This is a genomic window from Streptomyces sp. NPDC002773 (genome assembly GCF_040295605.1).
Lineage (GTDB): Bacteria > Actinomycetota > Actinomycetes > Streptomycetales > Streptomycetaceae > Streptomyces.
Map to the genome: position 1 here is coordinate 115344 of NZ_JBEOVO010000010.1, position 56176 is coordinate 171519.

The 56176-nt window shown below is 71.3% G+C and carries 54 protein-coding genes and 1 pseudogene (1 of these 55 running past the window's edge); 24 read left to right on the forward strand and 31 right to left on the reverse strand.

The window, feature by feature from the left end; all coding sequences use genetic code 11:
• Window positions 1-26: 26 nt before the first annotated feature.
• A complete protein-coding gene (locus ABT034_RS15415; RefSeq protein WP_351215227.1) occupies window positions 27-536 on the reverse strand; it encodes a MarR family winged helix-turn-helix transcriptional regulator in 510 nt (169 codons plus the stop codon).
• 9 nt (window positions 537-545) lie between these two features.
• Window positions 546-1832 carry an MFS transporter gene (locus tag ABT034_RS15420; protein WP_351215229.1) on the reverse strand — a complete coding sequence of 429 codons (1287 nt, stop codon included), beginning with the start codon at window positions 1830-1832 and terminating at the stop codon, window positions 546-548.
• Between the two features lie 71 nt (window positions 1833-1903).
• On the opposite strand from ABT034_RS15420, the gene ABT034_RS15425 reads away from it, so the two are divergent.
• Both ABT034_RS15425 and ABT034_RS15430 read left to right on the forward strand, forming a co-directional pair.
• Window positions 1904-2896 carry an ArsR/SmtB family transcription factor gene (locus ABT034_RS15425; protein WP_351215231.1) on the forward strand — a complete coding sequence of 331 codons (993 nt, stop codon included), beginning with the start codon at window positions 1904-1906 and terminating at the stop codon, window positions 2894-2896.
• Window positions 2897-2973: 77 nt separating this feature from the next.
• Window positions 2974-3993 carry a glycoside hydrolase family 6 protein gene (locus tag ABT034_RS15430; RefSeq protein WP_351215233.1) on the forward strand — a complete coding sequence of 340 codons (1020 nt, stop codon included), beginning with the start codon at window positions 2974-2976 and terminating at the stop codon, window positions 3991-3993.
• A 10-nt stretch (window positions 3994-4003) separates the two neighbouring features.
• On the opposite strand, the gene glxA is transcribed toward ABT034_RS15430, so the two are convergent.
• From glxA to ABT034_RS15450, 4 genes are all read right to left on the reverse strand, one after another.
• Entirely contained in the window at window positions 4004-5965 is a 1962-nt protein-coding gene (gene glxA, locus ABT034_RS15435; RefSeq protein WP_351215235.1) for a radical copper oxidase GlxA, read from the reverse strand.
• A 3-nt stretch (window positions 5966-5968) separates the two neighbouring features.
• On the reverse strand, window positions 5969-7786 hold the full coding sequence (locus tag ABT034_RS15440) for a glycosyltransferase family 2 protein (RefSeq protein WP_351215237.1): 1818 nt from the start codon (window positions 7784-7786) through the stop codon (window positions 5969-5971).
• Window positions 7787-7960: 174 nt separating this feature from the next.
• Window positions 7961-8254: an MTH1187 family thiamine-binding protein gene (locus tag ABT034_RS15445; protein WP_351215239.1), complete on the reverse strand. Its 294-nt coding sequence runs from the start codon at window positions 8252-8254 to the stop codon at window positions 7961-7963.
• Entirely contained in the window at window positions 8251-8595 is a 345-nt protein-coding gene (locus ABT034_RS15450; protein WP_351215241.1) for a DUF3817 domain-containing protein, read from the reverse strand. The genes ABT034_RS15445 and ABT034_RS15450 overlap by 4 nt, the downstream gene beginning before the upstream one ends.
• Window positions 8596-8714: 119 nt before the next feature.
• Here ABT034_RS15450 and ABT034_RS15455 point away from each other — a divergent pair, with 119 nt between their 5' ends.
• The 4 genes from ABT034_RS15455 (at window position 8715) to ABT034_RS15470 (ending at window position 11345) form a co-directional block, all read left to right on the forward strand.
• A complete protein-coding gene (locus ABT034_RS15455; RefSeq protein ID WP_351215243.1) occupies window positions 8715-9353 on the forward strand; it encodes an AIM24 family protein in 639 nt (212 codons plus the stop codon).
• The gene (locus ABT034_RS15460; RefSeq protein ID WP_351215245.1) at window positions 9353-10003 is read left to right on the forward strand and encodes an AIM24 family protein; all 651 of its coding nucleotides are present in this window, start codon (window positions 9353-9355) and stop codon (window positions 10001-10003) included. Before ABT034_RS15455 ends, ABT034_RS15460 begins: the two co-directional genes overlap by 1 nt.
• Window positions 10000-10785, forward strand: coding sequence for an AIM24 family protein (locus ABT034_RS15465; RefSeq protein WP_351215247.1), 786 nt, complete (start codon window positions 10000-10002; stop codon window positions 10783-10785). The genes ABT034_RS15460 and ABT034_RS15465 overlap by 4 nt, the downstream gene beginning before the upstream one ends.
• A gap of 83 nt (window positions 10786-10868) precedes the next feature.
• A complete protein-coding gene (locus ABT034_RS15470) occupies window positions 10869-11345 on the forward strand; it encodes a MarR family winged helix-turn-helix transcriptional regulator (protein ID WP_351215249.1) in 477 nt (158 codons plus the stop codon).
• 85 nt (window positions 11346-11430) lie between these two features.
• On the opposite strand, the gene meaB is transcribed toward ABT034_RS15470, so the two are convergent.
• Together meaB and ABT034_RS15480 are read right to left on the reverse strand one after the other, a co-directional pair.
• A complete protein-coding gene (gene meaB, locus ABT034_RS15475; RefSeq protein ID WP_351215251.1) occupies window positions 11431-12387 on the reverse strand; it encodes a methylmalonyl Co-A mutase-associated GTPase MeaB in 957 nt (318 codons plus the stop codon).
• 30 nt (window positions 12388-12417) lie between these two features.
• On the reverse strand, window positions 12418-13626 hold the full coding sequence (locus ABT034_RS15480) for an acetyl-CoA C-acetyltransferase (protein WP_351215253.1): 1209 nt from the start codon (window positions 13624-13626) through the stop codon (window positions 12418-12420).
• A 137-nt stretch (window positions 13627-13763) separates the two neighbouring features.
• Here ABT034_RS15480 and mce point away from each other — a divergent pair, with 137 nt between their 5' ends.
• From mce to ABT034_RS15515, 7 genes are all read left to right on the forward strand, one after another.
• Window positions 13764-14216: a methylmalonyl-CoA epimerase gene (mce, locus tag ABT034_RS15485; protein ID WP_351215255.1), complete on the forward strand. Its 453-nt coding sequence runs from the start codon at window positions 13764-13766 to the stop codon at window positions 14214-14216.
• A gap of 172 nt (window positions 14217-14388) precedes the next feature.
• Window positions 14389-18573 (forward strand): polarized growth protein Scy, encoded by a 4185-nt coding sequence (gene scy / locus ABT034_RS15490; RefSeq protein ID WP_351215257.1) that lies wholly within the window; start codon window positions 14389-14391, stop codon window positions 18571-18573.
• 114 nt (window positions 18574-18687) lie between these two features.
• Window positions 18688-19623, forward strand: coding sequence for a coiled-coil domain-containing protein (locus ABT034_RS15495; RefSeq protein ID WP_351215259.1), 936 nt, complete (start codon window positions 18688-18690; stop codon window positions 19621-19623).
• 123 nt (window positions 19624-19746) lie between these two features.
• Window positions 19747-20718, forward strand: coding sequence for an ABC transporter ATP-binding protein (locus ABT034_RS15500; protein WP_351215261.1), 972 nt, complete (start codon window positions 19747-19749; stop codon window positions 20716-20718).
• 3 nt (window positions 20719-20721) lie between these two features.
• Window positions 20722-21501 carry an ABC transporter permease gene (locus ABT034_RS15505; protein ID WP_351215263.1) on the forward strand — a complete coding sequence of 260 codons (780 nt, stop codon included), beginning with the start codon at window positions 20722-20724 and terminating at the stop codon, window positions 21499-21501.
• A 155-nt stretch (window positions 21502-21656) separates the two neighbouring features.
• On the forward strand, window positions 21657-22847 hold the full coding sequence (locus ABT034_RS15510; protein ID WP_351215265.1) for an ABC transporter ATP-binding protein: 1191 nt from the start codon (window positions 21657-21659) through the stop codon (window positions 22845-22847).
• The gene (locus ABT034_RS15515; RefSeq protein ID WP_351215267.1) at window positions 22844-23677 is read left to right on the forward strand and encodes an ABC transporter permease; all 834 of its coding nucleotides are present in this window, start codon (window positions 22844-22846) and stop codon (window positions 23675-23677) included. The genes ABT034_RS15510 and ABT034_RS15515 overlap by 4 nt, the downstream gene beginning before the upstream one ends.
• A 14-nt stretch (window positions 23678-23691) precedes the next feature.
• Here the strand turns inward: ABT034_RS15515 and ABT034_RS15520 are convergent, their stop codons facing one another.
• Window positions 23692-24018: an Rv1322 family protein gene (locus ABT034_RS15520; protein WP_351215269.1), complete on the reverse strand. Its 327-nt coding sequence runs from the start codon at window positions 24016-24018 to the stop codon at window positions 23692-23694.
• Window positions 24019-24216: 198 nt separating this feature from the next.
• Here ABT034_RS15520 and ABT034_RS15525 point away from each other — a divergent pair, with 198 nt between their 5' ends.
• On the forward strand, window positions 24217-25251 hold the full coding sequence (locus tag ABT034_RS15525; protein ID WP_351215271.1) for an LLM class flavin-dependent oxidoreductase: 1035 nt from the start codon (window positions 24217-24219) through the stop codon (window positions 25249-25251).
• A 158-nt stretch (window positions 25252-25409) separates the two neighbouring features.
• Here ABT034_RS15525 and ABT034_RS15530 read toward each other — a convergent pair whose 3' ends face one another.
• Window positions 25410-25802 carry an SCO5389 family protein gene (locus ABT034_RS15530; protein ID WP_351215273.1) on the reverse strand — a complete coding sequence of 131 codons (393 nt, stop codon included), beginning with the start codon at window positions 25800-25802 and terminating at the stop codon, window positions 25410-25412.
• Between the two features lie 248 nt (window positions 25803-26050).
• On the opposite strand from ABT034_RS15530, the gene nucS reads away from it, so the two are divergent.
• Complete coding sequence (nucS, locus tag ABT034_RS15535) at window positions 26051-26722, forward strand: endonuclease NucS (protein ID WP_351215276.1); 672 nt, start codon at window positions 26051-26053, stop codon at window positions 26720-26722.
• 97 nt (window positions 26723-26819) lie between these two features.
• Here nucS and ABT034_RS15540 read toward each other — a convergent pair whose 3' ends face one another.
• The 3 genes from ABT034_RS15540 to ABT034_RS15550 all read right to left on the reverse strand — a co-directional run bounded on the left by ABT034_RS15540 (window position 26820) and on the right by ABT034_RS15550 (window position 31132).
• Window positions 26820-29609 carry an ATP-binding protein gene (locus ABT034_RS15540; protein WP_351215278.1) on the reverse strand — a complete coding sequence of 930 codons (2790 nt, stop codon included), beginning with the start codon at window positions 29607-29609 and terminating at the stop codon, window positions 26820-26822.
• A gap of 223 nt (window positions 29610-29832) precedes the next feature.
• Window positions 29833-30156 (reverse strand): STAS domain-containing protein, encoded by a 324-nt coding sequence (locus ABT034_RS15545; protein ID WP_015036221.1) that lies wholly within the window; start codon window positions 30154-30156, stop codon window positions 29833-29835.
• A gap of 127 nt (window positions 30157-30283) precedes the next feature.
• Entirely contained in the window at window positions 30284-31132 is an 849-nt protein-coding gene (locus tag ABT034_RS15550) for a 3-hydroxyacyl-CoA dehydrogenase family protein (protein ID WP_351215280.1), read from the reverse strand.
• Window positions 31133-31354: 222 nt separating this feature from the next.
• On the opposite strand from ABT034_RS15550, the gene ABT034_RS15555 reads away from it, so the two are divergent.
• The 3 genes from ABT034_RS15555 to ABT034_RS15565 all read left to right on the forward strand — a co-directional run bounded on the left by ABT034_RS15555 (window position 31355) and on the right by ABT034_RS15565 (window position 34324).
• Entirely contained in the window at window positions 31355-32269 is a 915-nt protein-coding gene (locus ABT034_RS15555) for an EamA family transporter (protein ID WP_351215282.1), read from the forward strand.
• Window positions 32266-33111: a hypothetical protein gene (locus ABT034_RS15560; RefSeq protein ID WP_351215284.1), complete on the forward strand. Its 846-nt coding sequence runs from the start codon at window positions 32266-32268 to the stop codon at window positions 33109-33111. Before ABT034_RS15555 ends, ABT034_RS15560 begins: the two co-directional genes overlap by 4 nt.
• A gap of 64 nt (window positions 33112-33175) precedes the next feature.
• Complete coding sequence (locus ABT034_RS15565) at window positions 33176-34324, forward strand: cysteine desulfurase family protein (protein WP_351215286.1); 1149 nt, start codon at window positions 33176-33178, stop codon at window positions 34322-34324.
• Here the strand turns inward: ABT034_RS15565 and ABT034_RS15570 are convergent.
• Complete coding sequence (locus ABT034_RS15570; RefSeq protein ID WP_351215288.1) at window positions 34303-34941, reverse strand: TetR/AcrR family transcriptional regulator; 639 nt, start codon at window positions 34939-34941, stop codon at window positions 34303-34305. The two genes, ABT034_RS15565 and ABT034_RS15570, sit on opposite strands and share 22 nt — an antisense overlap.
• 105 nt (window positions 34942-35046) lie before the next feature.
• Here ABT034_RS15570 and ABT034_RS15575 point away from each other — a divergent pair, with 105 nt between their 5' ends.
• Genes ABT034_RS15575 through ABT034_RS15585 form a run of 3 tightly spaced genes read left to right on the forward strand, consistent with a single transcriptional unit; the run spans window position 35047 to window position 37186 of the window.
• Window positions 35047-35820: an ABC transporter ATP-binding protein gene (locus tag ABT034_RS15575; protein ID WP_351215290.1), complete on the forward strand. Its 774-nt coding sequence runs from the start codon at window positions 35047-35049 to the stop codon at window positions 35818-35820.
• A 30-nt stretch (window positions 35821-35850) separates the two neighbouring features.
• A complete protein-coding gene (locus ABT034_RS15580; RefSeq protein WP_351215292.1) occupies window positions 35851-36600 on the forward strand; it encodes an ABC transporter permease in 750 nt (249 codons plus the stop codon).
• A 13-nt stretch (window positions 36601-36613) separates the two neighbouring features.
• Window positions 36614-37186 carry a cob(I)yrinic acid a,c-diamide adenosyltransferase gene (locus ABT034_RS15585; protein ID WP_351215294.1) on the forward strand — a complete coding sequence of 191 codons (573 nt, stop codon included), beginning with the start codon at window positions 36614-36616 and terminating at the stop codon, window positions 37184-37186.
• Here the strand turns inward: ABT034_RS15585 and ABT034_RS15590 are convergent.
• A complete protein-coding gene (locus tag ABT034_RS15590; protein WP_351215296.1) occupies window positions 37106-37774 on the reverse strand; it encodes a hypothetical protein in 669 nt (222 codons plus the stop codon). The genes ABT034_RS15585 and ABT034_RS15590 overlap by 81 nt on opposite strands.
• A gap of 152 nt (window positions 37775-37926) precedes the next feature.
• Between ABT034_RS15590 and ABT034_RS15595 the strand changes: the two genes are divergently transcribed.
• From ABT034_RS15595 to ABT034_RS15605, 3 genes are all read left to right on the forward strand, one after another.
• Complete coding sequence (locus tag ABT034_RS15595) at window positions 37927-39147, forward strand: sensor histidine kinase (protein ID WP_351215298.1); 1221 nt, start codon at window positions 37927-37929, stop codon at window positions 39145-39147.
• Window positions 39144-39785, forward strand: coding sequence for a response regulator (locus ABT034_RS15600; RefSeq protein WP_351215300.1), 642 nt, complete (start codon window positions 39144-39146; stop codon window positions 39783-39785). Before ABT034_RS15595 ends, ABT034_RS15600 begins: the two co-directional genes overlap by 4 nt.
• 125 nt (window positions 39786-39910) lie before the next feature.
• Window positions 39911-41758, forward strand: a complete 1848-nt coding sequence (locus tag ABT034_RS15605) for a glycosyl hydrolase family 18 protein (protein WP_502972930.1) — start codon at window positions 39911-39913, stop codon at window positions 41756-41758.
• A gap of 88 nt (window positions 41759-41846) precedes the next feature.
• On the opposite strand, the gene ABT034_RS15610 is transcribed toward ABT034_RS15605, so the two are convergent.
• The 16 genes and pseudogenes from ABT034_RS15610 to prmC form a co-directional block, all read right to left on the reverse strand.
• Window positions 41847-42293 (reverse strand): DUF2550 domain-containing protein, encoded by a 447-nt coding sequence (locus tag ABT034_RS15610; protein WP_351215302.1) that lies wholly within the window; start codon window positions 42291-42293, stop codon window positions 41847-41849.
• Between the two features lie 144 nt (window positions 42294-42437).
• On the reverse strand, window positions 42438-42812 hold the full coding sequence (locus ABT034_RS15615) for a F0F1 ATP synthase subunit epsilon (RefSeq protein WP_024761909.1): 375 nt from the start codon (window positions 42810-42812) through the stop codon (window positions 42438-42440).
• 111 nt (window positions 42813-42923) lie between these two features.
• Window positions 42924-44375, reverse strand: coding sequence for a F0F1 ATP synthase subunit beta (atpD, locus tag ABT034_RS15620; RefSeq protein ID WP_351215305.1), 1452 nt, complete (start codon window positions 44373-44375; stop codon window positions 42924-42926).
• Entirely contained in the window at window positions 44376-45293 is a 918-nt protein-coding gene (locus tag ABT034_RS15625; RefSeq protein WP_351215306.1) for a F0F1 ATP synthase subunit gamma, read from the reverse strand. It abuts the gene before it with no gap.
• A gap of 20 nt (window positions 45294-45313) precedes the next feature.
• Window positions 45314-46912, reverse strand: a complete 1599-nt coding sequence (gene atpA / locus ABT034_RS15630) for a F0F1 ATP synthase subunit alpha (RefSeq protein ID WP_351215308.1) — start codon at window positions 46910-46912, stop codon at window positions 45314-45316.
• 162 nt (window positions 46913-47074) lie between these two features.
• Window positions 47075-47890, reverse strand: coding sequence for a F0F1 ATP synthase subunit delta (locus ABT034_RS15635; RefSeq protein WP_351215310.1), 816 nt, complete (start codon window positions 47888-47890; stop codon window positions 47075-47077).
• On the reverse strand, window positions 47887-48432 hold the full coding sequence (locus ABT034_RS15640; RefSeq protein ID WP_351215312.1) for a F0F1 ATP synthase subunit B: 546 nt from the start codon (window positions 48430-48432) through the stop codon (window positions 47887-47889). The genes ABT034_RS15635 and ABT034_RS15640 overlap by 4 nt, the downstream gene beginning before the upstream one ends.
• A gap of 41 nt (window positions 48433-48473) precedes the next feature.
• A complete protein-coding gene (gene atpE, locus ABT034_RS15645) occupies window positions 48474-48740 on the reverse strand; it encodes an ATP synthase F0 subunit C (RefSeq protein WP_351215314.1) in 267 nt (88 codons plus the stop codon).
• Between the two features lie 94 nt (window positions 48741-48834).
• A complete protein-coding gene (gene atpB, locus ABT034_RS15650; RefSeq protein WP_351215316.1) occupies window positions 48835-49644 on the reverse strand; it encodes a F0F1 ATP synthase subunit A in 810 nt (269 codons plus the stop codon).
• Window positions 49645-49866: 222 nt separating this feature from the next.
• Window positions 49867-50280 (reverse strand): Cg1360 family ATP-synthase-associated protein, encoded by a 414-nt coding sequence (locus ABT034_RS15655; protein ID WP_351215318.1) that lies wholly within the window; start codon window positions 50278-50280, stop codon window positions 49867-49869.
• Between the two features lie 261 nt (window positions 50281-50541).
• Complete coding sequence (locus ABT034_RS15660) at window positions 50542-51855, reverse strand: MraY family glycosyltransferase (RefSeq protein WP_351215320.1); 1314 nt, start codon at window positions 51853-51855, stop codon at window positions 50542-50544.
• Between the two features lie 118 nt (window positions 51856-51973).
• The gene (gene glyA, locus ABT034_RS15665) at window positions 51974-53221 is read right to left on the reverse strand and encodes a serine hydroxymethyltransferase (RefSeq protein ID WP_351215322.1); all 1248 of its coding nucleotides are present in this window, start codon (window positions 53219-53221) and stop codon (window positions 51974-51976) included.
• 414 nt (window positions 53222-53635) lie between these two features.
• Window positions 53636-53740: pseudogene (locus ABT034_RS15670) on the reverse strand (protein-tyrosine-phosphatase); the annotation flags it as partial.
• 270 nt (window positions 53741-54010) lie between these two features.
• Complete coding sequence (locus ABT034_RS15675; RefSeq protein ID WP_351215324.1) at window positions 54011-54658, reverse strand: arsenate reductase/protein-tyrosine-phosphatase family protein; 648 nt, start codon at window positions 54656-54658, stop codon at window positions 54011-54013.
• Complete coding sequence (locus tag ABT034_RS15680) at window positions 54655-55302, reverse strand: L-threonylcarbamoyladenylate synthase (RefSeq protein ID WP_351215326.1); 648 nt, start codon at window positions 55300-55302, stop codon at window positions 54655-54657. Before ABT034_RS15680 ends, ABT034_RS15675 begins: the two co-directional genes overlap by 4 nt.
• Window positions 55303-55351: 49 nt before the next feature.
• Window positions 55352-56176: the 3' portion of a peptide chain release factor N(5)-glutamine methyltransferase gene (gene prmC, locus ABT034_RS15685; RefSeq protein WP_211270406.1), read on the reverse strand. 57 nt of this gene lie beyond the right edge of the window; only the last 825 of its 882 coding nucleotides appear in the window; its start codon lies beyond the right edge, outside the window — the gene reads right to left on this strand; its stop codon occupies window positions 55352-55354.

Here is a 56176-nt window from a genome sequence, read left to right on the forward strand (position 1 = left end):
CGGGTCGGCTCTCGCGGCGCGAGGGCCTAGTTCTCCTCGAAGTCGGCCGCCGCGACCCGGAGCGGGCGCAGCATCGCGAAGATCTCGCCGCACTCCTCCGCGTCGTACGCGCCGAGGCCGAAGTCCATCTCCATCAGGTCGCGGGTCGCGGCCTCGACGACCTCGCGGCCCTTGTCCGTGATGGTCGCGAGGGTGCCGCGGCCGTCGTTCGGGTTGGGGCGCTTGGCGACGAGACCGGACTTCACCAGGCGGTCCACCGTGTTCGTCACCGAGGTGGGGTGGACCATCAGCCGCTCGCCGATCTTCGACATCGGCAGCTCGCCCGCCTTCGAGAAGGTGAGCAGCACCAGGGCCTCGTACCGCGCGAAGGTCAGCCCGTACGGCTTGACGACGGCGTCGACCTCGGCGAGGAGGATCTGATGGGCGCGCATGATCGAGGTGATCGCGGCCATCGAGGGGACCGGGCCCCAGCGCTTCTGCCAGAGCTCGTCGGCTCGGGCGATGGGGTCGAAGGGGAGACTGAGCGGCTTCGGCACGCGTCGACCTTACCGACTGGTCATATGGCGGTCAGCCCCGTCTCGCCTTTCGGTCGCCCGCACCTCGCCGGCGGCGGCGAGGAGGCAGAGCGTGCCGATGACGCCGGTGGCCGCGACGACCGTGTGGACGGACGCGAACTCGGCCGCGAGTCCGGCACCGGCCATTCCGACGCCCTGGACGGTCATCATGCCCGCCGTCATCAGGGTCATGGCTCTCCCCCGCTGCTCCTCGGGGACGGCGGCGACGAAGCGGGCGTCGAGCCCGAGGGTGTACGCGCCGGTGGCGCCGGCCAGGAAGAGGGCGAGGGTCGCGAGGGCCACGCCGGGCCGCGGGGCGTACAGCAGGTAGGGCAGGACGCCGGTCACCGCGAGCGGCAGCACGATCCGGGAGCGGGTCGCCGCGCTGAGGAAGGCACCCGCGCACAGCTCGCCGGCGATGGTGCCGACGGGCAACGCGCACATGAGCAGACCGAGGGCGGCGGTGGAGACGCCGATCTCGTCGGCGTACGGCGCGGCGAGCGCCTCCGGTACGACGGCGAAGAGCGGCGGCACCCAGAACATCAGCATCAGGGCGCGCACGCGCCGGTCGCGCAGGACCGCCCAGGTGCCGCCGAGCCCGCTCGCGGTGGCGGCGCGGGCGGGGCGGCGGGCGGTGCCGAGGCGGAGCAGCAGCGCGGAGACGAGGAAGGTGGCGGCGGTGACGCCGAGGGCACCGCGCGGCGGGACGACGGTGAGGAGGACGCCGGCCACGGCGAAACCGGCGAGGAGGGCGCTCTGGGACACGATCCGCAGGAGGGAACGGCCGAGGACGAAGAGGTCGCCCTCACCGAGGATGTCGGCGAGTGTCGCCATGCGGGTGCCGTTGAAGACGGGCGAGACGACGGCGATGGCGCAGCGCAGCGCGAGCAGGACGGCGACGGGGGTGGCGGGGACGACCATCAGGGCGACGCAGCCGGCGCACACGAGGTCGCAGACGACGAGGATCCGGCGGGGCGGCAGCCGGTCGGTGAGACCGGCGAGAAGGGTGCCGCCGATCAGGTACGGGAGGAAGCCGAGGGCGAAGGTGAGGGAGGAGAGCAGCGGGGAGCGGGTGAGGTCGTAGACGAGCACGGTGAGCGCGAGCTCGCTGACGACGACCCCGAGGAGGGAGAACAGATGCGCCACGAACACGACCCGGAACTCGCGTACGCGGAAGACGGCGCGGTACCCGGGACGGGCGGGGGCGGGGGTGGGGGCGGGGGCGTCGACGGGGGTGGGAACCGGCGGGGCCAGGGGCTCGGAGTCGTGCGGCGGCATGGTGCGCAGACTGCCGCCGTCGGCCGGCGGGTCCTAGACTTTCGGGTCCAGGCGAATCTTCCGGGGGGTCCGTGCCGTACCACCTGCACTTCGGTGAGGGCGATCCCCTGCGGATCCGGTTCGCGGTCTCGCCGCTCTGGGAGACCCATTCCGCCGTACGGGTCCTCGCGCGGCCCCGGCAGCAGGGGTACCACCTGCCGTGGCTGCGGCGGATCGCGGGCGCCGCGCGCGGGCTCGATCTCGGGCCGCTGCACCTGCTGATGCCCCTGCATGGACACAGTCCGGACTTCCTCTACCCGCCGCCGCTCGGACCCGCCGCCACCTTCGCGTGCGAGATCGCCGCCGTACGGGAGACCGATCCCGCCCTCGCCCTGGGCGATTTCGAGCGGGCGCTCGCCGATACGCCGGGCGCGGCCGCCACACCCGAGGGGCGGCGGATGCTCGCCGATCCGGCCGGCGCGGTGGGGCGGCTCGCGGATCTGCTCCAGGCCGCGTGGGACGCGCTGGTCGCGCCCGAGTGGCCCCGGCTCCGGGCGCTCCTGGAGGCGGACGTGGCGTACCACTCGCGGCGGCTCGCGGAGGGCGGCCTCGAACGGCTGCTCACCGAGCTGCACCCGGCCTTCGACTGGGCGGCGGAGACCGCGACGCTCCGGGTGGACTACCACGGGGAGCACGTACGCCCGCTGGACGGCCAGGGGCTCGTCCTCATGCCGTCGGTGTTCACCTGGCCCGACGTGGTGAGCGGTTTCGATCCGCCGTGGCAGCCGACGGTGGCGTATCCGGCGCGGGGCATCGGCGGGCTGTGGGCGGAGCCCGGGGACCGGACGCCGGAGGTCCTCGGGCGGCTTCTGGGCCCGGTGCGCGCGGACGTCCTGTGTGCCCTGGCCGAGCCGATGGGGACCACGGCGCTCGCCCACCTCCTGGGGCGGGCGCCCTCCACCGTCTCCGCGCATCTGTCGGTGCTGCGCGACGCGGGGCTGCTCGCGTCGCGGCGGTACGGCCACCAGGTGCTGTACGAGCGGACCCCGCTGGGGATCGCGGTGTCGCAGACCGGAAGCGGCTGACTGCCGTGCCACGATGGCCCGGAATGTCGTGGAACCTACGTTTCGTACACCGTCCCGTACCCGACCCTGGGGGCCGGATGTCCCGCCGCACCGTCACCGCCGTCGCCCTGACCCTCGTCTCCGCGCTGCTCCTGGCCGGGTGCGGCGAGGACGAGCCCCGGAAGGGCCCCGTCGGCCCGCCGTCCACGCGCAGCGCGTCCGCGGCCGCCCCCGCGAGCGGCTCCCCGTTCTGGGTCGACCCGGAGAGCGACGCGGCCAAGCAGGTCCGGCAGTACGAGGCGCAGGGCAGGACCGAGGACGCCCGGGTCCTGAAGCGGATCGCGGACCGGCCGGTCGCGGACTGGCCGGCCGGCGACGATCCCGTACCGGAGATCACCCGGGCGGTCCGGGGCGCGGCGGCAGAGGACCGTACGGCGGTCTTCGTCGCGTACAACATCCCGCACCGCGACTGCGGGATGTACTCGGCGGGCGGCTCGCACGACGCCCAGGCCTACCGGACCTGGATCGACTCCTTCGCCACCGCGATCGGGGAGGCCTCCGCGATCGTCGTCCTGGAGCCGGACGCGGTCCCGCACGTCGTGGACGGCTGCACCCCGGCCCAGTACCACGACGAGCGGTACGAGCTGCTCGCCGGCGCGATCGAGCGGCTCAAGCGGCAGCCGCGCACCCGGGTCTATCTGGACGCGGGCAACCCGGCCTGGATCGACGACCCGGGCAAGCTGGTGGAGCCGCTGCGCCGGGCGGGGGTGGCACGGGCGGACGGCTTCGCGCTCAACGTCTCGAACTTCCAGCGGAACGAGACGGTACGCGACTTCGGCGCCTCGCTCTCGGGGCTCCTCGGCGGCATCCACTTCACGGTGGACACCAGCCGCAACGGCGCGGGGCCCCTCCCGGGTGACCGGGCGGAGGCCTGGTGCAATCCGCCGGGCCGGTCCCTCGGCGTACCGCCGACGGACCGGACCGGGGACGCGCTGGTCGACGCGTATCTGTGGATCAAGCGGCCCGGCGACTCGGACGGCCAGTGCCGGGGCGGCCCTGCGGCCGGGACCTGGTGGCCGGACTACGCCCTGGGCCTGGCGCGCAGGGCGAAGGCCTGACCCTCGTACGTCAGTCCACCTGGATCCACTTCGCCTCGGACGGGATGCCCTTCGCGTCGGTGACGAAGAGCATGTACCAGCCGGGCGGTACGAGGGTCCGGTCCTTCGGTACGTCGACGGTGATGCTCGACCCGTCCTTGGCCTTCGTCAGTTTCAGTTCCACGGACCGCTGCTCGACGTCCGTGGTGTGGGTGACGGCGCTGGGCCGCATCAGCCGGGCCTTCACGATCCGGTCGGCGTCCTCGGTCCTGAAGGTGGCGCGGCCGTTCCGGTCGAGTTCCCGCGAGCCCGCTCCGAGGACGGGCCGGTCGTCGCCCGCCTTGTGGAGGTAGGGCGGGGTGAAGACCTCGATGCGCTGTTCGAAGGTGCCGAGCCTGGTGTTGTCCTTGTCGTCGAAGAGCGGGTCGGAGCCGAAGGTGGCGACCCGGCCGTCGGGCAGCAGCAGCGCCTCGGAGTGGTAGTTGCGGCCGACGGTGGGCTCGGCGGCCTCGGCGAAGGCGTTGGCCTTCGGGTCGTAGAACTGCGCCTTGAGGATGTCGCTGCCGCTGCGGCCGCGGTAGTCCTCCGAGCCGCCGGTGGTGAAGACCGTGTCGTCGGGCAGCAGGACGCTGCTGAGATAGCGGGTGCCCTGTGGGAGCGACGGCCCGTCCGTGAAGACGGGGCTGTCCTTGGAGAGGTCGATGATGGAGGTGCGGGCGGTGGACTTGGACGACTCGCCGACCCCGCCGCCGCCGAGGACCATGACCTTCTGGTTCTGGACGGGGGGCAGCAGCAGGGAGGCGGAGGTCTCCAGCTGGTCGGGGTCGGTGAGTCCGGAGAGCTTGGTGAAGGAGTTCTTCTTCAGGTCCCACAGGCCCGGCTCGCGGCCCTTCTCGGCGGGGCCGTAACCGGCGTTGGAGCCGCTGTAGAGGAGCTTGCCGCCCTTGGTGAGGAAGAGGGACGGGTAGGTGGGGAAGTAACGGAAGGGGCCCTTGGACCACTTCTTGGTGGCGGGGTCGTAGATCTCGTTGTCGCCGGGGACGACGTCGCCGACGTCGTTGAGGCCGGAGACGGCGAGGACCTTTCCATCCTCCAGGGTGACGAGGGTGGGGTACCAGCGGGCGTCCTTCATGGGGGCGACCGGGATGTACTTCTCCGCCTTCGGGTCGAACTCGTAGGCGCTCTTGATGCCCTGGAAGTCCTGCTTCTCGGTGGTGAGCTTCTGCGCGAGGCCGTAGACGTCGTCGGCGGCGTCGCCCTTGAGGCCGACGACCTCGTACTGCGCGGCCTCGGTGGTGAGGGCCTGCGGGCCCTCCTCGCGGGCCTCGACGAAGACCCGCGCCTCGGCGGCGGTGACCTTCGTCTCCCAGGGCTTCATCTGGCCGCTGTTGAAGTACGAGATCTCGAACTCGCGCTTCGCCTTGGGGACGGTCACGTCGAACTTGGAGACGTACTCGACCCCCGACGGCGAACGGAAGACGGTGCCCTTCTTCAGGGTGACCGCCTTGTCGGGGTTCTCGTTCTTGACCCGCATGCCGCCGCCGGCCTTCTTCACCTCGCCGTTGAGGATCTCGTACCGCGCGGTGCCGCCGGCGACGAGCAGCCGCCCGTCGGGGAGCTGGGTGTGGCCTGCGCAGAAGAAGTCCTCGGGGGTGGGGATCTTCTTGAAGGTGTTCTTCACCGGGTCCCAGAGGACGGTGTCGAAGGTCCCGGCGTCGAAGCTCTTCTGGCTGTTTCCGGAGCCGGCGATGAGCAGCACCTTGCCGGTGTGCAGCAGGGCCGCGTGGATGGCGTTGACGCTGTACGGGGCGGGGACGTTCACCGGCGCCCAGGAGCCGAAGGCCCGCTTGTAGCCGGGCTGGGCGATCTTGTACGCGTGGTACTTCTCCTCGGCGAAGGAGACGGCGGCGGGGGCGTTGAGCGCCGCGAGGACGACGACCGCGCCGCCGCCGAGCAGTGTCTTCTTGAACTTGGGGGACGGCCGGTAGGCCATGGCTCAGTTCCCTCCGGTCGTCGTGGGGGCCGGGGCGGCGGGGGTGGGCGGGAGGGCGGCGGCGGCCCGGACCTCGACCCCTTCGCGGGCGTCGGCGAGACCGCGGGCACGGGCGCGGGCCCGGGCGTGCTCGCGGACCCGCAGGACACGCCGCTCCCGGAAGGTCGTCCAGGCCCAGACGGAGACCGGGGCGAGGGCGATGACGAGGGCGAGGGCGGCCCAGGTGCGCATGGCCGCGTGGGTGTGCCCGTAGTACACGGAGGCGGCGAGCGAGACGACGAGGACCGCCGCCCAGTAGAGGTGGATACGGAAGGTGAGGACCCGGTCGGGGCTGGCCGCGCCGCCCTTGGGGGTGACGACGAAGCGGCCGCGGGTGCGGAGGACCGCCGAGCCGAGCGACTTGAGGTAGATCGGGGCGGAGAGCGCGGACATCGCCATGCCGGCGAGGCCGCCGGAGCCCTCGGGCTCGTGGGGGGAGACGTTGTGCCGCCGGTTCCACAGGTAGAGGCAGATCTGGAGGGCGACGGCGTCGCTGTAGATCATCAGCCACACCGAGGTGGAGACCTGGGTGCCGGAGGCGCCGAACCAGAGGTAGAGGACGCCGCTGAGGATGCCCAGGAGCCAGTTGATGGCCGTCATCGGGTAGTAGACGAGCATCAGGGTGTAGTTGAGGAAGCGCCCCGGCGGGGTTCGGAAGGGGGCCTTCCAGTACTGCTTGACGATGGTCTCGTACGTGCCACGGGACCAGCGCAGCTGCTGGGTGAAGAAGTCCGTCCAGGAGGCCGGGCCCTCGCCGACCGCGAGGACGTCGGGGGTGTAGACGGAGCGCCAGTAGTGGCCGGTGCCCGGGTTCTTCCTGCGGTGCAGCTCGAAGCCGGTGGCCATGTCCTCGGTGATCGAGTCGTACAGGCCGCCGATCTGCTTGATGGCGGAGATCCGGACGACGTTGTTCGTGCCGACGAACATGGGGGCGTGGTAGCGGTTCCCGGCGCGCTGGATGAGGGCGTGGAAGAGGAACTGCTGGGACTCGGCGGCCTTGGTGACGAGGTTGGTGTAGTTGCCGTAGACCTGCGGTCCGACGACGAAGGCGATGTCGGGGTCGCGGAAGTAGCCGAGCATCCGCTCCAGGAAGTTGGGGAGCGGGACGTGGTCGGTGTCGACGGAGGCGAAGTAGTCGTAGGCGTCGCCGTGCATGGCGATCCAGGCGTTGTAGTTGCCGTGCTTGGTCTTCGCCTTGTGCACGCCCTTCTTGCGGTTCCACTCGGGGACGCCGGCGCGGGTGAAGTGGCGGACGCCCAGTTCGGCGCAGAGGGCCTTGGCCTCGTCGGAGTCGCCCTCGTCGAGGAGCCAGACGTCGAGCTTCCCCTCGTGCCGCAGCCTGGTGGCGCCTTCGAGGGTGCCGCGGACCATGGAGAGCGGTTCCTTGCCCGGGACGTACGTGGTGAGGAAGGCGACGCGGGTGCCCGGCTCGGCGTACACGGGTATCGGGTCGCGGGCGACCATGGTGGCGTGGGCGATCGACGTGACGTTCACCAGCATGAAGAAGCAGATGAGGCCGATCGACACGAGCATCGCGGTGTCGAGGTGGACGAGCCAGGGGTCGCCGCCCTCGCGGACGGTCCAGTGGCTGGGCCAGACGAGGTAGGCGAGGAGCAGCGCCGAGAGGAGCGGCGCGAGGCTCATGAGGAGGACGGCTCGTATTCGGTGCGGCTCCTTCGCGAGCAGACTTCGGTACTGCACCGTGTAGGCCGCCGGGTCCGGTTCGGTGAGCGGGCCGGCGAGTCGGCTGTAGGTGTCGTAGTCGTAGCCTCCCGGCCGCACGGTGCCTCCAGCTGTCGTCGAACGTGTCGATACCCCAACAAAAGGGGACATCGTTCGGCGTGTCGACTGGAGTCGTCCGAGTGAGGGTTTTTGCCGGGTACGGCCGGCCGGGGCGCGGGACGGCGCGAGACCCCGGTCCTGGAGCAGGGCCGGGGTCTCGTTCCGTACGGGGTGTCAGGCGCCGAGGTGGCGCTCCACGGTCTCGACCTTCGAGGTCAGACCGTCCGTCACACCGGGGCGGATGTCGGCCTTCATGACCACGGAGACGCGCGGCGCGCGGGCCTCCACGGCGGCGACGGCACGCTTCACGACGTCCATGACCTCGTCCCAGTCACCTTCGACGGAGGTGAACATGGCGTCGGTGCGGTTCGGGAGGCCTGACTCGCGGACGACCCGGACGGCCTCGGCGACGTACTCGCCGACTTCCTCCCCCACACCCAGCGGGGTGACCGAGAACGCGACGATCACGCCTGCACCGCGCTCTCCGCGCGGGCGCGGGAGGCGATGACCGCGGCCTCGGCCTCGCGCTTCAGCTTCCGCTCGGCGTAGAAGCCGCCGAACGGCAGCACCGAGAGGGCGAAGTACACGGCGGCGGTGCCGAAGCTCCACTTGGTGCGGTTCCAGGCGTCCAGCCAGAACAGGACGTAGAGGATGAACAGCACGCCGTGGATCGCACCCATGACCGGCACCGCGTTGAAGTCCGTCGTCCGCTTGAGCACCGAGCAGACCAGCAGGAGCAGGAAGGAGACGGCCTCCGGCGCGGAGACGAGCCGGAGCCGGTGGAGGGAGGAGGCGGTCTTGATGTCCACGGAGGGGTCACCTTCGTTCGATCGTGTGACGGGATCTTGTGAACGGATGCACAAGGGCCCGTCCATTGTGCACGCCGACTTTGCTGTCTCTTTATCCGGGTCCCCAGTACCTTCAACGGGTGGCAACGTTCCGACTCCAAGGCAGCAAGGTGCTCGCCGTCTCGATGACAGGCGACGCCGTCAAGGCGAAGAACGGCTCGATGGTCGCCTACGACGGCCAGATGGCGTTCAAGAAGATGAGTGGCGGCGGTGAGGGCCTGCGCGGCATGGTGACCCGCCGGCTCACCGGCGAGCAGATGGAGGTGATGGAGGTACGCGGCCAGGGGACCTGCTGGTTCGCCGACCGGGCCTCCGAGATCAACCTCGTCAGCCTGCACGGCGAGAAGCTCTGGGTCGAGGCGAGCAATCTGCTCTGCACCGACGCGGGGCTGCGCACCGGTACGACCTTCACGGGTCTGCGCGGCGGCGCCACCGGCAACGGCCTGTTCACGACCACGGTCGAGGGCACGGGCCAGGCGGCGCTCATGTCCGACGGCCCGGCGGTCGTGCTGCGGGTGACCCCGCAGTACCCGCTCCAGGTCGACCCCGGCGCGTACATCGCGCACCAGGGCAACCTCCAGCAGCACTTCCAGTCCGGTGTGACCTTCCGCACCTTCATGGGCGAGGGCGGCGGCGAGGCGTTCCAGATCCGCTTCGAGGGCGACGGACTCGTGTACGTCCAGCCCAGCGAGCGGAACACGATCGGGGGCGACGTCTGATGCCGTTCCGCGAGATCAACTCGAAGATGGTCGAGGCGACCGTCATCCCCGGGCAGCGGATGTTCAGCCAGCGCGGCGCGATGCTCGCGTACCGCGGCGACGTCACTTTCACGCCGAACACGGCGGGCGGTCAGGGCGGCCTGATGTCGATGATCGGCCGCCGGGTGGCCGGCGAGGCGACGCCGCTGATGACCGTCGAGGGCAACGGCACGGTGATGTTCGGGCACGGCGGCCACCACATCCAGGTGATCGGCCTGACCGGCGACACCCTGTACGTGGAGGCCGACCGGCTGCTCGCCTTCGACGGCACGCTCGAACAGGGCACGATGTTCATGGGCTCGCAGGGCGGGGTCATGGGCATGGTCCGCGGCCAGGTCACCGGCCAGGGCCTCTTCACGACCACCCTCAAGGGCCACGGCGCGGTGGCCGTCATGGCCCACGGCGGCGTCATCGAGCTGCCGATCACCCCGGGCCGCCCGGTCCACGTCGACCCGCAGGCGTACGTGGCCCACCACGGCGACGTACGGAACAAGCTGTCCACCGCGCTGGGCTGGCGCGACATGGTGGGGCGCGGCTCGGGCGAGGCGTTCCAGCTGGAGCTGAGCGGCAGCGGCGCGGTGTACGTCCAGGCCTCGGAGGAGAAGCTGTGAGCACCCCGGTGATCCACGACCCGGCGACCCTTCCGTCGGACGACAACGTGAACCCGTACACCTTCTGCGTGGAGCTGAAGGGCTCCCAGTGGTTCCTGCAGAAGGGCAAGATGATCGCCTACTACGGGCGGATCGAGTTCAACGGCATCGGGCACGGGCGGCTGGACCGCCTGGTCCGGACGTCGTTCCACTCGCCGCTGCACGCGAGCGACTGGGTGGTGGCCGAGGGCAGCGGGAAGATGCTGCTGGCGGACCGGGCCTTCGACGTGAACTCGTTCGACCTGGACCAGGGCAACCTGACGATCCGTTCGGGGAACCTGCTCGCCTACCAGCCGACGCTCGCCCTGAAGCAGTCGATCGTGCCGGGCTTCGTGACGCTGATCGGCACGGGCAAGTTCGTGGCCGCGTCGAACGGTCCCGTGGTCTTCATGGAGCCGCCGATGCGGGTGGACCCGCAGGCCCTGGTGGGCTGGGCGGACTGCCCGTCGCCGTGCCACCACTACGACCACGGCTACATGACGGGCGTGATGGGCGGCGTACGGGCCCTGACGGGCCTCGGCGGCACCTCGGGCGAGGAGCACCAGTTCGAGTTCGTGGGCGCGGGCACGGTGCTGCTCCAGTCGACGGAGATGCTGATGGCGGACCGGGCGATCGGCGGGCCCCCGGCCCAGGCGGGCGTTCCGGGCGGCCACGGAGGGCACGGTTCCGGCCAGGGGGCCCCGGGCTCGGCACCGCGTCTTCCCGGCCAGCTGGGGGACCTCCAGCGTCGCTTCGGTCTGTGAGCGGTAGTCTGCGGAGTGTGACGCACTCGAACGCGCGCTCCCAGATTTCGTCAAGCATTCAACTTCTTAGGTAGAATCCATATATGGAGACCGAGACCGCCACCCCGTGGCTCACCGACGGCGAGCAGTGCGCCTGGCGCACGTTCCTGGACGTCCAGAGGATGCTGACGTACCAGCTGGAGAGGGATCTCCAGCCCTTCGGCCTGACGATGAACGACTACGAGATCCTGGTGAACCTCTCGGAGTCGGCGGAGCGGCGGCTGCGCATGAGCGATCTGGCCGCGGCCACCCTCCAGTCGAAGAGCCGGCTCTCGCACCAGATCACCCGGATGGAGAACGCCGGGCTCGTCCGGCGTGAGAACTGCGAGTCCGACCGGCGCGGGCTGTACGCCGTCCTCACCGACGACGGCATGGAGACCATGCGGAAGGTCGCCCCGCACCACGTCGAGTCGGTGCGCAGGCACTTCATCGACCAGATCGGCGGGGACGCCCTCGGCGACCTCCACCAGTCCCTGAAGCCGGTCGCCGAGCAGCTGCGCGGACGGCGCGGCAAGCCGTGACCTGACATAGACGCAGACGCGTACGCACACGAGTGAGGGCCTCTCCGGGTGACCGGGGAGGCCCTCACTCGTCCGTCCGCGTGCCTCAGTTGCCCGTCAGGCTCGCGACCAGTTCGTCGGAGGCCGCGTACGGGTCGAGGCCGCCCGCCACGATCCGCTCCGCGAGCGCGTCGAGGCGCCGGTCGCCGTGCAGGTCGCCGATCTTCTCGCGCAGGGCCGTGACCGCGATGGTCTCGACCTCGCGCGCGGCACGGGTCCTGCGGCGCTCCGCGAGGACCCCGTGCTCCTCCATCCAGGCACGGTGCTTCTCCAGGGCCTCCACGACCTCGTCGATGCCCTCGCCGCGCGCCGCGACCGTCTTGACGATCGGCGGCCGCCAGTCGCCGGGGCCGCGTGCCTCGCCGAGCCCCAGCATGTGGTTGAGCTCGCGGGCGGTGGCGTCCGCGCCGTCCCGGTCGGCCTTGTTGACCACGTACACGTCGCCGATCTCCAGGATGCCCGCCTTCGCGGCCTGGATCCCGTCGCCCATGCCCGGCGCGAGGAGGACGACCGAGGTGTCGGCCTGGGAGGCGATCTCGACCTCGGACTGCCCGACGCCGACGGTCTCCACGAGGATCACCTCGCAGCCGGCCGCGTCCAGGACGCGGATGGCCTGCGGGGCGGACCAGGCGAGCCCGCCCAGATGGCCGCGGGTCGCCATGGACCGGATGTAGACGCCGGGGTCGGAGGCGTGCTCCGACATCCGGACCCGGTCACCGAGGAGCGCTCCCCCGCTGAACGGCGAGGACGGGTCGACGGCCAGGACGCCGACCCGCTTGCCGGCCCGCCGGTAGGCGGAGACGAGCGCGGACGTCGACGTGGACTTGCCGACGCCCGGCGAGCCCGTCAGACCCACCACGTACGCGCCGCCGGTGAGCGGCGCGAGGGCCGCCATCACCTCGCGCAGCTGCGGGGACGCCCCCTCGACGAGGGAGATCAGCCGGGCCACGGCCCGCGGCCGGCCCTCCCGTGCCTGGGCGACGAGTTCGGGGACGTCCACCATCTGCGCTTGCTCCTTGCCTGAGCCGGGTGCTTACTTGCCGTTGCCGGGGACGCGCACGATCAGCGCGTCGCCCTGGCCGCCACCGCCGCACAGGGCGGCCGCGCCGACGCCGCCGCCGCGCCGCTTGAGCTCCAGGGCCAGGTGGAGCACCACACGGGCGCCGGACATGCCGATCGGGTGGCCGAGGGCGATGGCGCCACCGTTGACGTTCACCTTCTCGGGGGTAACGCCGAGGTCCTTCATTGACTGCACGGCGACCGCGGCGAAGGCCTCGTTGATCTCGATCAGGTCGAGGTCCTCGACGCCCAGGCCCTCCTTCTTCAGGGCGTGCCGGATCGCGTTGGACGGCTGCGACTGGAGCGAGTTGTCGGGGCCGGCCACGTTGCCGTGGGCGCCGATCTCGGCGATCCACTGAAGGCCCAGCTCCTGGGCCTTGGCCTTGCTCATGACGACGACGGCGGCGGCGCCGTCGGAGATCTGCGAGGAGGTGCCGGCGGTGATCGTCCCGTCCTTGGCGAAGGCGGGGCGGAGCTTGCCGAGGGACTCGGCGGTGGTCTCCGCGCGGATGCCCTCGTCCTTGGCGAAGACGACCGGGTCGCCCTTGCGCTGCGGGATCTCGACCGGGGTGATCTCGGCCTCGAAGATGCCGTTCTTCTGGGCGGCGGCGGCGCGCTGGTGCGAGAGGGCGGCGATCTCGTCCTGCTCGGGCCGCTTGATGCCCAGGCGGGTGTTGTGCTTCTCGGTGGACTCGCCCATGGCGATGCCCTCCATGGAGTCCGTGAGGCCGTCGTACGCCATGGAGTCGAGCATCTCGATCGCGCCGTACTTGAAGCCCTCACGGGACTTCGGGAGCAGGTGCGGGGCGTTGGTCATCGACTCCTGGCCGCCGGCGACGACGATGTCGAACTCACCGGCGCGGATGAGCTGGTCGGCGAGGGCGATGGCGTCGAGACCCGACAGACACACCTTGTTGATGGTGAGGGCCGGGACGCTCATCGGGATGCCGGCCTTGACGGCGGCCTGGCGGGCGGGGATCTGCCCGGCGCCCGCCTGGAGCACCTGGCCCATGATCACGTACTGGACCTGGTCGCCGCCGATGCCGGCCCGGTCGAGGGCGGCCTTGATGGCGAAGCCGCCGAGCTCCGCGCCCGAGAAGGACTTGAGCGAGCCGAGCAGGCGACCCATGGGCGTGCGGGCGCCCGCGACGATCACTGAGGTGGTACCGGTCGTTCCAGACATGAGGCACGGCCCCTAGGGATGAGAAGTGAACGAGGGTTTACCGCCAATGTACTGAGCGGCGCCGCGCCGGGTCACCGGCCAGTCGGTGTGACGGCGCGCACGTTGCGTAACCACCGTCCCGGCGTTGCACTGGAGGCATGCTGACGCGAATCGACCACATCGGGATCGCCTGTTTCGACCTGGACAAGACTGTCGAGTTCTACCGTGCCACGTACGGTTTCGAGGTCTTCCACTCCGAGGTCAACGAGGAGCAGGGCGTCCGCGAGGCCATGCTGAAGATCAACGACACCTCGGACGGCGGAGCCTCGTACCTCCAGCTCCTGGAGCCGACCAGGGAGGACTCGGCGGTGGGCAAGTGGCTCGCCAAGAACGGCGAGGGCGTGCACCACATCGCCTTCGGTACGGCGGACGTGGACAGCGCTGCCGGCGACATCCGTTCCAAGGGCGTCCGGGTCCTCTACGACGAGCCGCGGATCGGCTCCATGGGCTCCCGGATCACCTTCCTCCACCCCAAGGACTGCCACGGCGTGCTCACGGAACTGGTCACCTCGGCCGAGCCGTCGGCTGACCACTCCTCAGTGGAGCACTGACCTCCGGATTCCTGGCCCGGTAGAGTGGGCGACTCCGGGCCGGGGCCGGTCGGGGCCGCTCCGTGCGGCACCGAAGTCGGGATGTCGGGGTCGTCCGATCTGTCACGATCCCCCGGGGGTCCGTCCTCGGCCGTGAGGGCGTGCTCGTTGGAGTGTTGCGACCAGGGGACGGATGGACCGCGCAGTGCGGGGCTACGAACGCCAGGAGAGCCACCGAGCTGAAGACGACCATCTCGCCAGGTTCGAAGCCGAGATGGACCGGCTGAAGACCGAGCGCGAGAAGGCCGTCCAGCACGCCGAGGACCTCGGATACCAGGTCGAGGTCTTGCGCGCCAAGCTCCACGAGGCGCGGCGCACCATCGCGTCCCGACCCGCGTACGACAGCGCCGACATCGGCTACCAGGCCGAGCAGATGCTGCGGAACGCGCAGGCGCAGGCGGAGCAGCTGCGCCAGGACGCCGAGCGCGAGTTGCGCGAGGCCAGGGCGCAGACGCAGCGCATCCTCCAGGAGCACGCCGAGCACCAGGCCCGGCTCCAGGCCGAGCTGCACAACGAGGCGGTCCAGCGGCGCCAGCAGCTGGACCAGGAGCTCAACGAGCGCCGGCAGACCGTCGAGGCGCACGTCAACGAGAACGTCGCCTGGGCCGAGCAGCTCCGCGCCCGTACGGAGGCCCAGGCCCGCCGTCTCATGGAGGAGTCCCGCGCGGAGGCCGAGCAGTCGCTCGCCGCCGCCCGCGCCGAGGCCACCCGGCTCGCCGAGGAGACCAGCCGCCGGGTCGGCGCCGACGCCGAGGCGGCCCGCGCCGAGGCCGAAGCGATTCTGCTGCGCGCCCGCAAGGACGCCGAGCGCCTCCTGGCCGCCGCGTCCAGCCAGGCGCAGGAGGCCACGAGCCACGCCGAGCAGCTCCGCTCGACCACCACCGCGGAGACCGACCAGGCCCGCCGCCAGGCCACCGAGCTGTCCCGCGCCGCCGAGCAGCGGATGCAGGAGGCCGAGGAGAAGCTCCGGGTCGCCCGCGCCGAGGCCGAGAAGGCCCTCGCCGAGGCCAAGGACACCGCCGCCCGGCAGCTCGCCTCCGCCGAGTCGGTCAACGAGCAGCGCACCCGCACCGCGAAGACGGAGATCGCCCGGCTCGTCGGCGAGGCCACCAAGGACGCCGAGGCCCTCAAGGCCGAGGCCGAGGAGAAGCTGCGCGAGGCGACCGCCGAGGCGGAGAAGCTCGTCACGGAGGCATCGGAGAAGGCCCGTACGGCCGCCGCCGAGGACTCGGCCGCCGCGCTCGCCAAGGCCGCCCGCAACGCGGAGGAGATCCTCACCAAGGCGTCCGAGGACGCCCGGGAGACCACCCGCAAGGCGTCCGAGGAGGCCGAGCGGGTCCGCCGCGAGGCCGAGACCGAGGCCGACCGGCTGCGCGCCCAGGCCGAGGAGCAGGCCGACGAGCTGCTCGGCTCGGCGAAGGACGACACCAAGGAGTACCGCGCCAAGACGGTCGAGCTCCAGGAGGAGGCGCGCCGGCTGCGCGGCGAGGCCGAGCAGCTGCGCGCCGAGGCCATCGACGAGGGCGAGCGGATCCGCGGCGAGGCGCGCCGTGAGGCCGTCCAGCAGATCGAGGAGGCGGCGAGGACCGCCGAGGAGCTCCTCACCAAGGCCCGTACGGACGCCGACGGGCTGCGCACCAAGGCCGGGGCCGAGAGCGAGCGGGTCAAGTCGGAGGCCATGGAGCGCGCCCAGACGCTCCGGACGCAGGCCGAGGAGACGCTGGAGCGCACCCGGGCTGAGGCCGAGCGGCTGCGCGCCGAGGCCGAGGAGCAGGCCGAGTCGGTCAAGGACGCGGCCGAGAAGGCCGCCGCCGGGCTGCGCGCGGACGCCGAGCGGGCCGCGGAGGCGCGCCGCGCGGAGGCCGCCGAGGAGCTGACCCGGCTGCACGCCGACGCCGAGGCGAAGGTGGCGGCGGCCGGCGAGGAGCTCACCGACGCGCGCGCCGAGAGCGAGCGGATCCGCCGCGAGACCGCCGAGGAGACGGAACGGCTGCGGGCCGAGGCCGCCGAGCGGATCCGTACCCTCCAGGAGCAGGCCGAGCAGGAGGCCGAGCGGCTGCGCGGCGAGGCCGCATCGGACGCTTCCACCACGCGTACGGAGGCGGAGAGCGCCGCGGTACGGCTCCGCTCGGAGGCCGCCGAGGAGGCCGAGCGGCTGCGGTCGGAGGCCCAGGAGACCGCCGACCGGGTGCGGGCCGAGGCGGCGGCAGCCGCCGAGCGGGTCGCGGCCGAGGCCGCGGAGGCGCTCGCCGCCGCGCAGGAGGAGGCCGTACGGCGCCGCCGGGAGGCCGAGTCGACCCTCGAGTCGGCCCGATCCGAGGCCGGCCGGGAGCGCGAGGTCGCCCGCGAGCAGTCGGAGGAGCTGCTCGCCGCCGCCCGCAAGCGGGTCGAGGACGCGCAGGTCGAGGCGCAGCGCCTGGTCGAGGAGGCGGACACGCGGGCGACCGAGATGGTCACCGCGGCCGAGCACACCGCCCAGGAGGTACGGGACTCGGTGGCGGGTCTGCGCGAGCAGGCCGAGGAGGAGATCGCCGGGCTGCGCAGCGCCGCCGAGCACGCGGCGGAGCGGACGCGTTCCGAGGCGCAGGAGGAGGCGGACCGGGTCCGCGCCGACGCGCACGAGGAGCGGGAGCGGGCGACCGAGGACGCCGGCCGGGTCCGGGCGCGCGCCCAGGAGGAGACGGAGGCCGCGAAGGCGCTGGCCGAGCGGACGGTCACGGACGCGATCGCCGAGGCGGAGAAGCTGCGGACGGACACCGCGGAGTACGCGCAGCGGGTACGGACCGAGGCGACGGATTCGCTCGCCTCGGCCGAGCAGGACGCGGCCCGCACCCGGGCGGACGCCCGGGAGGACGCGAACCGGATCCGTTCGGAGGCCGCCGAGCGTGCCGAGTCGGTGGTCGGCGAGGCGCGCGCGGAGGCGGACCGGATCGCCGCCGAGGCGGAGCAGGTCCTGGACGAGGCCCGCAAGGCCGCGGACAAGCGCCGTTCCGACGCCGCCGAGCAGGCCGACGCGCTGCTCGCGAAGGCGACGAGCGAGGCCGAGCGGCTCACCGCGGAGGCGATCGAGCTCATGGAGACCACCGAGCAGGACGCCCGGCGGCTCCGTACCGAGGCCGAGCAGGTCAAGGCCGAGGGCGAGGCGCACGCGGAGGCGCTGCGGACGGCGGCGATCGCCGACGGCGAGCAGGTCCTCGACGAGGCCCGCAAGGCCGCCGACAAGCGCCGTTCCGACGCCGCCGAACAGGCCGACGCGCTCCTCGCGAAGGCCACCAGCGAGGCCGAGCGGCTCACCCGTGAGACGAACGCGGAGGCCGAGCGGGTCACCCGTGAGGCGGGCGAGCTCGCCGACGCGGTCACCGCGGACGCGCGCGCCGAGGCGGAGACGACGGTGGGTTCCGCGCAGCGGGACGCCGAGCGGATCCGTGCCGAGTCGGAGCGGCTGAAGGCGGACGCCGAGGCGGCGGCCGAGCAGATGCGGTCGGAGGCCCGCGAGGAGGCGGACCGCACGCTCGACGAGGCGCGGGAGGCCGGGGCCCGGAAGCGTTCGGACGCGGCCGAGCAGGCGGACCAGCTCATGGCCAAGGCCCAGGAGGAGGCGCTGCGCGCCACCACCGAGGCCGAGACGCAGGCGGACACGATGGTCGGCGCGGCCCGCAAGGAGGCCGAGCGGATCGTCGCCGAGGCCACCGTCGAGGGCAACTCGCTGGTGGAGAAGGCCCGTACGGACGCGGACGAGCTCCTGGTCGGGGCGCGCGGCGACGCGACGGCCATAAGGGACCGGGCCGAGGAGCTGCGGAGCCGGATCGAGGGCGAGATCGAGGAGCTGCACGAGCGGGCGCGCCGTGAGAGCGCCGAGCAGATGAAGACGGCGGGCGAGCGGGTCGACAAGCTGGTGACGGCCGCGACGGAGCAGCGTGCCGAGGCCGAGGAGAAGGCGAAGGAGCTGGTCTCCGAGGCGAGTTCGGAGGCGAGCAAGGTCCGTATCGCCGCGGTCCGCAAGGCGGAGGCGCTCCTCAAGGAGGCCGAGCAGAAGAAGGCCTCGCTCGTCGCGGAGGCCGAGGGCATCAAGGCGGAGGCCGAGCGGATCAGGGCCGAGGCACAGGCCGAGGCCGAGAAGACGATCGAGGAGGGCCAGCGCGAACTGGAGGTGCTCGTGCGCCGTCGCAAGGACATCAATGCCGAGATCTCCCGTGTCCAGGACGTCCTGGAGGCGTTGGAGTCTTTCGAGACTCCTTCTGCGGGTACGAAGTCCACCGCGGCGGCGGGCGCTTCAGCGGGGTCCACTCGTTCGGGTGGCAAGCCCCAGGACGGCTAGCCACTCAAAAGGCTGGACATTCTCCAGATCAAACGGGCATACGCTCGATGACACGCCGCTTCGGCCCCTAGGATTCCCTCTAACACCTCACCGGTCTCATTCGACAGGAAACCCATGAGCGACACATCCTCCCCCTTCGGCTTCGAGCTCGTGCGGCGCGGTTACGACCGCGGTCAGGTGGACGACCGCATTACCAAGCTCGTTTCCGACCGTGACAGTGCTCTGTCCCGCATCACCTCTCTGGAGAAGCGCATCGAGGAGCTCCACCTCGAGACGCAGAACGCGCAGGCGCAGGTCACCGACGCCGAGCCGTCGTACGCGGGGCTCGGCGCCCGGGTCGAGAAGATCCTCCGGCTCGCCGAGGAGGAGGCGAAGGACCTGCGTGAGGAGGCCCGTCGCGCCGCCGAGCAGCACCGCGAGTTGGCCGAGTCGGCGGCCCAGCAGGTGCGCAACGACGCGGAGTCGTTCTCGGCCGAGCGCAAGTCGAAGGCCGAGGACGAGGGCGTCCGGATCGTCGAGAAGGCGCAGGGCGAGGCCAACTCGCTGCGTGCCGAGGCGCAGAAGGACGCGCAGTCGAAGCGCGAGGAGGCGGACGCCCTCTTCGAGGAGACCCGCGCCAAGGCCGCCCAGGCCGCCGCGGACTTCGAGACGAACCTGGCGAAGCGCCGCGAGCAGTCGGAGCGTGACCTGGCCTCGCGTCAGGCGAAGGCCGAGAAGCGCCTCGCGGAGATCGAGCACCGCGCCGAGCAGCTCCGTCTGGAGGCCGAGAAGCTGCGTACGGACGCGGAGCGCCGGGCCCGTCAGACGGTCGAGACCGCGCAGCGCCAGGCCGAGGACATCGTGGCCGACGCGAACGCGAAGGCCGACCGGATCCGCAGCGAGTCGGAGCGCGAGCTGGCGGCCCTGACGAACCGCCGGGACTCGATCAACGCGCAGCTGACCAACGTCCGCGAGATGCTGGCGACGCTGACCGGTGCCGCGGTGGCGGCGGCCGGCTCCCCGATCGACGACGAGCGCGCGGCCGGCGTCCCGGCCCAGCAGTCCCGTTGACGCACCTGGTGGCACACGCACTCCGGGTAGCGGATGCACACCCGGTAACAACTGCGTAGCGTTGCCCGAAACCCCCTGTCATTCCGGTGGCGGGGGGTTTTGCGCGCCCGTAGGTTGGTACGCATGATCGAGCTTGAGGGCCTGACCAAGCGTTACGGGGCGAAGATCGCGGTCGACCATCTCTCCTTCCAGGTGCGTCCTGGTGTGGTCACCGGCTTCCTCGGGCCGAACGGGGCGGGCAAGTCGACGACGATGCGGATGATGCTGGATCTGGACAACCCGACGAGCGGGACGGTCCGGATCGACGGCAAGCACTACCGGGAGCTGGCGGAGCCGCTGAAGTACATCGGGGCGCTGCTCGACGCCAAGGCGATGAACGGCGGCCGCTCGGCGTACAACAACCTGCTGTGTCTCGCGCAGTCGAACCGCATCCCGGAGCGCCGGGTGGGCGAGGTGCTCGACCTGGTGGGTCTGACGCCGGTCGCGAGGAAGAAGTCGAAGAGTTTCTCGCTCGGCATGGGGCAGCGGCTCGGGATCGCGTCCGCGCTGCTCGGCGATCCCGAGATCCTGATGTTCGACGAACCGGTCAACGGGCTGGATCCCGAAGGAATTCACTGGATCCGCAATCTGATGAAGGCGTTGGCGGCCGAGGGCCGGACGATCTTCGTTTCCAGCCATCTGATGAGTGAAATGGCGCTGACGGCCGATCATCTGATCGTGATCGGGCAGGGAAAGCTGCTGGCCGACACGTCGATGGCGGATTTCATCCAGCAGAATTCCCGGAGTTACGCGCGGCTGCGTTCGCCGCAGCAGGAGCGGCTCAGGGACGTGCTGCACGCCAACGGGTTCGTCGCGGTCGAGGCGGGCAACGGCACCCTCGAGGTGGATGGGGCGACGACCGAGGAGCTGGGCGAACTGGCGGCGGGGCACGGGCTCGTCCTGCACGAGCTGAGCCCGCAGCGCGCCTCGCTCGAAGAGGCCTTCATGCAGATGACGGCCGGTGCGGTGGAGTACCACGCGCACGGCACGGACGTACACGGCGGCGCTGCGGCGCCCGGCCCCCAGTGGGGCAAGACGACCTCCCAGGGAGCGTGAACGATGGCAGCGGCATCCGCGGTCCTGCAGTCCGAGTGGACCAAGATCCGGACGGTGTCGTCGACCGTCTGGACGCTGGCGAGCGCCTTCCTCGTCACGGTGGCGATGGGCGCGGGACTGAGCGCGTTGGTGAAGGCCACCTTCGACGAGCTGAGCGAGGCCGAGCGGCTCACCTTCGACCCGACCCTGGTCAGCTTCTCCGGGATGATCCTGGGGCAGCTGGCGATGGTGGTCTTCGGTGTCCTGGTGGTGGGGACCGAGTACTCCTCCGGCATGATCCGCACCTCGCTCGCGGCCGTGCCGCAGCGGGCGACCTTCCTCTTCTCGAAGATCGCGGTGGCGGGAGTCCTCGCCTTCCTGGTGGGGCTCGCGACGAGCTTCGTCACCTTCTTCCTGGGGCAGGCGCTGCTCGGTGAGTACCGGGCGTCGATCAGTGACGACAACGTGCTGCGCGCGGTGTTCGGCGCCGGGCTCTACATGGGTCTGATCGCGCTGTTCTCCATGGGCGTGACGGCCATGCTGCGCTCGCTGGTGCTGTCGCTCGGCATCCTGGTGCCGTTCCTCCTCTTCATCTCCAGCATTCTCGCGGCGGTGCCGAAGGCCAAGGAGGTGGCCCAGTACTTCCCGGACCAGGCCGGCGCGAAGATCATGAAGGTCGTCCCGGACGCCCTGAACTCGGAGGAGGCCCCGTACGGCCCGTGGGGCGGGCTCGGGATCATGGTGCTCTGGGTGGGGGCCGCGCTGCTCGGCGGCTATCTGGTGCTGAAGAAGCGGGACGCCTGACCCGTAGGGGGCGGCCTGGGTTTCCCCCGGAGGTTCTCGCCCGTTTCACCGGAACCGTCAATGGCTCGATAAGCTCCTAGCTCATACGGGGGGCTCCGGCCGACGGCCGCCACGCCCCGACATGGATGCGACCGACCTGTCGATGGGGCTGGACAATGATCGAGGCAGTCGGCCTGACGAAGCGCTACGGCGCCAAGACGGCCGTGTACAACCTTTCCTTCCAGGTGAGGCCCGGTGTCGTCACCGGCTTCCTGGGGCCCAACGGGTCCGGCAAGTCGACCACGATGCGCATGATCCTGGGCCTCGACCAGCCCACCGCGGGCCACGTCACGATCGGCGGCCACCCCTTCCGGCAGCTGCCGAACGCGCCCCGGCAGGTCGGCGCGCTCCTCGACGCCAAGGCCGTGCACGGCGGGCGGAGCGCGCGCACCCACCTGCTGTCGCTCGCGCAGCTCGCCGGCATTCCCGCGCAGCGCGTCGACGAGGTCCTGGGCGTGGTCGGTCTGCAGGACGTGGCCAAGCGGCGCTCCAAGGGTTTCTCGCTCGGCATGGGCCAGCGGCTCGGCATCGCGGCGGCGCTCCTCGGCGACCCGCAGGTGCTGCTCTTCGACGAGCCGGTCAACGGTCTGGACCCCGAGGGCATCCTCTGGGTCCGGAACCTGATGAAGAAGCTGGCCGCCGAGGGCCGGACCGTCTTCGTCTCCAGTCACCTCATGAGCGAGATGGCCCTGACGGCCGACCATCTGATCGTGATCGGCCGGGGGCAGCTGCTCGCGGACATGAGCGTCACGGACTTCATCTCGGCGAACTCCGCCGACTTCGCGCGGGTACGGACCCCCGGGACCGATCCGGGGCAGCGGGAGAAGCTGTCGGCGGCGCTGATGGAGGCCGGCGGCCAGGTGCTGTCCGAGCCGGACGGCGCGCTGCGGGTGACGGGCCTGCCCCTGCCGAGGATCAGCGACCTCGCCCACGACGCGGACGTACGGCTCTGGGAGCTGTCCCCGCACCAGGCCTCCCTCGAAGAGGCGTACATGCGGCTGACGCAGGGCGCCGTGGACTACCGCTCCACCGACGACCGGCTCGCGCACCTCCAGCCGCCGCTCCAGCCCGGGCAGCCGGGGTACGGGATGCCGCCGCAGCCGGTGGTCCAGGACGTGCCGCAGCAGGGCTGGTACGCCCCGCCGCCGCCCGGACAGAACCCGTACGCCGGGGCTCCCGGCCAGGCTCCCGCGCCGGGCCCGTACGCCGGGACTCCCGGGCAGCCGCCCGTGCCGGGCCCGTACGCCCCTCCGGCCTCGCAGCCGGGCACCCCTCAGCCGAGCGACACCCCCAAGGACGCCCGATGACCGCCCCCGCCCCGCACCACGCCCCGGCGCCGCACTCCTACGTCTCCCCCATCCCGGTCCGCAGGGCGCATCTCGGTGACGCCCTCGCCTCCGAGTGGACGAAGATCCGCTCGGTGCGTTCGACGCTGTGGACGCTCGGCGTCATGGTCCTGCTGATGCTCGCCATCGGCCTGGGAGTGGCGGCGATCGCCTCCGCCTCCGAGGCCCCGATGGGCGAGGAGTCCGCGCTCGGCTTCGGCTTCTTCGGAATGCTGCCCGCCTCGATCTGCGTGATCACGCTCGGAGTCCTCACGATCGCGTCCGAGTACGGCACGGGCATGATCCGTACGACCCTGACGGCCTGCCCCAGCCGGGCGCGGGTGCTCACGGCGAAGGCGATCGTCTTCTTCCTGCTGGTCTTCACGGTGACCCTGGTGGTCGCCGCGATCGTGGGCGCCGGGCAGGTCGCCCTCGTCGACGGCCGGGAGCCGACGGCGGCCGAGTGGCTGCGGGCGACGGTCGGAGCGGCCGGCTATCTGGCGATGCTCGGACTGCTGTCGCTGGCGCTCGGAACGCTGATCCGCCACTCGGCGGGCGCGATCACGGTGATGATCGGCCTGCTGCTGCTGCCGCTGGTGGCGGCCATGTTCATGTTCTCCGAGGCCCTGAAGTCCGTACAGGAGTGGCTCCTCACCTACGCCATCCCCTCGCAGATGATCGCGCTGTACGCGGCGCAGCCGCCGTTCGGCAACGAGGGCCCGGCGGGCTGGGAGCCGCTGCTGATCATGGCGGGGGTGGCGGGGGTCGCCCTCGCCGGCGCCTTCGCCCTGCTGAACAGCCGGGACGTGTAAGGGGGCCCGGAGGCTCAGTACTTCGGCGCGTTACGGGACCGCTGCACCCTGCTGGTGCGGCGGTCCTTCGCGTTCCAGCAGGCCTTGTGCCAGTGGCGCCGGTCGTCCACTCCGCCGTACTCCGGCCAGGCGACCACGTGCGGGGCGCCGCCGGGGATCTCCTGGTCGCAGCCGGGGCAGCGGTACCGCTTGCCGGGCGCGCTCGCCCCGGCGACGAGCCGGACGTACCACTCCTCGCCCTGCCAGGTCTCGGTGCGCTGCACGCCGCCGTACCGGTCGCCGTGGTCGCCCGGCTCGGTGGGCTTCTCGCCGCCTCGGGAGCGGTTGTGGCGCGGGGACACGGGCACACCTCACGGGGACTGGGAACACGGACCGTTCCCTCAAGCCTACGGGCCGCGACGCGGTGCCCCGGGCCCCGTCCGGCAGGGCTTAGCCGAAAATCGCAAGAACTTCATGAACGGCCGTTGCCTATGGCACGTGTCAGACGTTGTTGCCAGTGCGAGGGGAGTTACGCGTCGGCCGCAAGGAGGCAGAAGGCGATGCGCGTGGGTACGTTCGTTCTGGCCGCCCAGTTCCCGGGCCAGGGACAGGGTGAGGCCCTGCACCGGGCGGTGCGGACCGCGGAGGTCGCCGAGGAGGCGGGCCTCGACTCGGTCTGGCTGGCCGAGCACCATTTCGTGCCGTACGGGGTCTGCCCGTCGGCCGTGACGCTGGCCGCGCTGCTCCTGGGCCGCACCCGGCGGCTGCGGGTGGGCACGGCGGTGAGTGTGCTGCCGACCGTCCACCCGGTCGCCCTGGGCGAGCAGGCGGCGCTGCTGCACCTCACCTCGGGCGGCAGGTTCACCCTGGGGGTGGGCCGGGGCGGCCCCTGGGTGGACCTGGAGGTCTTCGGCGCGGGACTCGACGCGTACGAGAAGGGGTTCCCCGAATCGCTCGACCTGCTGCTGCGCTGGCTCACCGAGCCGCGCGTCGGCGCCGAGGGAGAACGATTCGCCTTCCGTGAGGTGCCGGTGGTGCCCCGCCCCGGCGAACTGATCGGCGGGGCCGCGTCCCCCGAGGTGGTGGTGGCCTGCACCTCGCCGAAGAGCGTGCGGCTCGCCGCCGAGCGGGGACTGCCGATGCTGCTCGGGATGCACAGCGGCGACGCGGACAAGGCCGAGATGGTCGCGGCCTGGGCGCGCTTCGCGCGGGAGGCCGGCCGGGACCCGGACGAGATCGCGCGGATCGGGTCCTGCCATGTCTCGGCGGGCGTCGTCCAGCTCGCGGACCGGGGGGCGGACGCGGCGGAGGCGCTGGTGAAGGCGATGCCGGGCTGGCTGAAGCAGGGCCTCGACGCGCATGTGACGGTCGACGGCCGCGAGCGGGCGATGCGGGACCCCGTCGCGTACACGGAGCTGCTGTGCGGGCTGCACCCGGTGGGCACGCCCCGGCGCGCGGCGGACCGGCTGGCGGCGACCTCGGAGCGTACGGGCATCACGCGGTTCGCCCTGCTCGCCGAGGGCTCGGGCGACCTCGCGGCGACCGAGGAGAACGTCCGGAGGCTCGGCGCGGAGGTCCTGCCGCTCCTCGTGTGACTCGCACGAACCGTGTGGGTCGTGTGGGTCGTGTGACTCGTGTGACCGGCGCGAACCGTGTCCGGGACTGTGCCGCCGCTCCGGCGTCCGTCCGTGGTCGACGCGTGTCGGCACGCGTCGGCCACGGCTCCCGCGACGCGGAGCGGCAGCACCATGTCTCAGCAGTCGCGCATTTCCGGCGACTGGTTCAGCAGCTGCCCCCGTACGGACGTGAAGCGGGCGAGCCGCTCGTCCACGGACGGGTCCAGCGGGAACACCGCCACCCGGTGGCAGTTCTGGAAGGCGAGACGCACCCCGAAATGCCGCTGCAGCGCACCACGAATGGCGTCACTCGCGAGCGCGCGCAGCAGCTGACCACGTGCCTGCTCATTCGGCGGCGGCGTCTGGTTGTCGGCGAACTCTCCGCCGTCGACCTTCAGCTGGGCCACCAGAGAACTGATCATCTCCCATGCGAAGGGCAGGGAGGTCCGGACGCAGTCGACGAAGTCGGCTTCGTCGACCTCGCCTCGCTCGGCCTGTTCCAACAGTGCCGGTGAGACGTCGAGCGACATGGGTTCTCCTCTCGCGACCCCGCGTACGGGGTCTTGCGGGCAGGGCGAAAGCCGGTCGGCCGCCACGCAGCGTGCACGGACGACGACCTCCAGCTTCCACGGTAAGCGCGCAGTCCTGACCGCACCAGGAGCTTGGGAACACAACCGGCTGATAACCGACGGGTGTTCGGCTCAGGATCATGCCCCGGCGGCACCCGGCCCATGCCCGAATCGCGCGGACGAGCGCCCGTCTTGTAGCGTTGCCGACCATGCGTCTCGTCATTGCCCGTTGCTCCGTGGACTACGCGGGCCGGCTCACGGCCCACCTGCCCTCCGCGCCCCGTCTGATCCTGATCAAGGCAGACGGCAGCGTCTCCATCCACGCGGACGACCGGGCGTACAAACCGCTCAACTGGATGTCCCCGCCGTGCACCCTGAAGGAGGGTGCCGACGGTGACGCCGGCGTCTGGACGGTGATCAACAAAGCGGGCGAGAAACTGATCATCACGATGGAGGAGATCCTCCACGACTCCTCGCACGAACTGGGTGTGGACCCCGGTCTCATCAAGGACGGCGTCGAGGCGCACCTCCAGGAACTGCTCGCCGACCGCATCGAGACGCTCGGCGAGGGATACACCCTGATCCGCCGCGAGTACCCGACGGCGATCGGCCCGGTGGACATCCTGTGCCGTGACTCGGACGGCGCGACGGTCGCGGTGGAGATCAAGCGGCGCGGCGAGATCGACGGCGTCGAGCAGCTGACCCGCTACCTGGAGCTGCTCAACCGCGACCCGCACCTGGCGCCGGTGAAGGGCGTCTTCGCGGCGCAGGAGATCAAGCCGCAGGCGCGGGTGCTCGCGACGGACCGCGGGATCGGCTGCGTGGTCCTGGACTACAACGCGATGCGCGGGATCGAGGACGACAAGCTGAGGCTGTTCTAGCGGCGGCGGGGACGGCGGTACGGGGACGGCCCCGGGTGCGGTGAGCACCCGGGGCCGTCCCCGTCGCCTTACATCGGTACGTCGTTCGGTACGCCGGTCAGGCCGGCGTCTCCGAGGCGGTGGAGTCGCCCGAGGCGGACGGGCTGCCGAGCGAGGTGGAGGCGGAGTTGCTGGGGGCCTCGGCCGTCGTCGAGGAGCTGCTCGGGGTCGGCGTCGGGGTCTCCGTGGGCGGATCGGTCGTCGGCGGCGGGGTCGTCGACGAGGAGTTCGACGGCTTGGGCGTCGACGACGAGGGCGACGGCCTCGTGGTCGTCGGGCGGGGCCCGGCCGTCTTGGTGGGGCTCGTCGGCGGGGCCGTCGTCTCCGTGGGGGCCGTGGGGGCCGTGGTCGTCGTGGGGCTGTCCGAGGACGACGGGGTGCCGGACGCGGTGGAGGCGGCCGGGCTCGACGGGTCCGACGTCGACGTGCTGTCGGAGCCGGACGGGCTCGGGGAGCCGGAGTGGGTGGGTCGGCCGGACTCGCCGGGCTCACCCCCCTCGCCCTCCGCTGGCTCCTCCTCGCCGTCCAGGCCGTCGTCGGTGGCGCCCTCGGTGGCCGTGCTGTCGGAGGTGACGCGGTTGGTCGCCGGGTCCTCGCCGTTGCCGGAGGTGGCGCCGAGGGTCACGACGGTGCCGAGGACGGCGACGAGGAGCGCGCCCGCGCCGACGGCGGCGAGGTTGCGGCGGGCGCCGCTGAGGATGCCGCCCCGCAGGCCGGACCGACCGCGGCCGCCGGCGGTGTCGGCGTGGGCGACGAGCGTCGGTCCCTCGTCGGGGAAGTCGGGGAAGGCGGCGAACTCCGGGAACGCGGGGGCCGGGGCGGCCGCCGGGGGCCGTCCCGCGCCGCCGGACAGTGGGGCCGTGCGTACGGGCCCGCCCGGCAGCGGCGCGGTGACGGGCTCCGGCACCTGCCGTACGGGGAGCGCGGCCGGCTTGCGCAGGGCGGGGGTGCCGCGCGGCGGCGATACGGGCTCCTCGGCGCGGGCCGCGGCCGGGGCGCCGTGCTCCCCGGAGAGGTCGGAGACGAGGGCGAGCGCCCTGCGGCCCGCGACCGTGCCGCGCTTGTCGGCGAGCACACCGCGCAGGGCGATGGAGGCCTCCAGCTCGGCGCGGGCCCGCTCCAGGCTGCCGGTGCAGAGGGCGAGGACGCCGAGTTCGTGGTGGAAGTACGCCTCCTCCGCGACCTCCCCGGTGAGCCGGGCGGCCTCCTGCCCGGCGCGCAGAGCACGCTCCCAGGCGCCCCAGTGCAGTCCGGCGGCGAAGGCGGGCGCGGCGGCGCGGGCGAGCAGGACGGCGGTGGCGCGGTGCTCGGCGGTGACGTCGGCACCGCTCCCGGTGCCGGTCCCGGCGTCGGTGCCGGTACCGGCTCCCGTTCCCTTGGCACCTCGTGCACCGGCTCCAGTTCCAGCTCCCGATCCGGCTCCGGCTCCGGCGACGAGGACGGTCAGGGCGGCGAGGAGGGCGTCGGACTCGGCGACGGCCCGCTCCGGGGTGACGGAGGGGTGGGCGGTCCACCAGGCGTAGTGCTGGGCGACGGTGTGGGCGCGGGCGGCGGCCTCGGTCTCGTACCCCTGGGCGAGGAGCTGGGTGAGGACGCCGGCGGCGAGCCGGTAGCGGGGTCCGACCGGGGAGAGCAGGCCGCAGGCCTTGAGCTCGCCGAGGGCGGCGTCGGCGTGGGTGTCGCCGACCAGGGCCGGCAGATGGGCCTGGTGCGGGACCTCGCCGCCGAGGGCGACGGCGAAGCGGAGCGCGGTCTGGGCGGAGCGGCTGAGCCGGGAGGCGAGCAGGACGGCGGGGGCCGCGCCCTCGCCGAGGCTGGGGAGGGGTATCTCGCGGAGTTCGACGTCGGGGTCCTCGATGCCGTCGAAGGCGGCGGCCGCGACGGCCGCGGCCGCGTCGGGGTCGGTCGGCCCGAAGGCCTCTTCGAGGGCGCCGAAGGCGTCGAACTCGGCCGGGGTGACGCGCAGCCGGTCGCGCTGGCGGAGCAGGGCCCCGGCCTGGACGAAGCGGAGCGGCAGGCCCTCGGACTCGAACCAGAGGTCGCCGGCCCAGTTGGCCTCGTCGTCGGTGAGGGTGCGGCCGACGGCGCTCTCCAGGAGCTTCAGGGCGGCGCCGCGGCCGAGGCCGGCGAGGTGGAGTTCCTCGACGTGGGCGTCGGGCGAGGGGGCGGGGACGTCGGGCCCCGCGGCGAGGAGGAAGGCGCACTCGGGGGCGCCGGCGAGGAGCTCGTCGAGGGCGGCGCCGCCGAACTCCAGGTCGTCGACGACGACGACGGCACCGACGTCGCGGAGCCGGTCGAGGAGGCCGTCGCGGCCCGGCCGGTGGTCGGGGGCGTACCGGACGGCGGCGAAGAGCTCGTGGAGGAGCTCGGTCGGGGTGCGGTGGTGGCCGGAGAGCCGGACGACGCCGTCGGGGGCGAGCCCGGCGCAGTCGTCGGCGACCGCGTCGAGGAGGGCGGTGCGGCCGGATCCGGCGGGGCCGGTCAGACGGGCGGAGCGGCCGCGGCCGAGGATGCCGGTGAGGCGCTCGCGTTCCTCCTGGCGTTCGAGGAGGGGCAGCTCCGGCGCGGTGGGACCCGGCGGGACGGGCGGGGCGGCGGCGCGGGAGGCCTCGGCGCGTTCCTCGGGGGTACGGGGGCGGGGGGCGGCGGGTTCCTGTCCGGGCGGGCAGGGTTCGATCTCGCTGCCGTCGACGGGGTTGACGGTGACGAGCAGGTCGCCGGAGACGAGCCGGACGACGCGGGCACGCGCGGGTGCGGGGGCCGGGGCGGGGGTGCCGCGCCCCTGGCGGGCCTCGTCGCCCTCGGAGTCGTGTCCGTACTCCTCCGGCGCCCGGTTGATCGGGTCCATGGTCAAGCCCCCAAGAAGCGGTGTCCGGTGCCCGCCGGGTGGGTCCGTCAATGTGCAGGCGACCGAACCCTAGACCGTGGTCAGGCGGCCGGGAACAGGTGGGGTGCCCCGGAGACCAAGACGTCACGGTCTTGTGAGGATTGAGCGTGACGCCTGGTTCACACAGCTGCTTCACACAGCTGTGGCGCCCGACTGCTGCCTGGAGGGCGGGAGCCTCGGAGGCTCACACCCGGGGCAGGGACTCCAGGGCGAGGCCGCCCTCGATGGCGAGGATGCGGTGCAGCTTGGTGGCGACGAGCAGCCGCTGCATCTGCGGCGGCACCCCGCGCAGGACGAGCCGCCGGCCGCAGCGGCCCGCCCGCCGGTGGGCGCCCATGATGACGCCGAGCCCGGTCGCGTCCCAGGAGTCGAGTCCGGTCAGGTCGAGCACCAGGTCGCCGACTCCGTCGTCGACGGCCGAGTGCAGGACCGTACGGGCGTCCGCCGCGCTACGGACGTCGAGGCGGCCCCCGACGACCAGCTCGACGTGGTCGCCCCTGATGTGCATATGCGCTCCCCGAGAGTGCTCCGTCTTCGCAACAACTGACTGCCGCACGGGCAGAAGCGTTGCGCCTTGTCAGCGAACCGGTACCTGAATTCACCCCACGGGGTGAGGGCGGGATGGCGGGCCGGGCTCAGTACTTGTAGTAGCCCTGCCCGCTCTTGCGGCCGATGTCACCCGCGTCCACCATCCGGCGCATCAGCTCCGGCGGCGCGAACTTCTCGTCCTGGGACTCGGTGTAGATGTTGTTGGCGGCGTTCACCAGGATGTCGATGCCGGTGAGGTCGGCCGTGGCGAGCGGGCCCATGGCGTGGCCGAAGCCGAGCTTGCAGGCGATGTCGATGTCCTCGGCGGTGGCGACGCCCGACTCCTGGAGCTTGGCGGCCTCGACGACGAGGGCGGCGATGAGCCGGGTGGTGACGAAGCCGGCGACGTCGCGGTTGACGACGATGCAGGTCTTGCCGACGGACTCGGCGAACTCCCGGGCGGCGGCGAGGGTCTCGTCGCTGGTCTTGTATCCGCGGACGAGCTCGCAGAGCTGCATCATCGGGACCGGGGAGAAGAAGTGGGTGCCGACGACGGCCTCGGGGCGCCCGGTCACCGCGGCGATCTTGGTGATCGGGATCGCGGAGGTGTTGGAGGCGAGGACGGCGCCGTCCTTGGCGACCTTGTCGAGCGAGCGGAAGATCTCGTGCTTGACGTCGAGGTTCTCGAAGACGGCCTCGACGACGATGTCGGCGTCGGCGACGGCTTCGAGCTCGGTGGTGGCGGTGATCCGGCCGAGCGCGGCCTCGGCGTCGGCGGCGTCCAGCTTGCCCTTGGCGACGAACCGGTCGTACGACGCCTTGATGCCGTCGGTGCCGCGGGTGAGGGCGGCGTCGGTGACGTCACGCAGGACGACGTCCCAGCCCGCCTGGGCCGAGACCTGCGCGATTCCGGACCCCATGAGTCCGGCCCCGATGACGGCGAGCTTCCTGGCCACGATGTTCCACCCCTTAACGCATGTTCACTTCTGGCTCTCCGGCGGAGATTAGCGGTCGGGGGGCGGGATGTGACCGCGAAGTAATGCGCGTCACGCCTTGTTTGACGGACGTCACACTCACGGCACCCCGTTCGGGCGCCCCCACGGAAGCTATATACCCCTGGGGGGTATATAGTCGAGCGCACCTTGTCCGGCGGTCGTCGTCCGAGAGGAGCTGCCGTCATGCGTCCGTACGCCCTGGGGACCGCCCCCGCCCCGCTGCTCCTGCTGACCGGCATGGTCAGCCTCCAGTTCGGCTCCGCCTTCGCGAAACGGCTCTTCGAGGAGACCGGTCCGACCGGAGCGACCCTGTTGCGTCTGCTCATCGCCGCCGCCCTGCTCTGCCTGCTCTCCCGGCCCGCCCCCCGCCTGCTCCTCCGCCACTGGCGGCTGCTGCTCCCCTACGGGGCCGTCTTCGCCGTGATGCAGTTCGCCTTCTACGAGGCCACCTCACGGCTTCCGCTGGGGGTCGTGGTGACCCTGGAGTTCAGCGGGCCGTTGCTGCTCGCCGCCCTCACCTCGCGGCGCGCGCTCGACCGGCTCTGGGTGGCGCTCGCGGGCATCGGTCTACTCGTCCTCGGCGGCACGAAGGGCATGGACGACCCCGTCGGCCTGGCCGCGAGTCTGCTCACCGGAGCGGCGCTCACCGGCTACATCCTGCTCGGCGCCCGGGTCGGCAGGGCCGTCCCCGGCGGCTCCGGCCTCGCCCTCGGCCTGACGGTGGCCGCCGTCCTCGCCCTGCCCACCGCCCCCGCCCTCGGCCTCCCCTCCCCCGACGTCCTGCTCGATCCGGGGGTGCTGGGATTCGCCTTCGCGGTGGCCGTCCTGACGACCGTGGTGCCGTTCTCACTGGAGTTCGCCGCGCTGCGGCGGCTGCCGCCGAGGGTCTTCGCCGTCCTGTCGACGGTGGAGCCCGTCATCGCGGCCCTGGTGGGGCTCGCCCTGCTCGGCGAGCGGCTCTCGTGGGTGCAGTGGGCGGCCGTGCTCTGCGTGGTGGGCGCGGCCGTCGGCACCGGCCGGGCCGCAGACGTACCGCCCGACCCGCCGCCAGCACCGTCCGATCGATCCCCGTCCCGGAAGAACGGAGTGCCGTTATGACCCCCGTGAGCCCTGTGCCCAGCAGCACGACCAGCCTCACCCACACGACGCACGCGACCGGCCTCATCCCCACCACACACACCATCAGCCCGCCCGCGCGCCGGACCCGCGAGGTCCCGGCCCGGGTCGCGCCCCTCCTGGAGACCGTCTCCACCACGTCCCGCTCGGCGCTCCTCGTCGCGGGCGGCTACTTCGACACGGCCGCCGGCATCGGCGCGTTCTCGCTGAACTCCTTCGCCCTCGCCCAGGAGACCGGCGCGGCCGCCCGCCGGCTCCACCGCGGCAACAAGGTCCTCTACGACGTCATCGCCAACGACCTCGGCATGTCCTGTTCCACCGACGTCTGTACGCTGCCGGCGGCCGGCCCCGCCGAGACCGACCTCTCCCCGCTCACCGCCGCAGCCGCCGAGGCCGGGACGGCCTTCACCGTGACCCGCGAGCGGAACCTGCGCAACCGCGCCGCCCGGTCGATGAAACGGTGGCTGCGCGAGCCCGCGGCCGAGCCCCTCTTCGCCCGGGACGGGGACGAGATCGTCTTCCGCTCCCGCCAGTACGAGAAGGTGCTCGCCGGTGTCGTCAAGGGCGACCATGTCGTGCCGCGCTGCCCGCTGATCGTCGCCGAGTACTTCGCGCGCTACTTCGCCCGGCTGCGGGCCTTCCCCGACTGCGCCCACCGCCATGTCGTCGACATCAACTCGCTCGCCGACCGGGACAAGGTGACCAAGGGCGCCGAGATCTACCTCCGCACCCTGGGCGCGCCCGGGGAGGAGATCGTGCTGGTCTTCGCCGACGCGGCCTGCGCCGACCCGCTGGCCCTGACCTACACCGCGTACGACTTCTGAGCACCCGTCTTCTGATCACCGCCTTCTGATCACCCGTCACAGCGGAAACAGGGAGAGACCCGGTATGGCCACGATCTATCTCGACCACCAGGCGACCACCCCCATGGACCCGGTCGTCGTCGAGGCGATGAGTTTCGCCGCCACCCACTGCTACGCCAACCCGTCCAGCCCGCATGCCGCCGGCATCCGCGCCTTCCGCGAGGTCGAGCGGGCCCGGGGCGCGGTCGCCCGGCTCATCGGCGCGGGGCGCAGCGAGATCTACTTCACCTCCGGCGCGACGGAGGGCAACAACCTCGCGATCAAGGGGGTGGTCCGTCCGGGCGGGCGCCGCCACGTGGTGACGACGGCGGTGGAGCACAAGTCCGTGCTCGACACCTGCCGTTCGCTGCGGGAGGCGGGGCACGACGTGACGGTGCTGCCCGTCGACGGCGAGGGCCGGGTCGACCCGGGGCAGGTCGCGGCGGCGCTGCGGCCGGACACCGCGCTGGTCTCGGTGATGCTCGCGAACAACGAGGTCTCCACCGTCCAGCCGGTCGCCGAGATCGGCGCGCTGACCCGGGCGGCGGGCGTCCCGCTGCACTGCGACGCGACCCAGGGGGTCGGCTCGCTGCCGGTGGACGTACGGACGCTCGGGGCCGACCTGCTGACGTTCTCCGGGCACAAGATCTACGGCCCGAAGGGCGTCGGCGTCCTGTACGTCTCCAACCGGCTCTCGGACCGGGCGCCCCTGGCGCCGCTGCTGCACGGCGGCGGCCAGGAGCGGGGGCTTCGCGCGGGCACGCTCAACACCGCCGCGGTCATCGGCCTCGGCGCGGCCGTCGGGGTGCTCGCGGCGGGCCGGGAGGAGGAGGCGGTACGGCTCGCGGGGCTGCGGGGCCGGTTCCTGACGGAGCTGGCGCAGCTGGTCCCGTACACGCTCAACAGCGGTACGGGGGCGGGCTTCCTGCCGCACGCGGTGAACCTGTCGTTCGCGGACGTGGACGCGCAGCAGGTGCTCCTGGAGGTCGCCGACCTCGCCGTGTCGACGGGTTCCGCCTGCAACAGTTCGGCGCAGGAGCCCTCGCACGTCCTACGGGCGGTCGGGCTGCCGCCCGAGCGGATCCGGGGCAGCGTCCGGATCGCGTTCGGCCGCTTCAGCACGGAGGCGGAGGCGGTCCGCGCCGCCCACGCGCTGGCGGCGGTCGCCGGCCGTCAGCCCTCGCGAACCGCGTAGGTCAGCACTCTCTCGCTCAGGAGCTCCTCGATCTCGTCGAGGAGCACGAGCGCCTCGCGGGAGACGGCCGTCGCCCTGCCTCCGGCGGTCATCTCGCGGGTGATGTACCCGACGACGGTGGTCTCGACCCAGGTGAGCTGTCCGCCGACGAGCAGCGGCAGGGGGTCGTCGGCGGGCGCGCCGGTCTCCTCGCGGAGGGTGGTGACGACGGCGTCCTGGACCTGCTGCTGCACGTGGAAGAGCCGGGCCTTGAGGGTGGGGGCGTGCTCGATGACGTTCATGAAGGCGTCGAAGCCGTCCATGAGTCCGTACGCGGGGGAGACGGCGCCGATGTCCTGGCGGAGTGCGCGCAGGACGGCCCGGGCGGCGGACTCCCCCCGGTCGCGGCCGCGGATCATCCGGGCGAGGCGCTGGGTGACGCCGTCCATCCGGTCGAGGAAGAGGTCCTCCTTCGCCGGGAAGTAGTTGTAGACGGTGTTGACGGAGACGTCCGCCGCCTCGGCCACGTCCGCGACGGTCACCTGCGCGAAGCCGTGTTCGAGGAAGAGCCCGGTCGCGATGTCCGAGATCCGCTGCTTCGTCTCGCGCTTCTTGCGTTCCCTGAGTCCCTCGGCCATGCGCTCATCCTAGGCTCCCTGAAAGTTCGAGGCCACTCCATTTTTGGCCACACATAAAACTTGGTGGCGTTGCAAAATTTGAGTGACTCTGTTTCTGTAGTCGCCATGCCCATCATCAGCACGGCCGGGCTCGCCCGGACCTTCTCGACCAGGAACGGCCCCGTGGAGGCCGTCCGAGGGATCGACCTGACCGTCAGGCCCGGCGAGATCCTCGGACTCCTCGGACCCAACGGCGCCGGAAAGACCACGACCCTCCGGATGCTCACCACGCTCCTCCCGCCCACCGCCGGCGCCGCCACCGTCGCGGGCCACGACCTCGTACGGGACCCCGCTGCCGTACGCCGCCGCATCGGGTACGTCGCCCAGTCCGGCGGCCTCGACCCGCAGGAGACCGTCCGCTCCGAGCTCGTCACCCAGGGCAGGCTCTACGGCATGAACCGGGCCCGCGCGACGGCCCGCGCCGAGGAGCTCGCGGCCGACCTCGGGCTCACCGACCTCCTCGACCGCGCCACCCCCGCGCTCTCCGGCGGCCAGCGCCGACGGCTCGACCTCGCGATGGGACTCACCCACCGGCCCGAGGTCCTCTTCCTCGACGAGCCGACGACCGGGCTCGACCCCGGCAGCCGCGCCGACCTGTGGGAGCTTGTGCGGCGGCTGCGCGACGAGTACGGCACCACCGTCGTCCTCACCACCCACTACCTGGACGAGGCCGACGCCCTCGCCGACCGGCTCGTGATCGTGGACAAGGGAACCGTCGTGGCCGAGGACAGCCCCACCGCCCTCAAGGCCGCCCATGGCGCGGCCACCCTCCAGGACGCGTTCCTCGCCGTCACCGGGCGCGGCCCGGCCCCCGTCGACACCACGCCCGTAGCCGTCTGACCCGTGACCCGCAGCCCCCTAGGACACCCGATGCTTCTCCGCGACACCGCGCTCCTCTTCGGGCGCTACGCCCGCCAGACCCTGCGCTCCCCGTTCCAGATCTTCTTCGGCGTCCTCATGCCGCTGCTCTATCTGCTCTTCTTCGGGCCCCTGCTCACCGGACTCCCGCTGGGCCGCGAGGGCGACTCCTGGCAGATCCTCGTCCCCGGCCTGCTACTCCAACTGGGGCTCTTCGGCGCCTCGTTCGCCGGGTTCTCGATCATCATGGAGAAGAACTGGGGCGTGTTCGACCGGATGCGGGTCACGCCGGTGAGCCGGCTGGCCCTGCTGCTCGGCCGAGTACTTCGGGACGCCGCGCTCTTCGTCTTCCAGGCGGTCCTGCTCGTCCTGGTGGCCCTGCCGATGGGGCTGCGGGCGCCGCTCGCCGGGATCCTGATCGGCTTCGGCTTCGTCGCCCTGCTCTCGGTGGCGCTCGCCTCGCTGTCGTACGCCCTCGCGCTGAAGCTCCGCACCCCGCAGGAGTTCGGCCCCGCGATCAACACGCTCGCGATGCCGGCGATGCTCCTCTCGGGCCTGATGCTGCCGATGACGCTCGCCCCCGGCTGGCTCGACGTGCTCTCGCGCTTCATGCCGTTCCGCTATCTGGTGGACGCGGTCCGGGAGGCGTACATCGGCCACTACACGACCCCCACCCTGCTGTACGGGGTGCTCGTCGCCCTCGCGGTGGCGGCGCTCGCCGTGACGGTGGGCACACGGACGTTCCGGAGCGCCGGAGCCTAACTAGGCTGGACCCATGGTCAATCTGACGCGCATCTACACCCGTACCGGCGACCAGGGCACCACGGCGCTCGGCGACATGAGCCGGACCGCCAAGACGGATCTGCGGATCTCGGCCTACGCCGACGCCAACGAGGCGAACGCCGCCATCGGTACGGCGATCGCCCTCGGACAGCTCGACGAGGAGGTCGCGAAGGTCCTCGTCCGGGTCCAGAACGACCTCTTCGACGTGGGCGCGGACCTCTGCACACCCGTGGTGGAGGACCCGAAATACCCGCCGCTGCGGGTGGAGCAGAGCTACGTCGACAAGCTGGAGGCCGACTGCGACCGCTTCCTGGAGGACCTGGAGAAGCTGCGCTCCTTCATCCTCCCGGGCGGCACGCCCGGCGCGGCCCTGCTGCACCAGGCGTGCACGGTGGTCCGGCGGGCGGAGCGCTCCACCTGGGCGGCCCTCGAGGTCCACGGGGAGACGATGAACGCCCTCACCGCCACGTACCTCAACCGCCTGTCAGACCTGCTCTTCATCCTTGCGCGTACCGCCAACAAGGAGGTCGGGGACGTGCTCTGGGTCCCGGGCGGGGACCGCTGAATCCCGGCCTGAACCCGCGTGCGAGAGACCGTGCGGCGCGCCGTGCGAGAAGCCGTGCGGGGCCTTCTTCGGGAAGAGCGCGTAGCTGAGCGCGATCAGGCCGTGGATGCCCACCGCCCGCCAGGCGACGAAGATCCAGTCGCGCAGGCCGTCGGTGTTCCCGTCGTCGCCGACGTACCACATCGCCAGGAGCAGCAGGCCCGAGGCGACGGCCCCCGCGACCACCGAGCCGAGCCAGATCGCACCCTCGTGGCGGGCGCGGGCCGCCCCGTACCTCGGCGGCTTCGGGGGCGGCGGGGCGCCGCCGAAGCGGTGCGCGGCATGGCCGTCGAGCCACTTCACGGTGCGGTGGCCGTGGCCGACGGTGTAGCCGATGTACAGGGCGGCGAGGCCGTGCTTCCAGCTGGGGTCGGCGCCGTTCTTCAGGTCGATCGCCGTGACGACGAGGAGCAGGATCTCCAGGAGCGGCTCGCACAGGAGGAGCGCGATACCCGTCCGGGGCATCTTCAGGAGGTAGCGGGCGGCGAGTCCGGCGGCCAGCAGGACCCAGAAACCGATTTCGCAGATGACGATCAGCGTGACGATCACGACGGTTCCCCTTTCGGTTCCTCCTCAGCGTCCCGTGGCTTTCGGCGGCGTTCGTCGTCGCCGGTGACGAAACGCGTCTACATCCTTCGACGGAGGCGCGGATCGGCCCGGACGAGGAGGTCACGGCGCCGGCGCCCGTGTTGGATGGGTACGTGACACTCCCCCGCCCGCGCCTTCCACGGCTCCCCCGCCCGCACCGCGTCGACCTGCTGATCGCCTTCTGCGGGCTCGCCGGCGGCCTGCTCCTGTGGTCGTTCGGTCTCTACCTGACGGCTGACCACGTCTTCGGGCAGCGGTGGGCGACGCTGATCCCGCTGACCGTGATGGCCGCGACGGAGGCCCTGCGCCGTACCGCGCCGCACTTCGCCCTGGTCGTCGCCACCCTGGCGATCGCCGGCGACCAGTTCACCCACGGCAATCTCGCCACGATCCTGATGTTCACGGACGTGGTCTACGCGGCGGTGGTGTACGGCTCCCCCGGTCTGGCCCGGCGCGTCCCGTACACCACGGCGTTCGTCACCGTCGCGACCACGGGCGTCTTCCTGGTCTGGTGGCAGAACGCGATCGCGCTGGTCGTGGGCGCGCTCACCGGCATGGTCTCCTTCCTGCCCGCGGTGACCGGCTCGATCGTGCGCAACCACCGGAACGCGGCGGAGGCCGCCCGGCTGCGCGCGGAGCAGACGGCGCTGCTCGCCGAGATGGACCGGGCGCAGGCGGTGGTGGCGGAGCGGGCCCGGATGGCGCGCGAGCTGCACGACATGGTGGCGAACCACCTCTCGGCGATCGCGATCCACTCGACGGCGGCGCTGTCGCTCGACGAACCGGCCACCACCCGGCAGGCGCTCACCGTGATCCGGGAGAACAGCGTGGCGGGCCTGACGGAGATGCGGCGGCTCATCGGGCTGCTGCGGGACAGCGGCGCGGAGACGGAACCGGCCGCCGCGCCCACGCTGGCGGGCCTCGACGCGCTGGTCGCGCAGGCGGGGGCGAACGGCGGCCCCGCCGGGCTGGCCTTCGCCCTTGACGACACCCGGGAGACGACCGGGGGGCTCCCGGCGCCGGTGGAGCTGGCCGCGTACCGGATCGTGCAGGAGTCGCTGACGAACGCGCTCAAGCACGCGGCCCCCGGCGAGGTGCGGGTCACGCTCGCGCAGGGGCCGGACTCGCTCTCGGTACGGGTGACGAGTCCGTACGGGGAGCGGCCCGGGCCGACCGCGCCCGGTTCGGGGGCCGGTCTGGTGGGGATGCGGGAACGGGTGGCCCTGCTCGACGGGGTCTTCGAGGCGGGTCCGGTGCCGGACGGCGAGGGTCACAAGCGTTGGCGGGTACGGGCAGAGCTGCCCATGGACAGGAACGACGGGGAGCGGGCATGACGGTGCGGGTGGTGGTCGCCGACGACCAGAGCGCGGTACGGGCGGGGCTCGTCCTCATCCTGGGCAGCGCGCCGGACATCGAGGTGGTCGGGGAGGCGGCGGACGGGGAGCGGGCGGTGGAGCTGGCGCGCGAGCTGCGGCCCGACCTGGTCCTCATGGATGTGCAGATGCCCCGGATGGACGGGGTGACGGCGACGGGGATCGTGGTCGCGGAGGGGCTCGCGGACGTGCTCGTCCTGACCACGTTCGATCTGGACGAGTACGTCTTCGGGGCGCTGCGGGCGGGCGCCTCCGGTTTCCTCCTGAAGAACGCGGACGCGGGGGAGCTGATCGAGGCGGTACGGACGGTGGCGCGCGGCGAGGGACTGATCGCCCCCGCGGTGACCCGGCGTCTGATCGCGGAGTTCGCGGCGCCGAGCCGGCCCGCACGGACGGACCCCGCGGTCCTCGCGTCGCTGACGCCCCGGGAGCGGGAGGTGCTGTCGGCGCTCGGCAGGGGCCTGTCGAACGCGGAGATCGCGGTACGGCTCGACATGGCGGAGGCGACGGTGAAGACGCACGTCAGCAAGGTGCTGGGGAAGCTGGAGCTGCGGAGCAGGGTCCAAGCGGCGGTCCTCGCCCAGGAGTTGGGCGTCTGAGGAGACGGCGGCGACGTTGGTCTGGACCTCTTGACGATTGGTCCAGACCTTCCTACGCTCTCGGGGCGCGCGCATCTTCACGGACCACCCCCACCCCATGTCCGTCCGCAACTTGAGGAGCACCGTTGAGCACTCAAGCACCGACGCGCAGAACAGGGTTCAGACACCGGGCCGCCGCCGGACTGACCGCCCTGATCCTGCCCCTGGCCGCCATGGTCGGCCTCGCCACCCCCGCCGAAGCCGCCACCTCGGCCACCGCCACGTACACCAAGACCCAGGACTGGGGCACCGGGTTCGGTGCCAACTGGACCATCAAGAACACCGGCACCACCACCATCAGCGCCTGGACCGTCGAGTGGGACTACCCCGCCGGCACCTCCGTGACCTCCGCCTGGGACGCCACCGTCACCAGCTCCGGCACCCACTGGACCGCCAAGAACGTCGGCTGGAACGGGACCCTCGCCCCCGGCGCCTCCGTCTCCTTCGGGTACAACGGCGCCGGCCCCGGCGCCCCCACCGGCTGCAAGATCAACGGCGCGGCCTGCGACGGCACCAGCCAGCCCGGCGACAACGCCCCCTCGGCCCCCGGCGCCCCGACCGCCTCCAGCATCACCGACACCTCGGTGAAGCTCACCTGGACCGCGGCCACCGACGACAAGGGCATCAAGAACTACGACGTCCTCCGCGACGGCGCCAAGGTCGCCACGGTCACCGGCCTCACCCACACCGACCAGGGCCTGACCGCCGGCACCGACTACAGCTACACGGTCGTCGCCCGCGACACCATCGACCAGACCGGCCCCGCCGCGGGACCGGTCGCCGTCCGCACCACCGGCGGCGGGGGCGGCCAGCCGAACCCCAACGCCGTGAAGATGGGCTACTTCACCAACTGGGGCGTCTACGGCCGCAACTACCACGTGAAGAACATCGTGACCTCGGGCTCCGCGTCCAAGATCACCCACATCAACTACGCCTTCGGCAACGTCACCGGCGGCAAGTGCACCATCGGTGACGCCTACGCCGACTACGACAAGGCCTACACCGCCGACCAGTCCGTCGACGGCGTCGCCGACACCTGGGACCAGCCGCTGCGCGGCAACTTCAACCAGCTGCGCAAGTTGAAGAAGGCCTACCCGAACATCAAGATCCTCTGGTCCTTCGGCGGCTGGACCTGGTCCGGCGGCTTCGGCCAGGCCATGCAGAACCCGACCGCCTTCGCCCAGTCCTGCTACGACCTGGTCGAGGACCCGCGCTGGGCCGACGTCTTCGACGGCATCGACCTGGACTGGGAGTACCCCAACGCCTGCGGCCTCTCCTGCGACACCAGCGGCCCGGCCTCGTTCAAGAACATGATGCAGGCCATGCGCGCCAAGTTCGGCACCAACAACCTGGTCACCGCGGCCGTCACGGCCGACGCCTCCGCCGGTGGCAAGATCGACGCCGCCGACTACGGCGGCGCCGCGCAGTACATGAACTGGTTCAACGTCATGACGTACGACTTCTTCGGCGCCTGGGCGGCCAAGGGCCCGACGGCCCCGCACTCCCCGCTCACCTCGTACGCCGGCATCCCGCAGGCGGGCTTCAACTCCGCCGAGGCGATCGCCAAGTTCAAAGCGAAGGGCGTCCCCGCCAACAAGCTGCTGCTCGGCATCGGCTTCTACGGACGCGGCTGGACCGGCGTCACCCAGTCCGCCCCCGGCGGCACGGCGACCGGCCCGGCGGCCGGCACCTACGAGCAGGGCATCGAGGACTACAAGGTCCTCAAGAGCTCCTGCCCCGCCACCGGCACCGTCGCGGGCACGGCGTACGCCCACTGCGGCAGCAACTGGTGGAGCTACGACACCCCGGCCACGGTCACGTCCAAGATGAGCTGGGCGAAGAACCAGGGCCTGGGCGGCGCGTTCTTCTGGGAGTTCAGCGGTGACACCGGCAACGGCGAACTCGTCGGCGCCATCAACACCGGCCTGAAGTAAACCCCACCCAAGCAACCCCCACCCCGAAAAACGAGAAGCGGGGGACGGCGCAGCACGCCGTCCCCCGCTTCTGCACGCCTGAGACGAGTCAGGCGACGTTCACCCTCTGACCCGGAGGCGCCGCCTCAAGCCAGGCCATGAAACCGGTCCGCGCGTCCTCGCTCATCGCGAGCTCCAGCCGCACACCCTCGTACATACAGGGCTGGATCACCGCGTGGGAGAGCAGCGCGAGCTCCTCCTCGCCCTCCGGCGACCGGCGCTCCAGGGCCACGATCGACGAGCGCTCCAGGACCCGGCGCGGGCGGGGCGAGTACGAGAAGACCCGGAACCAGGCGATCTCGTCACCGCTGTAGCGGGCGACGCCGTACACCCAGCCCTTGCCGCTCGGATCCAGCTCGTCCGGGACGTCCCAGTGCAGGGAGCAGTCGAAGGTGCCGCCGGCACGCTGGATCAGCCTCCGGCGCAAGCCGAAGACGAAGAGCCCGATCACCACCAGTGCGACGACCAGGCCGCACACGAGCAGAGCGAGGAACATCTTCACCGACCTCCTCGCTGCGTCCCGTAGCCGGCATCACCGGCAGAACCGAATACCACCTGCATCTGCATCGCCTCAGCCGCGGCACGCTCCGGAGAATTCCCGGACCGTGCCGCGGCTGAGGGCACTACTCGGCGCGGACCGTCAGCGGACCGCTACCGCGCGCAGCCGGACGTCGGCGCGCCGCTCGGCGGCGGCGTCGGAGTCCGACTTCGCACGCTCCAGCGCGCGCTCGGCGCGCTGGGCGTCGATCTCGTCCGCCAGCTCGCAGATCTCCGCGAGCAGAGACAGCTTGTCGTCGGCGAACGAGATGAATCCACCGTGGACGGCGGCGACGACGGTCGCGCCCTCGCTGGTACGGATGGTCACCGGGCCCGACTCCAGCACACCGAGCAGCGGCTGGTGGCCGGGCATGACGCCGATGTCGCCGGAGGTGGTACGCGCGATGACCAGGGTGGCCTCGCCGGACCAGACACTCCGGTCCGCGGCGACCAGCTCGACGTGCAGCTCAGCAGCCAAGGGTGGCTCCTCGGGTCACCACCCGGCGGTCGTGCCGGGTGTTGGGGTCAATTCTAGTGGGCGTGGTGAGAGGGGCGGGACAGGTCCCGCCCCCCTCGGGTGGCGCGAGGCTCAGGAGACGCCGAGTTCCTTGGCGTTGTTCTTGAGGTCCTCGATGCCACCGCACATGAAGAACGCCTGCTCGGGGAAGTGGTCGTACTCACCGTCGCAGATCGCGTTGAACGCGGCGATCGACTCGTCGAGCGGAACGTCCGAACCGTCCACACCGGTGAACTGCTTCGCCGCGTGGGTGTTCTGGGACAGGAAGCGCTCGACACGGCGGGCGCGGTGGACAACGAGCTTGTCCTCCTCGCTCAGCTCGTCGATACCGAGAATCGCGATGATGTCCTGGAGGTCCTTGTACTTCTGCAGGATTCCCTTGACGCGCGTGGCGGCGTCGTAGTGGTCCTGCGCGATGTAGCGCGGGTCCAGGATCCGGGACGTGGAGTCCAGCGGGTCCACGGCCGGGTAGATGCCCTTCTCGGAGATCGGACGGGAGAGAACCGTCGTCGCGTCGAGGTGGGCGAAGGTGGTGGCCGGAGCCGGGTCGGTCAGGTCGTCCGCGGGGACGTAGATCGCCTGCATCGAGGTGATCGAGTGACCACGGGTCGAGGTGATGCGCTCCTGGAGGAGACCCATCTCGTCGGCCAGGTTCGGCTGGTAACCCACCGCGGAGGGCATACGGCCGAGCAGGGTCGACACCTCGGAACCGGCCTGGGTGAAGCGGAAGATGTTGTCGATGAAGAACAGCACGTCCTGCTTCTGCACATCGCGGAAGTACTCCGCCATGGTCAGACCGGCGAGGGCCACGCGCAGACGGGTGCCCGGGGGCTCGTCCATCTGGCCGAAGACCAGCGCGGTCTTGTCGAGAACGCCGGCCTCCTCCATCTCGACCATCAGGTCGTTACCCTCACGGGTACGCTCGCCGACGCCCGCGAAGACCGACACACCGTCGTGCAGCTTGGCCACACGGACGATCATTTCCTGGATCAGAACGGTCTTGCCGACACCGGCACCACCGAACAGACCGATCTTTCCACCCTTGACGTACGGGGTGAGAAGGTCGACGACCTTGAGGCCGGTCTCGAACATCTCGGTCTTGGACTCGAGCTGGTCGAAGGCCGGGGCCTTGCGGTGGATCGTCCAGCGCGGCGCGTCGGCCACGGTGGACTCGTCGGCGTTCAGCACCTGACCCAGCGTGTTGAACACACGGCCCTTGGTGACGTCACCGACGGGGACGGTGATGCCCGTGCCGGTGTTGGTCACCGGGGCCTGGCGGACCAGGCCGTCGGTGGGCTGCATCGAGATGGTGCGGACCACGCCGTCACCGAGGTGCTGGGCGACCTCGAGGGTCAGCGTCTTGGTCGCGCCCTCCTCGGCCGGGTCCGGAACCTGGACGTTCAGCGCGTTGTAGATCTCCGGCATCGCGTCGACGGGGAACTCCACGTCGACGACCGGGCCGATGACCCGGGCGACGCGGCCCGTGGCGGCGGCCGTCACGCTCTTTTCGGTAGTCGTCGTCATTTACTTGTCACTCCCCGCGGTCGCGTCGGCCAGGGCTGCGGTGCCACCGACGATCTCGCTGATTTCCTGGGTGATTTCGGCCTGGCGGGCCGCGTTGGCAAGTCGGGAGAGGTTGTTGATCAAGTCTCCCGCGTTGTCGGTCGCCGACTTCATCGCGCGGCGCGTGGCGGCGTGCTTGGAGGCAGCCGACTGGAGCAGCGCGTTGTAGATCCGGCTCTCGACGTACCGGGGCAGCAGGGCGTCGAGGACGTCCTCCGCCGACGGCTCGAAGTCGTACAGCGGGCGGAGCGTGTCCGAGCCGCCTGCCTCCTTCGCCACCTCGTCGAGGCTGAGGGGCAGCAGCCGGGCCTCGACCGCCGTCTGCGTCATCATCGAGACGAACTCGGTGTAGACGATGTGGAGCTCGTCCACGCCGCCCTCGGCCGTGTCCTTCTCGATCGCCTCGATCAGCGGTGCCGCGATCGTCTTGGCGTCGCCGTACGACGGCTGGTCCGTGAACCCGGTCCACGTACCGGCCAGCTTCCGCTCACGGAAGTTGTAGTGCGCGATGCCTCGACGGCCGACGACGTAGACGGTGACCTCGCGGCCCTCGCCCTCCAGCTTCGCCGTCAGCTTCTCCGCCGCCTTGATGGCGTTGGAGTTGAACGCGCCGGCCAGACCGCGGTCGCTCGAGAGGAGCAGGACCGCGGCGCGGACGGGGTTCTCCGCCTCGGTGGTCAGCGGGTGCTTGTCATTGGCACCCGTGGCCACCGCCGTGACCGCGCGCGTCAGCTCGGTCGCGTACGGAGTCGACGCCTGTACCTTGCGCTGCGCCTTGACGACACGCGAGGCGGCGATCATCTCCATCGCCTTGGTGATCTTCTTCGTCGCGGTGACGGATTTGATGCGACGCTTGTAGACCCGGAGCTGCGCTCCCATGAGTCAGGTCCCTTCCGTCGTCACTTCGAGACGTTGACGGCGGCAGGAGCGTCCTCGCCCAGCAGCTTGCCGTCAGAGGTCTCGAACTGCTTCTTGAACTCCGCGATCGCGTCGGCGACGGACTGCAGCGTGTCGTCCGACATCTTGCCGCCCTCACGGATGGAGGTCATGAGGCCCGAGTGGTTCTGGCGGAGGTACGCCAGGAGCTCGGCCTCGAAGCGGCGGATGTCGGCCACCGGGACGTCGTCCATCTTGCCGGTGGTGCCGGCCCAGACGGAGACGACCTGGTTCTCGGTGGGCATCGGCTGGTACTGAGCCTGCTTGAGCAGCTCGACCATGCGCTGTCCACGCTCCAGCTGCGCCTTGGAGGCCGCGTCCAGGTCGGAACCGAAGGCGGCGAACGCCTCCAGCTCACGGAACTGGGCGAGGTCCACACGGAGGCGACCGGAGATCTGCTTCATCGCCTTGTGCTGGGCGGAGCCACCGACACGCGAGACCGAGATACCGACGTTCAGAGCCGGACGCTGGCCGGCGTTGAACAGGTCGGACTCCAGGAAGCACTGGCCGTCGGTGATGGAGATGACGTTGGTCGGGATGAACGCCGACACGTCGTTCGCCTTGGTCTCGACGATCGGGAGACCCGTCATCGAACCGGCACCGAGCTCGTCCGAGAGCTTCGCGCAGCGCTCGAGGAGACGCGAGTGCAGGTAGAAGACGTCACCCGGGTAGGCCTCACGGCCCGGCGGGCGGCGCAGCAGCAGGGACACGGCGCGGTAGGCGTCGGCCTGCTTCGACAGGTCGTCGAAGACGATCAGGACGTGCTTGCCCTGGTACATCCAGTGCTGACCGATGGCGGAACCGGTGTACGGCGCCAGGTACTTGAAGCCGGCCGGGTCGGACGCCGGGGCGGCGACGATCGTCGTGTACTCGAGCGCGCCGGCCTCTTCCAGGGCGCCGCGAACGGACGCGATGGTCGAGCCCTTCTGGCCCACGGCGACGTAGATGCAGCGGACCTGCTTGTTCACGTCGCCCGAGCGCCAGTTGTCACGCTGGTTGATGATCGTGTCGACGCACAGCGCGGTCTTGCCGGTCTGACGGTCACCGATGATCAGCTGACGCTGGCCGCGGCCGACCGGGGTCATGGCGTCGACGGCCTTGTAGCCGGTCTCCATCGGCTCGTGCACCGACTTACGGGCCATTACGCCCGGGGCCTGCAGCTCGAGGGCACGACGTCCCTCGGTCGCGATCTCGCCGAGACCGTCGATCGGGTTGCCGAGCGGGTCGACGACGCGACCCAGGTATCCCTCACCGACACCGACGGAGAGGACCTCGCCGGTGCGCTGCACCGCCTGTCCCTCCTCGATGCCGCTGAACTCGCCGAGGACGATCGCACCGATCTCGCGCTCTTCGAGGTTCAGGGCGAGACCGAGGGTCCCGTCCTCGAACTTCAGCAGCTCGTTCGCCATGGCCGAGGGAAGACCCTCGATCTTCGCGATACCGTCACCGGCCAGGCTGACCGTGCCGACCTCCTCGCGCGAGGCCGCGTCCGGCTGGTACGACTGGACGAAGTTCTCCAGTGCGTCCCGGATCTCCTCCGGCCGGATCGTGAGCTCCGCCATCTGGGTTCCCTGCTCTCCTTGTTGGGCCCGAAGTTTCTTAAGGGGTCTGGGGGCCGACCCCCAGGAATCTTCTGCAATCTCTGCACGGCCCAACCGGGCCGCAGGTGGTGCTGTGGTGCTGTGATGCCTTGTGCTGTGATGCCTTGTGCCGGGGCGGCTGCGTCAGCCGGCCAGTCGACGGGTCGCCTCGTCGAGGCGCTCCGCGATCGACCCGTTGATGACCTCGTCGCCGACCTGCACGGTGATCCCGCCGAGGACCGCCGGGTCCACGTCCAGGTTCAGGTGCATCTCGCGGCCGTACAGCTTGGCGAGGACGGCACCGAGGCGCTGCTTCTGCTGGTCCGACAGCGGCACCGCCGAGGTGACGACGGCGACCATCCGGTTCCGGCGCGCCGCGGCGAGCTTGGACAGGGACTCGAGTCCCGCTTCCAGGCTACGTCCCCGGGGCTGGGTCACCAGACGGACGACCAGACGCTCGGTGGTCGCGTGGGCCTTGCCGCCGAGCAGGCTGCGGAGCAGCGCGCCCTTGGCGGTGGCCGTGGCGGCCTTGTCCGTCAGCGCCGAGCGGAGCTCGGGGCTGGAGGACACGATCCGGCCGAACCGGAACAGCTCGTCCTCGACGTCGTCGAGGGCGCCCGCCTTCTGCGCCGCGGTGAGGTCGGCGGTGTTCGCCAGCTCCTCGGCCGCGTCGACCAGGTCACGCGAACGCGACCAGCGGGAACGCACCATGCCGGACACCAGGTCGACGGTCGCGCCGCCCACCTGACCGCTCAGGAGTCGCTGCGCGAGCTCGGCCTTGGCCTCACCCGACTGCGCGGGGTCGGTCAGGACCCGGCGCAGCGACACCTCGCGGTCGAGCAGCACGGTGACTGCGGCCAGCTCGTCCGCGAGTACGCCCGCGTCGGCCGACGTGTTGTCGGTCAGCGCGTCGAGGGACTCACGGGCGGCGGACAATGCCTCGCGGCTCGCTCCGTTCATCGGACCGCCTCGGCCTTCTCCTCGAGCTCGTCGAGGAAGCGGTCGATGGTGCGGCTCTGACGGGCGGTGTCCTCGAGGGACTCGCCGACCAGCTTGCCGGCCAGGTCGGTGGCGAGCTTGCCCACGTCCTGGCGCAGCGACGCAGAGGCGGCCTTGCGGTCGGCCTCGATCTGCGTGTGACCGGCCGCGATGATCTCCTCGCGCTGGCGCTGGCCTTCCGCCTTCATCTCCTGGATGATCGCGGTGCCCTGCTCCGTCGCCTCCTGGCGAAGACGCGCGGCCTCGTGGCGGGCCTCGGCGAGCTGGGCCTTGTACTGCTCCAGCACACTCTTAGCCTCGATCTGGGCCGACTCGGCCTTCTCGATGCCACCCTCGATGGCCTCGCGACGCTGCTCCAGAACCTTGTTGATGTTCGGGAGGAGCTTCTTGGCGAGGAAGCCGAAGACGATGACGAAGGCGATCAGGCCGATGACGAGCTCGTCGAGATGCGGGAGCAGAGGAGGCTGGGGCTCCTCCGCCGCCGCAAGAAGCAGAGCGTTCACATCAGTGCCTTCCGTAAAAAGAATCGGGCAGTCGGTCCGGCTTACTGGTAGACGAAGCCCATGACGATGCCGATGAGGGCGAGCGCCTCACAGAAGGCGAAGCCCATGATCTGGTTGGTGCGGATCAGACCGGCGGCCTCGGGCTGGCGGGCGAGGGCCTGCGTACCGTTACCGAAGATGATGCCGACGCCGACGCCGGGGCCGATCGCGGCGAGGCCGTAGCCGATGGACGCGACGTTGCCGACGACAGTGCTCTTGGCGGAGTCACCGGGGGCGGCGAGGTTGACCAGTTCGAGAGCAGCGGACATGCCGTTACTTCCTTCTCTTTCAATGACCCGGTGGGGGTTGGCCACCGGACGACTGTTGGATTGGGGGTGAAGCCACGATCCGGGACGGATCGGCTCAGTGGTGCTCGGAGAGCGCGCCCTGGATGTAGCTGCAGGACAGGAGCACGAAGACGTACGCCTGGACGGCCTGGATGAAGAGCTCGAAGGCGGTCATCACGAGGACCATCACGAACGAGGCGCCGGCGTAGACGAAGCCCAGGCCGTTCATGAGGTACCAGGTGGCCAGCGAGAACATCACGATCAGCAGGTGACCGGCGAACATGTTCGCGAACAGTCGCACCGCGTGGGTGAACGGCCGGATGAGGAGGTTCGAGAAGAACTCCAGGACGACGACCATCGGGAGGATCGCACCGAGGGACTTGTCGTAGCCGACGATGTTCTTCCAGCCACCCACGAAGCCGTGCTTCTTGAAGGTGAGCGAGATCCACATCACGTACACGATCAGCGCGAGACCGGCCGGGAAGGCGATCAGCGAGGTGACCGGGAACTGGGCGAGCGGAATGATCGACCAGAGGTTCATGATCCAGACGAAGAAGAACAGCGACACCATGAAGGGGACGTACTTCTCGCCGTCCTTCTTGCCGATGATCTCGTAGACGATGCCGCGGCGTACGAAGTCGTAACCCGCCTCGCCGACCATCTGGAGCTTGCCGGGGATCAGCTTGGGCTTGCTGAAGGCGGCCCAGAAGAACCCGACGATCACGATGGAGCCGAGGATGGCGAGCAGCATCGGCTTGGTGAGCTCGATGCCGGCCACCGTCGCGACGGGCTCGTACATGAACGTGTGCAGGCCCGGCGCCGGGAAGCCACATCCACTGAAGATGTGGCAATCCGGGTCGAAGGCAAGCGTCTGGTCAGCACTCACCGCGGGCTCCTTCAGCGTGGCGCATGGGTACGGCAACCTCGATGTGTCGGCGCGGCACGCAGCCGCGGGTCGGCACTGGACTGGTCTTACGGGTAAGGGGGCGGCGGTTCGGCATCGAGCCTCGCGCTGGGACAGGCGTCTCGGATGCCCGCGCCCGCAGTGCCGCAGTTGGCACCGGACGATAGCAGGAAGCCGGACGCGGCTTTATCCCGGGCCTACCCTTCACGACTTCGACCCCGTGTTTCCGGGGTCGATGTACGTGATCTTGGCCTTCATGTACGCCCGGGCCTGTGCGGCGACCCACACCACGGTCGCCGCGAGCAGGGTGAAGGCGAAGGCCTTGAAGTCGAACAGCGTGGTGTTCTTGAGCAAGGCCAGGAAGGTGAAGAGCACCAGCAGCTGGGCCACGTAGAGCATGAGCCCCATGGCCTGGAAGAGGTGCGGGAAGGACTTCGCCGTCCGCTGGAGGACCAGCTGCCCGATCCCCATGAAGAGGAGGACCACCAGGGTGCCGACGACGGCTCCGATCGCACCCTTGCCACCAGCGACCACCCCGCTGATGACCGTGGCGACTGCGCCGACGGCTGCGGTGGGTACGGCGGTGTGCACAAGGATGCGTGCGTCGTTGGACGGCATGGCGGTGTCTCCGCTTGCTGAAGGGGGCGATGGTGCGTCGTGGACGAGCGTAAGCCCGGTCCGAGGTGGGTCTCGGGGCCAACAGACCGTCGCACTACGGTCTTTCGGCTCTGGCGCCGGGTCTCGTGAACCGTATCACAAACTATTTGAATAGGTCTTTACCCAGAAGGTGTGCCAACTGTCACACATGAGAGTTACCCCGCGCGTGTGTGCAGGACAGGAAGGCGCCTTGTCTGCTAATGGCCGCGGTTGCGGCTTTCGTCAACTTGGCGTTCCGGCCTTCCGCCGGTCCGTGAAGCGCGCGCGGTTGCCGATGGCCGTGGAGCCGTGGAGCCCCGCCGGCACCGGAATGCGCTCCTCCTCGGCCTCGACCGGCTCCGGGACGGCCTCCACGACGGGAATCCGCTTGCGGCGCCGGTAGCGGGGCGGTACGACCGACTCGGCCCAGCGGGGGGCCCGCGGCGTGAAGCGCGGCAGCAGGAGCAGCACCAGACCGATCGCGCTCAGTCCGACGACGCAGAGGACGATCCACATCGACGCCGAGTGGACCGAGTACGCCAGCGTCCCGAAGGCGATCAGGGCCGACCAGAAGTACATGATCAGCACCGCGCGGCTGTGCGAGTGCCCGATCTCCAGGAGCCGGTGGTGCAGGTGCCCGCGGTCGGCCGCGAACGGCGACTGGCCCTTCCAGGTGCGGCGCACGATCGCGAGCACCAGGTCCGCCATCGGGATCGCGATGATCGTCAGCGGCAGCAGCAGCGGGATGAAGACCGGCAGGGCGGCGTGCGTGGCCTCGCGGGTGGAGCCCTCGAAGATCTTCAGCGCGTCCGGGTCGACCTGGCCGGTGATCGAGATGGCGGAGGCCGCCAGGATCAGACCGATCAGCATCGAGCCCGAGTCGCCCATGAAGATCCGCGCCGGGTGCATGTTGTGCGGCAGGAAGCCGAGGCACATGCCCATGAGGATGACGGTGAAGAGCGTCGCGGGGGCGGCGGCCTCGATCGTGTAGCCGTACCAGAGGCGGTACGCGTACAGGAAGAAGGCGGCGGCGGCGAGGCAGACCATGCCGGCGGCGAGACCGTCGAGACCGTCGACGAAGTTGACGGCGTTGATGGTGAGGACGACCAGGGCGACGGTCAGGAGCGTGCCCTGCCAGGGGGTCAGGGAGACCACGCCGACGCCCGGGATCGGCAGCCACAGGATCGTCAGACCCTGCGCGACCATCACGCCCGCCGAGATCATCTGCGCGCCCAGCTTGATCAGGGCGTCCAGTTCGAACTTGTCGTCCAGGACGCCGATCAGCCAGATCAGGGCGGCACCGGAGAGCAGCGCGCGCGGCTCGTTGGAGAGCTCGAAGACGCTGTTCAGGTTCTGCAGGTGGTCGGCGACGAGGAGTCCCGCGCACAGCCCGAAGAACATGGCGATGCCACCGAGCCGCGGAGTCGGTTCTCGGTGTACGTCGCGGGCGCGGATCTCCGGCATCGCCCCGGTCGCGATGGCGAACTTCCGCACCGGACCGGTGAGCAGATAGGTCACCGCGGCCGTGACACAGAGCGTCAGCAGGTAATCACGCACGGGCTGCCCCACAGGAATCGCTGGCCATCTCAGCCCCACACCCTAGCCGTGCCGTCCATGTGCTTGGAGACACCCGGGGCCGCCGAACGGTTGCGTTCGGGGTTTCCGCGATCTTCCCTCAGCGTCCGTACGGGGGAAAACGTGCGGTCAGCGCCCGTACCTCCGCCCGTACGCGGGCGGTCTCCCCGGCGTCGTCGCGTAGCGCGGCGGTGAACAGTGCGGCAATTCTGGCCATCTCCGGGGTGCCCATGCCCTGCGTGGTGACGGCCGCCGTGCCGAGCCGGATGCCGCGCGCCTCCCCGTGGGGCAGGGCGCAGGTGTCGAGCACGATGCCGGCGGCGGCGAGGCGGGTGCGGGCGGTGCGGCCGTCGATGCCGAGGGGCGAGGGGTCGGCGGTGATGAGGTGGGTGTCGGTGCCGCCGGTGGTCAGCGCGAAGCCCTCGGCGGCGAGCGCGGCCGCGAGGACCCGGGCGTGCTCGACCACCCGATGGGCGTACGCGGTGAACGCCGGGGTGGACGCCTCGCCGAAGGCCACCGCCTTCGCCGCGATCGTGTGCATCTGGGCGCCGCCCTGGGTGAAAGGGAACACCGCGCGGTCGATCCGCCCCGCGAGGTCGTCGCCGCAGAGGATCATGCCGCCGCGCGGGCCCCGCAGCACCTTGTGGGTGGTCGCGCAGACCACGTCGGCGTACGGGACGGGGCTGGGGGCCGCTCCCCCGGCGACCAGGCCGATGGGGTGGGCCGCGTCGGCGATGAGATAGGCGCCGACCTCGTCGGCGATGTCGCGGAAGATCGCGTAGTCGAGGTGGCGGGGGTGGGAGATGGAGCCGCAGACGATCGCCTTGGGGCGGTGGTGGCGGGCGAGCGCGGCGACCTGTTCGTAGTCGACGAGCCCGGTCTCGGCGTCCACGCCGTACGGGACGAAGTCGAACCAGCGGCCGGAGAAGTTCGCGGGGGAACCGTGCGTGAGGTGCCCGCCGTGGTTCAGGCCCATCGCGAGCACCGTGTCACCGGGCCTGAGAAGGGCCGCGTACGCCGCCAGGACGGCCGAGGAGCCCGAGTGTGCCTGGACGTTCGCGTGGTCGGCGCCGAAGAGCGAGGTGGCCCGCTCCACGGCGATCCGCTCGGCGGCGTCGGCGTACGCGCAGCCGCCGTGGTGACGGGCGCCGGGATAGCCCTCGGCGTACTTGTTGGCGAGCGGGGAGCCGAGGGTGGCGAGCACGGCGGGCGAGGTGAAGTTCTCGGCGGCGATCAACTGCAGGCTGTCCGCCTGCCGCCGCGCCTCGCCGAGCAGCACGTCGGCGACCTCCGGGTCCTGCCGGCGCAGGACGTCGAGTTCCTCGGCGGGTGGAGCGGTGACCGACATGCCACCAATGTAGGCACGGGAACCCCGCCCCGCCCGCCGAGCGCGAGAACGGTCAATCTCGCGCGCGTACGCCCGTCAGTGCCGTCACCACCGGGTCCAGTGCCTGGTCGAGCCCCACCCCCGACGCACCCCTCGCACCGCTCGGCCCCAAGGGGCCTCCCGGGCGTCGGGCCGCTGCGCCGGACTCCGTCCGCCGGTCGTGGCCGGCGTCGCGCCGTCGATCCCGTGCCCCGTACGCCCGTGAGGGCCGTCAGTCCCGCGCCCGTACGCCCGTCAGTGCCATCACCACCGGGTCCAGCGCCTGGCTGAGCCCCACCCCCGACGCGCCCCTCGCACCGCTCGGCCCCAAGGGGCCTCCCGGGCGTCGGGCCGCTGCGCCGGACTCCGTCCGCCGGACCGGGCCACGCGGCGATTTCAGTCCCGCGCCCGTACGCCCGTCAGTGCCGTCACCACCGGGTCCAGCGCCTGGTTGATCTCGTCGCCGATCGAGCGGAAGAAGGTGATGGGGGCGCCGTACGGGACCCAATCCCCGACGCGCCCCTCGCACCGCTCGGCCCCAAGGGGCCTCCCGGGCGTCGGGCCGCTGCGTCGGACTCCGTCCGCCGGACCAGGCCACCCGGCGATTTCAGTCCCGCGCCCGCACGCCCGTCAGTGCCGTCACCACCGGGTCCAGTGCCTGGCTGAGCCCCACCCCCGACGCGCCCCTCGCACCGCTCGGCCCCAAGGGGCCTCCCGGGCATCGCGACGCTGCGTCGGACTCCGTCCGCCGGACCGGGCCACCCGGCGATTTCAGTCCCGCGCCCGCACGCCCGTCAGGGCCGTCACCACCGGGTCCAGCGCCTGGTTGATCTCGTCGCCGATCGAGCGGAAGAAGGTGATCGGGGCGCCGTACGGGTCGTTGACCTCGTCCGCGTCCACCGAGGGGGCCAGGAGCCAGCCGCGGAGGGCCGCTGCCGCGCGGACCAGGGCGCGGGCGCGTTCGACCATGCCCTCGTCGTGGGCGTCCGGGAGCGTGGCCGGGTCGATCGCGCGGACCAGGCGGGTGAACTCCTTCAGGGTGAAGGTGCGCAGGCCCGCCGAGTGGCCCATCGAGATGACCTGCGCCCGGTGGTCGCGGGTCGCCGTCAGGACCAGGTCCGCGCGGATGACGTGCTCGTCGAGGAGCTCGCGCCCCACGAAGCCGCTGTAGTCCGCGCCGAAGTCGGCGAGGACCAGTTCCGCGTTGGCCTCCATCGGGGCGCCCTCGTGGCCCCAGGTACCCGCGCTCTCCACGATCAGGCCGCCGCCGAGAGGATCGCCGAGGCGGTCGCTCAGGGCATGGCGGGTCAGCCGCTCGGTGATCGGCGAGCGGCAGACGTTGCCGGTGCTGACGTGGAGGATGCGGAAGGTGGTGCTGTCGTCGAACCCCGCTATGCCACGCCCCTCAAGGGCGGTCAACTGGCCACCTCGAGGTCGGGTACGACCTTCCGGAGCTCCTCGGGCGACAGCGCGCCCTCGCGCAGCAGCACCGGGACCTTGCCCGTGACGTCGACGATGGACGAGGGGACGATGCCGGGGGTCGGGCCGCCGTCGAGGTAGACGGAGACGGAGTCGCCGAGCATCTGCTGGGCCGCGTCGCAGTCCTCCGGCGACGGGTGGCCGGTGAGGTTGGCCGAGGAGACGGCCATCGGGCCGACCTCGGTGAGCAGCTCGATCGCGACCGGGTGCAGCGGCATGCGAATGGCGACGGTGCCCCGGGTGTCGCCCAGGTCCCACTGGAGGGACGGCTGGTGCCGGGCGACGAGGGTGAGGGCGCCGGGCCAGAACGCGTCGACGAGCTCCCAGGCCTGCTCGGAGAAGTCCGTGACCAGGCCGTGGAGGGTGTTCGGGGAGCCGATGAGCACGGGCGTGGGCATGTTGCGGCCACGGCCCTTGGCGGCGAGCAGGTCGGCCACGGCCTCGCTGCTGAAGGCGTCCGCGCCGATCCCGTACACGGTGTCGGTGGGCAGCACGACGAGCTCGCCCCGGCGGACGGCGGACGCGGCCTCGCGCAGACCGGTCAGACGGTCGGTCGCCTCGTTGCAGTCGTATCGCCGTGCCATCAGTTCCCGGCCTCCTCGTACACGTGATTCGTCATGGCAGTCATGGCCGTCATGGCATCGCCTTGCGGGCGGTCGCGAAGCGCGGCCGGTTGTTCAGGTCGGGGTGGTCGGCGGCGTCGGCCCAGCCGGCCTCTTCGTTGAAGATCCACGGCACCTGCCCGCCCTGGGTGTCCGCGTGCTCGATGACGACGAGGCCGCCGGGCCGCAGGAGCCGGTGGGCGGTGCGCTCGATGCCGCGGATGGTGTCGAGGCCGTCCTCGCCGGAGAAGAGAGCCATCTCCGGGTCGTGGTCACGGGCCTCGGGCGCCACGTACTCCCACTCGGTGAGCGGGATGTACGGCGGGTTGGAGATGACCAGGTCGACCTGGCCGTCCAGCTCCGGGAGGGCGCTCAGCGCGTCGCCCTGGTGGACGGAGACGCGCGATCCCTCGGCGTTCTTCCGGGTCCAGACGAGGGCGTCGTCGGAGAGCTCCACGGCGTGCACGCGGGAGCGCGGCACCTCCTGGGCCATGGCGAGCGCGATGGCCCCCGAGCCGGTGCAGAGGTCGACGATGAGGGGCTCGACGACGTCCATGGCGCGTACGGCGTCTATGGCCCAGCCGACGACCGACTCGGTCTCGGGGCGGGGCACGAAGACCCCGGGCCCGACCTGGAGCTCCAGGTAGCGGAAGAACGCCCGCCCGGTGATGTGCTGGAGCGGCTCGCGGGCCTCACGGCGGGCGACCGTCTCCCAGTAGCGGGCGTCGAAGTCCACGTCCTTGACGTTGTGCAGCTCCCCCCGCTTGACGCCGTGCACGAACGCGGCGAGTTCCTCGGCGTCGAAACGCGGTGAGGGGACGCCGGCGTCGGCCAGCCGCTGGGTGGCCTGGGCCAC

What these genes read in the sequence shown, in the direction of transcription:
- ABT034_RS15420 (WP_351215229.1), bottom strand. Translation starts at nt 1,832, where the DNA reads ATGCCGCCGCACGACTCCGAGCCCCTGGCCCCGCCGGTTCCCACCCCC.
- ABT034_RS15430 (WP_351215233.1), top strand. Translation starts at nt 2,974, where the DNA reads ATGTCCCGCCGCACCGTCACCGCCGTCGCCCTGACCCTCGTCTCCGCG.
- glxA (WP_351215235.1), bottom strand. Translation starts at nt 5,965, where the DNA reads ATGGCCTACCGGCCGTCCCCCAAGTTCAAGAAGACACTGCTCGGCGGC.
- ABT034_RS15460 (WP_351215245.1), top strand. Translation starts at nt 9,353, where the DNA reads ATGCCGTTCCGCGAGATCAACTCGAAGATGGTCGAGGCGACCGTCATC.
- ABT034_RS15470 (WP_351215249.1), top strand. Translation starts at nt 10,869, where the DNA reads ATGGAGACCGAGACCGCCACCCCGTGGCTCACCGACGGCGAGCAGTGC.
- meaB (WP_351215251.1), bottom strand. Translation starts at nt 12,387, where the DNA reads ATGGTGGACGTCCCCGAACTCGTCGCCCAGGCACGGGAGGGCCGGCCG.
- ABT034_RS15480 (WP_351215253.1), bottom strand. Translation starts at nt 13,626, where the DNA reads ATGTCTGGAACGACCGGTACCACCTCAGTGATCGTCGCGGGCGCCCGC.
- mce (WP_351215255.1), top strand. Translation starts at nt 13,764, where the DNA reads ATGCTGACGCGAATCGACCACATCGGGATCGCCTGTTTCGACCTGGAC.
- scy (WP_351215257.1), top strand. Translation starts at nt 14,389, where the DNA reads ATGGACCGCGCAGTGCGGGGCTACGAACGCCAGGAGAGCCACCGAGCT.
- ABT034_RS15495 (WP_351215259.1), top strand. Translation starts at nt 18,688, where the DNA reads ATGAGCGACACATCCTCCCCCTTCGGCTTCGAGCTCGTGCGGCGCGGT.
- ABT034_RS15500 (WP_351215261.1), top strand. Translation starts at nt 19,747, where the DNA reads ATGATCGAGCTTGAGGGCCTGACCAAGCGTTACGGGGCGAAGATCGCG.
- ABT034_RS15505 (WP_351215263.1), top strand. Translation starts at nt 20,722, where the DNA reads ATGGCAGCGGCATCCGCGGTCCTGCAGTCCGAGTGGACCAAGATCCGG.
- ABT034_RS15510 (WP_351215265.1), top strand. Translation starts at nt 21,657, where the DNA reads ATGATCGAGGCAGTCGGCCTGACGAAGCGCTACGGCGCCAAGACGGCC.
- ABT034_RS15515 (WP_351215267.1), top strand. Translation starts at nt 22,844, where the DNA reads ATGACCGCCCCCGCCCCGCACCACGCCCCGGCGCCGCACTCCTACGTC.
- ABT034_RS15525 (WP_351215271.1), top strand. Translation starts at nt 24,217, where the DNA reads ATGCGCGTGGGTACGTTCGTTCTGGCCGCCCAGTTCCCGGGCCAGGGA.
- ABT034_RS15530 (WP_351215273.1), bottom strand. Translation starts at nt 25,802, where the DNA reads ATGTCGCTCGACGTCTCACCGGCACTGTTGGAACAGGCCGAGCGAGGC.
- nucS (WP_351215276.1), top strand. Translation starts at nt 26,051, where the DNA reads ATGCGTCTCGTCATTGCCCGTTGCTCCGTGGACTACGCGGGCCGGCTC.
- ABT034_RS15540 (WP_351215278.1), bottom strand. Translation starts at nt 29,609, where the DNA reads ATGGACCCGATCAACCGGGCGCCGGAGGAGTACGGACACGACTCCGAG.
- ABT034_RS15545 (WP_015036221.1), bottom strand. Translation starts at nt 30,156, where the DNA reads ATGCACATCAGGGGCGACCACGTCGAGCTGGTCGTCGGGGGCCGCCTC.
- ABT034_RS15555 (WP_351215282.1), top strand. Translation starts at nt 31,355, where the DNA reads ATGCGTCCGTACGCCCTGGGGACCGCCCCCGCCCCGCTGCTCCTGCTG.
- ABT034_RS15560 (WP_351215284.1), top strand. Translation starts at nt 32,266, where the DNA reads ATGACCCCCGTGAGCCCTGTGCCCAGCAGCACGACCAGCCTCACCCAC.
- ABT034_RS15565 (WP_351215286.1), top strand. Translation starts at nt 33,176, where the DNA reads ATGGCCACGATCTATCTCGACCACCAGGCGACCACCCCCATGGACCCG.
- ABT034_RS15570 (WP_351215288.1), bottom strand. Translation starts at nt 34,941, where the DNA reads ATGGCCGAGGGACTCAGGGAACGCAAGAAGCGCGAGACGAAGCAGCGG.
- ABT034_RS15575 (WP_351215290.1), top strand. Translation starts at nt 35,047, where the DNA reads ATGCCCATCATCAGCACGGCCGGGCTCGCCCGGACCTTCTCGACCAGG.
- ABT034_RS15580 (WP_351215292.1), top strand. Translation starts at nt 35,851, where the DNA reads ATGCTTCTCCGCGACACCGCGCTCCTCTTCGGGCGCTACGCCCGCCAG.
- ABT034_RS15585 (WP_351215294.1), top strand. Translation starts at nt 36,614, where the DNA reads ATGGTCAATCTGACGCGCATCTACACCCGTACCGGCGACCAGGGCACC.
- ABT034_RS15600 (WP_351215300.1), top strand. Translation starts at nt 39,144, where the DNA reads ATGACGGTGCGGGTGGTGGTCGCCGACGACCAGAGCGCGGTACGGGCG.
- ABT034_RS15610 (WP_351215302.1), bottom strand. Translation starts at nt 42,293, where the DNA reads ATGTTCCTCGCTCTGCTCGTGTGCGGCCTGGTCGTCGCACTGGTGGTG.
- atpD (WP_351215305.1), bottom strand. Translation starts at nt 44,375, where the DNA reads ATGACGACGACTACCGAAAAGAGCGTGACGGCCGCCGCCACGGGCCGC.
- ABT034_RS15625 (WP_351215306.1), bottom strand. Translation starts at nt 45,293, where the DNA reads ATGGGAGCGCAGCTCCGGGTCTACAAGCGTCGCATCAAATCCGTCACC.
- atpA (WP_351215308.1), bottom strand. Translation starts at nt 46,912, where the DNA reads ATGGCGGAGCTCACGATCCGGCCGGAGGAGATCCGGGACGCACTGGAG.
- ABT034_RS15635 (WP_351215310.1), bottom strand. Translation starts at nt 47,890, where the DNA reads ATGAACGGAGCGAGCCGCGAGGCATTGTCCGCCGCCCGTGAGTCCCTC.
- atpE (WP_351215314.1), bottom strand. Translation starts at nt 48,740, where the DNA reads ATGTCCGCTGCTCTCGAACTGGTCAACCTCGCCGCCCCCGGTGACTCC.
- ABT034_RS15655 (WP_351215318.1), bottom strand. Translation starts at nt 50,280, where the DNA reads ATGCCGTCCAACGACGCACGCATCCTTGTGCACACCGCCGTACCCACC.
- glyA (WP_351215322.1), bottom strand. Translation starts at nt 53,221, where the DNA reads ATGTCGGTCACCGCTCCACCCGCCGAGGAACTCGACGTCCTGCGCCGG.
- ABT034_RS15680 (WP_351215326.1), bottom strand. Translation starts at nt 55,302, where the DNA reads ATGGCACGGCGATACGACTGCAACGAGGCGACCGACCGTCTGACCGGT.